Origin of the sequence: Enterobacter cloacae complex sp. S3 (genome assembly GCF_014930495.1) — a bacterium.
GTDB classification, from domain to species: domain Bacteria; phylum Pseudomonadota; class Gammaproteobacteria; order Enterobacterales; family Enterobacteriaceae; genus Enterobacter; species Enterobacter asburiae_B.
The window spans coordinates 118,910-174,499 of sequence record NZ_JADBRD010000007.1 but is presented as its reverse complement, the minus strand read 5'-3'; the positions used below and the strand labels follow the sequence as shown (position 1 = coordinate 174,499).

General features: G+C 58.0%; 56 protein-coding genes and 1 other RNA gene. 31 read left to right on the top strand and 26 right to left on the bottom strand.

The genetic code is table 11. The annotated features are described in order from the left end of the window. Position 1: 1 nt before the first annotated feature. A complete protein-coding gene (locus IM317_RS02920; RefSeq protein WP_033146704.1) occupies positions 2 to 688 on the top strand; it encodes a B3/4 domain-containing protein in 687 nt (228 codons plus the stop codon). A 12-nt stretch (positions 689 to 700) separates the two neighbouring features. Next, a complete protein-coding gene (locus IM317_RS02915; RefSeq protein WP_033146705.1) occupies positions 701 to 1,549 on the top strand; it encodes a dihydrodipicolinate synthase family protein in 849 nt (282 codons plus the stop codon). A 55-nt stretch (positions 1,550 to 1,604) separates the two neighbouring features. On the opposite strand, the gene lsrG is transcribed toward IM317_RS02915, so the two are convergent. The 6 genes from lsrG to lsrA are packed head-to-tail and all read right to left on the bottom strand — an operon-like array spanning position 1,605 to position 7,290. Beyond that, positions 1,605 to 1,898: a (4S)-4-hydroxy-5-phosphonooxypentane-2,3-dione isomerase gene (gene lsrG, locus IM317_RS02910; RefSeq protein WP_033146706.1), complete on the bottom strand. Its 294-nt coding sequence runs from the start codon at positions 1,896 to 1,898 to the stop codon at positions 1,605 to 1,607. Continuing rightward, positions 1,895 to 2,782: a 3-hydroxy-5-phosphonooxypentane-2,4-dione thiolase gene (lsrF, locus tag IM317_RS02905; protein WP_033146707.1), complete on the bottom strand. Its 888-nt coding sequence runs from the start codon at positions 2,780 to 2,782 to the stop codon at positions 1,895 to 1,897. The genes lsrG and lsrF overlap by 4 nt, the downstream gene beginning before the upstream one ends. A gap of 11 nt (positions 2,783 to 2,793) precedes the next feature. Next, on the bottom strand, positions 2,794 to 3,795 hold the full coding sequence (gene lsrB / locus IM317_RS02900; protein WP_033146708.1) for an autoinducer 2 ABC transporter substrate-binding protein LsrB: 1,002 nt from the start codon (positions 3,793 to 3,795) through the stop codon (positions 2,794 to 2,796). 1 nt (position 3,796) lies between these two features. After that, the gene (gene lsrD, locus IM317_RS02895; RefSeq protein WP_033146709.1) at positions 3,797 to 4,774 is read right to left on the bottom strand and encodes an autoinducer 2 ABC transporter permease LsrD; all 978 of its coding nucleotides are present in this window, start codon (positions 4,772 to 4,774) and stop codon (positions 3,797 to 3,799) included. Next, positions 4,775 to 5,806, bottom strand: coding sequence for an autoinducer 2 ABC transporter permease LsrC (lsrC, locus tag IM317_RS02890; protein WP_033146710.1), 1,032 nt, complete (start codon positions 5,804 to 5,806; stop codon positions 4,775 to 4,777). Then, positions 5,803 to 7,290, bottom strand: coding sequence for an autoinducer 2 ABC transporter ATP-binding protein LsrA (gene lsrA, locus IM317_RS02885; RefSeq protein ID WP_033146711.1), 1,488 nt, complete (start codon positions 7,288 to 7,290; stop codon positions 5,803 to 5,805). Before lsrA ends, lsrC begins: the two co-directional genes overlap by 4 nt. Before the next feature lie 215 nt (positions 7,291 to 7,505). On the opposite strand from lsrA, the gene lsrR reads away from it, so the two are divergent. From lsrR to IM317_RS02870, 3 genes are all read left to right on the top strand, one after another. Beyond that, positions 7,506 to 8,477 (top strand): transcriptional regulator LsrR, encoded by a 972-nt coding sequence (gene lsrR, locus IM317_RS02880; protein ID WP_033146712.1) that lies wholly within the window; start codon positions 7,506 to 7,508, stop codon positions 8,475 to 8,477. A 32-nt stretch (positions 8,478 to 8,509) separates the two neighbouring features. Further along, a complete protein-coding gene (lsrK, locus tag IM317_RS02875) occupies positions 8,510 to 10,108 on the top strand; it encodes an autoinducer-2 kinase (RefSeq protein WP_033146713.1) in 1,599 nt (532 codons plus the stop codon). A 207-nt stretch (positions 10,109 to 10,315) separates the two neighbouring features. After that, complete coding sequence (locus IM317_RS02870; protein WP_033146714.1) at positions 10,316 to 12,337, top strand: NADPH-dependent 2,4-dienoyl-CoA reductase; 2,022 nt, start codon at positions 10,316 to 10,318, stop codon at positions 12,335 to 12,337. Positions 12,338 to 12,457: 120 nt separating this feature from the next. Here the strand turns inward: IM317_RS02870 and rlmG are convergent, their stop codons facing one another. Beyond that, positions 12,458 to 13,594: a 23S rRNA (guanine(1835)-N(2))-methyltransferase RlmG gene (rlmG, locus tag IM317_RS02865; protein WP_010435862.1), complete on the bottom strand. Its 1,137-nt coding sequence runs from the start codon at positions 13,592 to 13,594 to the stop codon at positions 12,458 to 12,460. An 83-nt stretch (positions 13,595 to 13,677) separates the two neighbouring features. Between rlmG and IM317_RS02860 the strand changes: the two genes are divergently transcribed. The 4 genes from IM317_RS02860 (at position 13,678) to sstT (ending at position 17,930) form a co-directional block, all read left to right on the top strand. Further along, on the top strand, positions 13,678 to 14,181 hold the full coding sequence (locus tag IM317_RS02860) for a M48 family metallopeptidase (RefSeq protein WP_033146715.1): 504 nt from the start codon (positions 13,678 to 13,680) through the stop codon (positions 14,179 to 14,181). Positions 14,182 to 14,251: 70 nt separating this feature from the next. After that, on the top strand, positions 14,252 to 15,250 hold the full coding sequence (locus IM317_RS02855) for a Gfo/Idh/MocA family protein (protein WP_033146716.1): 999 nt from the start codon (positions 14,252 to 14,254) through the stop codon (positions 15,248 to 15,250). Between the two features lie 250 nt (positions 15,251 to 15,500). Beyond that, entirely contained in the window at positions 15,501 to 16,469 is a 969-nt protein-coding gene (locus tag IM317_RS02850; RefSeq protein ID WP_029739669.1) for a TerC family protein, read from the top strand. Between the two features lie 219 nt (positions 16,470 to 16,688). Then, on the top strand, positions 16,689 to 17,930 hold the full coding sequence (sstT, locus tag IM317_RS02845) for a serine/threonine transporter SstT (RefSeq protein ID WP_033146717.1): 1,242 nt from the start codon (positions 16,689 to 16,691) through the stop codon (positions 17,928 to 17,930). A gap of 92 nt (positions 17,931 to 18,022) precedes the next feature. Here sstT and IM317_RS02840 read toward each other — a convergent pair whose 3' ends face one another. Together IM317_RS02840 and uxaC are read right to left on the bottom strand one after the other, a co-directional pair. Beyond that, positions 18,023 to 19,510 carry a UxaA family hydrolase gene (locus tag IM317_RS02840; protein WP_033146718.1) on the bottom strand — a complete coding sequence of 496 codons (1,488 nt, stop codon included), beginning with the start codon at positions 19,508 to 19,510 and terminating at the stop codon, positions 18,023 to 18,025. Positions 19,511 to 19,527: 17 nt separating this feature from the next. Then, on the bottom strand, positions 19,528 to 20,940 hold the full coding sequence (gene uxaC / locus IM317_RS02835) for a glucuronate isomerase (protein ID WP_033146719.1): 1,413 nt from the start codon (positions 20,938 to 20,940) through the stop codon (positions 19,528 to 19,530). Positions 20,941 to 21,415: 475 nt separating this feature from the next. On the opposite strand from uxaC, the gene IM317_RS02830 reads away from it, so the two are divergent. The 11 genes from IM317_RS02830 (at position 21,416) to IM317_RS02780 (ending at position 28,716) form a co-directional block, all read left to right on the top strand. Then, positions 21,416 to 22,714 carry an MFS transporter gene (locus IM317_RS02830; protein WP_023333537.1) on the top strand — a complete coding sequence of 433 codons (1,299 nt, stop codon included), beginning with the start codon at positions 21,416 to 21,418 and terminating at the stop codon, positions 22,712 to 22,714. A 115-nt stretch (positions 22,715 to 22,829) separates the two neighbouring features. Continuing rightward, entirely contained in the window at positions 22,830 to 23,606 is a 777-nt protein-coding gene (gene exuR, locus IM317_RS02825; protein WP_033146720.1) for a transcriptional regulator ExuR, read from the top strand. 344 nt (positions 23,607 to 23,950) lie between these two features. After that, the gene (yqjA, locus tag IM317_RS02820; protein ID WP_024906405.1) at positions 23,951 to 24,613 is read left to right on the top strand and encodes a DedA family general envelope maintenance protein YqjA; all 663 of its coding nucleotides are present in this window, start codon (positions 23,951 to 23,953) and stop codon (positions 24,611 to 24,613) included. Positions 24,614 to 24,615: 2 nt separating this feature from the next. Then, positions 24,616 to 24,999 (top strand): EnvZ/OmpR regulon moderator MzrA, encoded by a 384-nt coding sequence (mzrA, locus tag IM317_RS02815; protein WP_033146721.1) that lies wholly within the window; start codon positions 24,616 to 24,618, stop codon positions 24,997 to 24,999. Positions 25,000 to 25,141: 142 nt separating this feature from the next. Beyond that, positions 25,142 to 25,510: a DUF1090 domain-containing protein gene (locus IM317_RS02810; RefSeq protein WP_033146722.1), complete on the top strand. Its 369-nt coding sequence runs from the start codon at positions 25,142 to 25,144 to the stop codon at positions 25,508 to 25,510. Between the two features lie 31 nt (positions 25,511 to 25,541). Continuing rightward, positions 25,542 to 25,847 (top strand): YqjD family protein, encoded by a 306-nt coding sequence (locus tag IM317_RS02805; RefSeq protein ID WP_008503141.1) that lies wholly within the window; start codon positions 25,542 to 25,544, stop codon positions 25,845 to 25,847. 1 nt (position 25,848) lies between these two features. Further along, the gene (locus tag IM317_RS02800) at positions 25,849 to 26,241 is read left to right on the top strand and encodes a phage holin family protein (RefSeq protein ID WP_023333540.1); all 393 of its coding nucleotides are present in this window, start codon (positions 25,849 to 25,851) and stop codon (positions 26,239 to 26,241) included. 2 nt (positions 26,242 to 26,243) lie between these two features. Further along, positions 26,244 to 26,540, top strand: coding sequence for a YqjK-like family protein (locus tag IM317_RS02795; RefSeq protein ID WP_033146723.1), 297 nt, complete (start codon positions 26,244 to 26,246; stop codon positions 26,538 to 26,540). Positions 26,541 to 26,793: 253 nt separating this feature from the next. Further along, positions 26,794 to 27,186 (top strand): DoxX family protein, encoded by a 393-nt coding sequence (locus IM317_RS02790; protein WP_023309292.1) that lies wholly within the window; start codon positions 26,794 to 26,796, stop codon positions 27,184 to 27,186. Positions 27,187 to 27,257: 71 nt separating this feature from the next. After that, positions 27,258 to 28,244, top strand: coding sequence for a glutathione S-transferase family protein (locus tag IM317_RS02785; protein ID WP_033146724.1), 987 nt, complete (start codon positions 27,258 to 27,260; stop codon positions 28,242 to 28,244). 106 nt (positions 28,245 to 28,350) lie between these two features. Then, positions 28,351 to 28,716 (top strand): DUF805 domain-containing protein, encoded by a 366-nt coding sequence (locus IM317_RS02780; RefSeq protein WP_029739660.1) that lies wholly within the window; start codon positions 28,351 to 28,353, stop codon positions 28,714 to 28,716. A gap of 46 nt (positions 28,717 to 28,762) precedes the next feature. Here IM317_RS02780 and IM317_RS02775 read toward each other — a convergent pair whose 3' ends face one another. Then, positions 28,763 to 29,665, bottom strand: coding sequence for a LysR family transcriptional regulator (locus IM317_RS02775; protein WP_029739659.1), 903 nt, complete (start codon positions 29,663 to 29,665; stop codon positions 28,763 to 28,765). 104 nt (positions 29,666 to 29,769) lie between these two features. Between IM317_RS02775 and IM317_RS02770 the strand changes: the two genes are divergently transcribed. Then, a complete protein-coding gene (locus IM317_RS02770; protein ID WP_033146726.1) occupies positions 29,770 to 30,471 on the top strand; it encodes a pirin family protein in 702 nt (233 codons plus the stop codon). A gap of 81 nt (positions 30,472 to 30,552) precedes the next feature. Here the strand turns inward: IM317_RS02770 and IM317_RS02765 are convergent, their stop codons facing one another. The 9 genes from IM317_RS02765 to garL all read right to left on the bottom strand — a co-directional run bounded on the left by IM317_RS02765 (position 30,553) and on the right by garL (position 40,810). Beyond that, entirely contained in the window at positions 30,553 to 30,963 is a 411-nt protein-coding gene (locus tag IM317_RS02765; protein ID WP_033146727.1) for a Spy/CpxP family protein refolding chaperone, read from the bottom strand. Between the two features lie 151 nt (positions 30,964 to 31,114). Then, positions 31,115 to 33,409 (bottom strand): formate C-acetyltransferase, encoded by a 2,295-nt coding sequence (gene pflB / locus IM317_RS02760; protein ID WP_033146728.1) that lies wholly within the window; start codon positions 33,407 to 33,409, stop codon positions 31,115 to 31,117. Positions 33,410 to 33,424: 15 nt separating this feature from the next. Next, entirely contained in the window at positions 33,425 to 34,633 is a 1,209-nt protein-coding gene (tdcD, locus tag IM317_RS02755) for a propionate kinase (protein WP_060568793.1), read from the bottom strand. A 30-nt stretch (positions 34,634 to 34,663) separates the two neighbouring features. Continuing rightward, entirely contained in the window at positions 34,664 to 35,995 is a 1,332-nt protein-coding gene (tdcC, locus tag IM317_RS02750; RefSeq protein ID WP_033146729.1) for a threonine/serine transporter TdcC, read from the bottom strand. 9 nt (positions 35,996 to 36,004) lie between these two features. Continuing rightward, positions 36,005 to 36,994 (bottom strand): bifunctional threonine ammonia-lyase/L-serine ammonia-lyase TdcB, encoded by a 990-nt coding sequence (tdcB, locus tag IM317_RS02745; protein ID WP_033147079.1) that lies wholly within the window; start codon positions 36,992 to 36,994, stop codon positions 36,005 to 36,007. Positions 36,995 to 37,094: 100 nt separating this feature from the next. Further along, entirely contained in the window at positions 37,095 to 38,015 is a 921-nt protein-coding gene (gene tdcA, locus IM317_RS02740) for a transcriptional regulator TdcA (RefSeq protein WP_008501504.1), read from the bottom strand. A gap of 676 nt (positions 38,016 to 38,691) precedes the next feature. Then, an RNA gene (gene rnpB / locus IM317_RS02735) (RNase P RNA component class A) lies at positions 38,692 to 39,068 on the bottom strand. Positions 39,069 to 39,127: 59 nt separating this feature from the next. Continuing rightward, positions 39,128 to 40,018 (bottom strand): 2-hydroxy-3-oxopropionate reductase, encoded by an 891-nt coding sequence (gene garR, locus IM317_RS02730; protein ID WP_033146730.1) that lies wholly within the window; start codon positions 40,016 to 40,018, stop codon positions 39,128 to 39,130. A 21-nt stretch (positions 40,019 to 40,039) separates the two neighbouring features. Continuing rightward, positions 40,040 to 40,810 (bottom strand): 2-dehydro-3-deoxyglucarate aldolase, encoded by a 771-nt coding sequence (gene garL, locus IM317_RS02725; RefSeq protein ID WP_033146731.1) that lies wholly within the window; start codon positions 40,808 to 40,810, stop codon positions 40,040 to 40,042. A gap of 374 nt (positions 40,811 to 41,184) precedes the next feature. Here garL and garD point away from each other — a divergent pair, with 374 nt between their 5' ends. After that, positions 41,185 to 42,756, top strand: coding sequence for a galactarate dehydratase (gene garD, locus IM317_RS02720; protein WP_033146732.1), 1,572 nt, complete (start codon positions 41,185 to 41,187; stop codon positions 42,754 to 42,756). A 153-nt stretch (positions 42,757 to 42,909) separates the two neighbouring features. Here the strand turns inward: garD and rsmI are convergent, their stop codons facing one another. Continuing rightward, on the bottom strand, positions 42,910 to 43,773 hold the full coding sequence (gene rsmI, locus IM317_RS02715) for a 16S rRNA (cytidine(1402)-2'-O)-methyltransferase (RefSeq protein WP_023309315.1): 864 nt from the start codon (positions 43,771 to 43,773) through the stop codon (positions 42,910 to 42,912). A gap of 62 nt (positions 43,774 to 43,835) precedes the next feature. Here rsmI and IM317_RS02710 point away from each other — a divergent pair, with 62 nt between their 5' ends. Genes IM317_RS02710 through dolP form a run of 4 tightly spaced genes read left to right on the top strand, consistent with a single transcriptional unit; the run spans position 43,836 to position 47,548 of the window. Beyond that, on the top strand, positions 43,836 to 45,998 hold the full coding sequence (locus IM317_RS02710; protein WP_033146734.1) for a penicillin-binding protein activator: 2,163 nt from the start codon (positions 43,836 to 43,838) through the stop codon (positions 45,996 to 45,998). Beyond that, entirely contained in the window at positions 45,956 to 46,351 is a 396-nt protein-coding gene (locus IM317_RS02705; protein ID WP_028014533.1) for a YraN family protein, read from the top strand. The genes IM317_RS02710 and IM317_RS02705 overlap by 43 nt, the downstream gene beginning before the upstream one ends. A 21-nt stretch (positions 46,352 to 46,372) precedes the next feature. Beyond that, entirely contained in the window at positions 46,373 to 46,963 is a 591-nt protein-coding gene (gene diaA, locus IM317_RS02700) for a DnaA initiator-associating protein DiaA (protein WP_003861754.1), read from the top strand. A gap of 9 nt (positions 46,964 to 46,972) precedes the next feature. Then, positions 46,973 to 47,548, top strand: a complete 576-nt coding sequence (gene dolP, locus IM317_RS02695) for a division/outer membrane stress-associated lipid-binding lipoprotein (RefSeq protein ID WP_029739641.1) — start codon at positions 46,973 to 46,975, stop codon at positions 47,546 to 47,548. A gap of 67 nt (positions 47,549 to 47,615) precedes the next feature. Here the strand turns inward: dolP and IM317_RS02690 are convergent, their stop codons facing one another. Further along, positions 47,616 to 48,653 (bottom strand): permease, encoded by a 1,038-nt coding sequence (locus tag IM317_RS02690; RefSeq protein WP_033146735.1) that lies wholly within the window; start codon positions 48,651 to 48,653, stop codon positions 47,616 to 47,618. Positions 48,654 to 48,693: 40 nt separating this feature from the next. Further along, positions 48,694 to 49,338, bottom strand: coding sequence for an NAD(P)H-binding protein (locus tag IM317_RS02685; protein WP_033146736.1), 645 nt, complete (start codon positions 49,336 to 49,338; stop codon positions 48,694 to 48,696). Positions 49,339 to 49,466: 128 nt separating this feature from the next. Here IM317_RS02685 and IM317_RS02680 point away from each other — a divergent pair, with 128 nt between their 5' ends. Then, positions 49,467 to 49,985, top strand: a complete 519-nt coding sequence (locus tag IM317_RS02680; RefSeq protein WP_023333577.1) for a type 1 glutamine amidotransferase domain-containing protein — start codon at positions 49,467 to 49,469, stop codon at positions 49,983 to 49,985. Here IM317_RS02680 and IM317_RS02675 read toward each other — a convergent pair. Then, positions 49,965 to 50,399 (bottom strand): YhbP family protein, encoded by a 435-nt coding sequence (locus tag IM317_RS02675; protein ID WP_033146737.1) that lies wholly within the window; start codon positions 50,397 to 50,399, stop codon positions 49,965 to 49,967. The two genes, IM317_RS02680 and IM317_RS02675, sit on opposite strands and share 21 nt — an antisense overlap. Before the next feature lie 14 nt (positions 50,400 to 50,413). Between IM317_RS02675 and IM317_RS02670 the strand changes: the two genes are divergently transcribed. Continuing rightward, the gene (locus tag IM317_RS02670) at positions 50,414 to 50,743 is read left to right on the top strand and encodes a GIY-YIG nuclease family protein (protein WP_023309323.1); all 330 of its coding nucleotides are present in this window, start codon (positions 50,414 to 50,416) and stop codon (positions 50,741 to 50,743) included. Here the strand turns inward: IM317_RS02670 and IM317_RS02665 are convergent. Continuing rightward, positions 50,730 to 51,233, bottom strand: coding sequence for a GNAT family N-acetyltransferase (locus tag IM317_RS02665; RefSeq protein ID WP_023309324.1), 504 nt, complete (start codon positions 51,231 to 51,233; stop codon positions 50,730 to 50,732). The genes IM317_RS02670 and IM317_RS02665 overlap by 14 nt on opposite strands. After that, positions 51,227 to 51,751 (bottom strand): SCP2 domain-containing protein, encoded by a 525-nt coding sequence (locus IM317_RS02660; RefSeq protein WP_029739636.1) that lies wholly within the window; start codon positions 51,749 to 51,751, stop codon positions 51,227 to 51,229. The genes IM317_RS02665 and IM317_RS02660 overlap by 7 nt, the downstream gene beginning before the upstream one ends. Positions 51,752 to 51,962: 211 nt before the next feature. On the opposite strand from IM317_RS02660, the gene IM317_RS02655 reads away from it, so the two are divergent. The 3 genes from IM317_RS02655 to IM317_RS02645 all read left to right on the top strand — a co-directional run bounded on the left by IM317_RS02655 (position 51,963) and on the right by IM317_RS02645 (position 54,930). Beyond that, entirely contained in the window at positions 51,963 to 52,958 is a 996-nt protein-coding gene (locus IM317_RS02655; RefSeq protein WP_023309326.1) for a peptidase U32 family protein, read from the top strand. 7 nt (positions 52,959 to 52,965) lie between these two features. Beyond that, complete coding sequence (locus IM317_RS02650; RefSeq protein ID WP_033146738.1) at positions 52,966 to 53,844, top strand: U32 family peptidase; 879 nt, start codon at positions 52,966 to 52,968, stop codon at positions 53,842 to 53,844. Between the two features lie 78 nt (positions 53,845 to 53,922). Then, on the top strand, positions 53,923 to 54,930 hold the full coding sequence (locus IM317_RS02645; RefSeq protein ID WP_033146739.1) for an LLM class flavin-dependent oxidoreductase: 1,008 nt from the start codon (positions 53,923 to 53,925) through the stop codon (positions 54,928 to 54,930). A 63-nt stretch (positions 54,931 to 54,993) separates the two neighbouring features. On the opposite strand, the gene IM317_RS23865 is transcribed toward IM317_RS02645, so the two are convergent. Next, positions 54,994 to 55,590 (bottom strand): aromatic amino acid transport family protein (locus tag IM317_RS23865; protein WP_305038644.1); only part of this gene is annotated, 597 nt, incomplete at its 5' end.

Below are 55,590 nucleotides of genomic sequence, written 5' to 3'. Positions count from 1 at the left end.
TATGTCTCTCGTTACGCCGTCAATAGATTCGCATCTTGCCGGGATTGCCCCGGGCTTTCGGGCGCTGAGCATTCTGGTTGAAGCTGCGCCGATAACCCACCCCGAGGTTGCGCCCGCCGCGTTGGCGCAGGCCTGCCAGCAGATGTTGAATGATGATGTGCCATGGGCTGATGCACACCTTTCAGACTGGGATGAGGTGTTTAAAGCCTTCGGCGCGAAACCGAAACGCACACCCTGCTCGGCATCTGCCCTGCGCAAGCGGGTACTGAAAGACGGTTCGCTGCCGTCGCTGGATCCGGTCGTAGATATCTATAACGCGGTGAGTATTCGCTATGCCATTCCGGTGGGCGGGGAAAATCTCGCGGCGTATTCGGGTGCGCCGCGTCTGACGCTGGCCGACGGCAGCGAGCCGTTTGATACCTTCAAAGAGGGACAACCAGTGATGGAACATCCGGAACCGGGCGAGGTTATCTGGCGCGACGATCTCGGCGTCACCTGCCGCCGCTGGAACTGGCGACAGGGGGTACGTACCCGTCTGGACAGGCAGGCACAATCCATGTGGTTTATTCTTGAAAGCCTGCCGTCGATGCCCCTTGCGGCACTGGAAGAGGCAGGAGAAGAACTGGTCAACAACCTGCAGCGGCTGATGCCGGGAGCCACGGCTCGGGTTCAGCTGCTGACGCTGTAGGAGGACAACACGATGTTTCACGGGTTAAGCGCGTTTCCGTTAACCCCCCTGAAAGAGGGGACGTTTGACGAGCACTCCTTCATCAATCTTCTGCGCCCCGTGGTCGACGCTGGTATGGATTCACTGGGCATTTTGGGCTCAACGGGAAGTTACGCCTATCTGACCGTTGAAGAGCGCGGTCGGATCGCACGCTGCGCGGTGGCGCATGCTGATGACATTCCGGTCATCGTCAGCATCGGCGCATTGCGGCTGGACGATATTCTGCGTCTAGCTGACGACGCGCAATCGGCAGGTGTCTCCGGCGTGCTGCTGGCACCCGTGTCGTACCAGCGATTAACGGAAGACGAAGTATTTAATCTGTATGAAACGGTGACCCGCCAGCTCTCAGTACCGCTGTGCATTTACGATAATCCCGCCACAACCGGTTTTTCGTTTAGCGATGAACTGTTATTTGCCGCCGCGGCCCTGCCGAATATAGGGTCCATTAAGCTTGGCCGCGTGCCGGAGGACCTGTTGCAGGTACGCGCTCGTCTTCCTGATACCGTCACGCTGGGCATCGCCGGTGACTGGCGAGCGGCCTCCGCCCTGCAGGCCGGGTTTGACGTCTGGTACTCGGTGGTCGGCGGGTTGTTTCCGCAAACAGCGCTGGCGATTGCCCGTTCGAAAGAGTCGGCACAATCCGAGCGGCTGGAGCCGCTTTGGGCGCTGTTCCGCCATTATGGTAGTTTGCGGGTGGTAGCGGCAGCGGCAGAAATGCTGGGGAAAGTGGAAACACCCGCGCTACCCTTCCCCCTTCAGGCTCTTCAGGGTGAGCCGCGCGAAGCGCTTGCTACGATACTTGCGGATCTGGCGCTGGCTTGAACAACGCCGGGTGGCGCTAGCGCTTACCCGGCCTACAAAACCTTTATAACGCCTGTTACTCCGGCAACAGCCCCACAAAACTGCGTTTCTTGCGCGGCTCCGACATCAGCTCTTCGAGCTTATCCACGCACGCCAGATAGTGCGGGGTTTGCTTGTGCGCCAGCACCGCCTCTTCGTCTTTATAGGCTTCGTAGATAAAGAACCGGGTCTTCACCCTCGGGTCCTGCAATACGTCAAAACGCAGGTTTCCCGACTCCTGGATTGCCCCCTCGTGGTTAGCGCGAAACACCTCCAGAAACTCGTCTACCCGCTCGGGCTTAATGTTGATCTCCACCAGCGTCACGTTCATTTTGCTTCTCCCTGTTTCTCATCCTGCCAGAACTGGAACGCATCGCGGGCGTTCCAGTTCTCGTGAACCACTTTTTTCACCGCCTTCAGCATGGCGAGCGGCGCGCTGGACTGGAAGATGTTGCGTCCCATATCCACGCCCGACGCCCCCTGATCGATAGCCCGCCAGCACATCTCCAGCGCCTCGTGCTCCGGCAGCTTTTTGCCCCCGGCGATAACGATCGGCACCGGACAGCTGGCGGTCACTTTTTCAAAGCCCTCGTCCACGTAGTAGGTTTTGACGAACTGCGCCCCCATTTCGGCCGCGATGCGGCTGGCGAGCGAGAAATAGCGCGCGTCGCGCGCCATCTCTTTACCGACGCCCGTCACCGCCAGCGTCGGCATACCGTAGCGCGCGCCCGCATCGACAAGCTTGATGATGTTGTTGATCGACTGATGCTCAAACTCGCTGCCGATATACACCTGCGCCGCCACCGCGCAGACGTTCAGGCGCAGCGCGTCCTCCATCGCCACCGCCACGCACTCGTTGGACAGTTCGCCCAGAATCGAGTTACCGCCGGAGGCGCGCAGCACCACCGGTTTGTTCGTCGCGGCTGGCACCTGGCTCCTGAGGATGCCGCGGGTGCACATCAGCACGTCGGTTTCGCCAAACAGCGGCGCTATAGAGAGATCGATACGCTCAAGGCCGGTGGTCGGCCCCTGAAAGTAGCCGTGGTCAAAGGCCAGCATCACCGTGCGGTTGCTCTGCGGGTTGAAGATGCGCGCAAGCCTGGACTGCATGCCCCAGTCCAGCGAGCCGCAGCCCTTCAGGGTGTACGGCACATTCTGCTGCGGCGTGCCGATGCCAAAATCCTTGCCGTCTTTGATGTCGTCTAAATCAGCCATTTGCTCCCCCGTCAGAAATCGTATTTGCTGATGTTCTCTTTGGTGAACACCACGCGCTCCGGCAGCAGCACGATGCCGTTGCCCTTCGCCTCATACTGGTAGCCCTGCACGCTGTTCGGCTCGACCTTCAGCGCGCCGATATTTTTTACGTCCACGCTGTCGCCGACGTTAAGATCGCCTTTTTTCAGCAGGCGATCGGCGACGTTGACCGCAATTTTGCCCTGTTGTACGACATCCCACAGGCCGAAGGCTTTCACCGTGCCGCGCTCAACGTACGGGCGCATCACGTTCGGCGTGCTGAAGCCGACAATCGCCACCCCTTCCCGCTTCAGGTTTTCCGCCGCCTGCGCCGCCGCTGGAAGCGCGTTGGCGTCCGGGGCGATAATCGCATCCAGATCCGGATACGCTTTTAAGATCCCTTCGGCGGTTTGCAGGGATTTGGTGGCGTCGTTATAGCCAAACTGGGTCGTCACGACCTGCCACTGGGGGTGATCTTTCTCGATTTTGGCCTTCGCCTCTTTCACCCACTGGTTCTGGTCGGTGACGGTCGGGCTTGAGTAGAAGAACGCCACTTTAGCGTTCGGTTTGGTGACCTGTTTGCCCGCCATCTCCACCAGCAGGCCGCCCAGCTGCTCCGGCGTCCCCTGGTTGATGTAGATGCTGCGGCACTCCGGTTTGGTGTCGGAATCCCAGGTCAGGACTTTGACGCCGCGCTGCATCGCGCGCTTGAGCGCCGGGCAGAGGCCGTCCGGCGACACGGCGGAGACGATAATGGCGTTATAGCCCTGGTTAACGAAGTTATTGATGAGCTGCACCTGCCCGGAGACGCTCGGCTCGGTTGGGCCGTCGTAGGTCACGTCCACGCCGAGATCTTTCCCCGCCTCTTTCGCGCCGTTGCCGCCGCTGGTGAAGAACCCCACGCCCACCAGCTTCGGGATAAAGGCGATGCGGTCCGCCGCCTGCGCCGAGGCGAAGCTGAGGGCCATTGCCAGGACTATCAGTTTTGTTTTCATCTTACGCTCCGGATAGTTTTCTAAAGAGAGAACGCACCCACTCGCGGTGCAGACTCAGCGAACGTCCCATCACCACCACAACCAGCAGCGCCCCTGACAGCGCGCTCGACACCTGGTTAGGGATGCCGACCATCTGAAAACCCTGCTGCAGATACCCCACCAGCAGCGCCGCCAGCGCCGTACCAACAACCGAACCTGACCCGCCGTAGATATTGGCCCCGCCGAGCACGGCGGCGGTGAGCGCGGGCATCAGCAAATCACGCCCCAGATCCGAACGCGCGGAGCCGAAATAGGAGACCATCACCAGCGCGGCAACCGCCGAGGCCACGCCCACCAGCCCGTACAGCGCGTAGGGCACGCCGTTCACCGACAGCGCCGCATAGCGCGCCGCGCGCGGATTTTGCCCGATCAAAAACAGATGGCGACCAAAGCGCCCTCGGTGGGTAATCAGCCAGAAGAAAAACGTAATCACCGCGAACAGCACCAGCGGGATCGGCAGGCCCAGCACCGTGAGGTTAGCGAACGCCGTGAAGCCGTCCGGGAAACCGCCAATGCCCTCGTAGCCCGTCGCGCCCGCCATGCCGGAGAGCAGCAGCGCGCCGCCGCCGTAGAGGTAAAGCGTGCCGAGGGTGATCACCAGCGGGCTGATGCCGGTGTAGTAAATAAGCGCGGCATTAAATAATCCGCACAGCAGGCCGAGCAGCAGCGTCAATGGAATAGCGACCGCCATCGGCCACCCCGCCTGCATCATCACGCCCAGCGCGATGGCGCACAGTCCAATGGTTGAGCCGAGGGAGATGTCGATCCCGCCGCTGATAATCACCAGCGTAAGCGGCAGCGCCACGATGCCGATGCAGATGAAGTCGCTGGTGCTGAACAGCAGCATGTTGACGTCGAGCATGCGCGGGTTGATGGCGCCAAAGAGCAGGATCTCCAGCACCAGTAAAATCAGCAGCGCGCTTTCCCAGTTAAGCCTCATTTACGCCACCTCTTTTTTGCGTTTGGGAAACGGGGTGACGTGCTTTCCCCCTTTGTTACCCGGCTGAAAACGACCGTACTTCAGCGCCCGCTGATGGCGCGCCAGCGCCTGGCGCAGGCGTCCGTCGAGCACCAAAACGCCCAGCAGCACCAGCCCGGCGATAAAGTCGTTCCACCACGCCGGGAACCTGAACAGCACCAGCACGGTATCGATTTGGGTCAGGAAGAAGGCCCCGAGCAGCGCGCCAATCAGCGTGCCCGTGCCGCCCAGCAGCGAAATACCGCCGAGCACGCAGGCGGCGATGGCCTTCATCTCCAGCCCGCTGCCGGTCTGGTTGGGCACAAAGCCAATCTGCGCGGCAAAGACGATCCCGGCGCAGGCCGCCAGCATGCCGTTGAGGGTAAAGGCGATCATGCGGGTGCGGTTCACCGCCACGCCCAGCTGGCGCGCGGCGGCGAGGTTATCCCCCACCGCGTAGAAATCACGCCCGAACGCGGTGCGCGACAGCGTCCACGCGCCCGTGACCGCGATAATCAACACCAGCATGCCGAGCGGCGAAATGCCGATGGCGGCAGGCTCAGAGAGGGATTTCAGCCCGGGCGGCAGCCCCTCAATCCACTTTCCGCCGGTCCAGAGCAGCATCGCGCCGCGGTACAGCCCCAGCGTGCCGAGGGTGGCGACAATCGCCGGGATGCGCAGCCCCACCACCAGAAACCCGTTGAACGCCCCGGCCAGCGCGCCAGTAGACAGGGCGAAGAGAATGGAAACGGGCAGGCTGTAGCCGCTGTTCAGCGCCACGCCGACGGCAATGGCGGACAGCCCGACGGTTGAGCCAACGGACACGTCGATATTGCGGGTCAGCATCACCAGCGCGGCACCGATGGCCAGCAGGATCAGGATCTGCGAGCTGGCGAAAATCATCCCCAGCGTCTGCAGGCTGAAGTAGGACGGATTCAGCGCCACCAGCACGGCGAATAGCGCCAGAATGGCGAGGAACGCGCTCAGCTCGCGGTTTTTCAGCAAGGTCTTCATGACTGCCCTCCGAATGCCAGCGCCATCATCCTGTCGAGGCTGACGGCGTGGCGCGGCAGCTCGCCGCTGAGCACGCCCTGATGCATCACCAGCACGCGGTCCGCAAGGCCCGGGAACTCGTCAAGATCGCTTGAGATCATCAGCACCGCCACGTTCTGCGCCGCCACGCTTTTTATCAGCTGGTAGATGTCGGCGCGCGCCGAGACGTCCACCCCGCGCGTCGGTTCATCGACGATCAGCAATAAGGGGTTGGCCTCCAGACAGCGCGCCAGCAGCACCTTCTGCTGGTTGCCGCCGGAGAGCGTGCGCACGGTTTGATCCGCATGGTTGAGCTTGATCCCCAGCGCCCGGTGATAGCGCTCCACCACCGCCGACTCCCGCTTGCGCTGCTGCCAAATCGACGGCTCGTTCAGCGCCACCGTGTTCCAGCGGATCGGCGCGTCGAGGAACAGGCCGGACACCTGCCTGTCTTCCGGCAGGTAGACCAGCCCTTTTTCCAGGCGTGAACTTACCGGCTCGGCGGTAATGTCCTGATTCTCCAGCCAGACGCGTCCGCCGCGTACCGGCCGCAGGCCGTAGAGCGTTTCCGCAAACTCGGTGCGCCCGGATCCCACCAGCCCGGCCAGGCCGACGATCTCGCCGGCGTAGATCTCAAGGCTGAGATCGATAAAGCCTTCCCCGGTGAGATCCTCCACCCGCAGCACCGGGAAATCCTGCGGCTGGGTGCGGCGGTTGCCCGGCAGCGCCAGCCACAGCTTTTGCGTATCGCTGAGGGATTTCTCCCGGCTTACCGGCGTCATGGCGGCGATCAGGGCGCTGTCGTCAAACTGCGCGGTTTCACCGCTCAGCACCACCGCGCCGTCGCGCATCACCGAGACGTGGCTTGCCAGCTGGCGAATCTCCGGCAGCTTGTGCGAGATAAAGACAATCCCGACGCCGAGCGCCTGCAGGGCGCGGATCTGGCGGAACAGCCGCTCGGTTTCGCCGGGCGTGAGGGAGGCCGTGGGTTCGTCGAGGATCAGGATCCTGGCGTTGCGCATCAGCCCGCGCAGGATCTCCACCATCTGCTGATCCGCCACTTCCAGGGTGCTGGCGGCGGCGTCGAGGTTAAGCTGGCACTGGAGCTGCTGGAGCTTCTCCGCCAGGCGCTTTTCCAGATCGCGTTCGCGCGGCAGGCGAAACAGGATGTTTTCCCGCACCGTCAGGTTGGGGAACAGCAGCGGCTCCTGCGGCACCAGATAAATGCCTAACCCGTGCGCCTGAGCGGGCGTGAGCCGCGCATATGACTGCCCCTCGACAGAAAGTTCACCGCCGTCCGGCGTTTCAACCCCGGCGATTATCTTCATCAGCGTCGATTTTCCCGCGCCGTTTCCGCCCATCAGTGCGTGCACCTGGCCCGCAATCAGCGTGAAATCAATGCCTTTTAAGACCGGCACGCCTGAGAACTGCTTGCTGATATTCTGCGCGTCGAGAAGTGGTGTCATCATCGCTCCGCTATTGAACAAATGATTTTTAGATTTAATAATGTTCAAAAGCGTAGACGGTGAACTATATTTACAACCGTGCAGGGATCACAGTTTTATCGATTGAGATACAGATAAACCAGAAACGATCTAAAAGATCCGTTTTGTCGCGTGGCTCACACTTTCCCTTCGCGTCATCACGAACATATGATCTAAATTTTTATAAGAGTTCAACTATGAGCGATAAACGCACTGCGGAAGAAGGACGGTTTGCCGGGCTGGCACTGGCGGAAGAGGAGCTGGTGGCGCGCGTGGCCTGGTGCTACTACCACGACGGATTAACCCAGAACGACATCGGCGAGCGGCTCGGGCTGCCGCGCCTGAAAATCTCCCGCCTGCTGGAAAAAGGCCGTCAGTCCGGGGTGATCCGCGTGCAGATCAACTCCCGCTACGAGGGCTGCCTGGCGCTGGAGACCGAGCTACAGCAGCGCTTTGGCCTGAAGCTGGTGCGCGTGATGCCCGCGTTAAATACGCCGCCGATGAACGTGCGGCTCGGCATTGGCGCGGCGCAGTCGCTGATGGGCATACTGGAGCCCGGCCAGCTATTAGCGGTGGGATTTGGTGAAACCACCATGAGCAGCCTGCAGCACCTGAGCGGCTTTATCAGCTCGCAGCAGATCCGCCTGGTGACGCTCTCCGGCGGCGTCGGGCCGTACATGACCGGTATTGGCCAGCTGGACGCGGCCTGCAGCGTCAGCATGATCCCCGCCCCGCTTCGCGTGTCATCCGCAGAGGTGGCCGGGATCTTAAAACGCGAGACCAGCGTGCGGGACGTGATCCTCGCCGCGACCGCCGCCGACGTGGCGGTGGTCGGCATTGGTTCAGTGAACCAGCGCCGTGACGCCACGATACTGCGATCCGGCTATATCAGCGAAGGTGAACAGCTGATGTACGCCCGCAAAGGGGCGATCGGCGACATTCTCGGTTATTTCCTCAATGCCGAAGGGGAATGCGTCGAGGAGCTGGAGATCCACAAAGAACTGCTGGGCGTCACGCTCGATGAACTGGCGCAGCTGCCCACCATCGTTGGCGTGGCCGGAGGGGAAGAGAAAGCCGATGCGATTTATGCCGCACTGAAGGGTCGCCGTATCAATGGCCTGGTGACGGAGGAGACGACAGCCCGCGCGGTGCTGGCTCTGGCCGACTAAGAGCCGCCCTGCGCTAACAACGAGGCAAGCTCATGAGTTACCTTTTAGCGTTAGATGCAGGGACAGGCAGCGTTCGCGCCGTGATTTTCGATTTACAGGGCAACCAGATTGCCGTCGGCCAGGCCGAGTGGAAGCACCTGAGCGTGGAGAACGTGCCGGGATCGATGGAGTTCGATCTGGAGACCAACTGGCAGCTGGCTTGCCGGTGCATTCATCAGGCGCTGGAACGTGCGCGCCTGAGCACGGCGGATATTCAGTCCGTCGCCTGCTGCTCGATGCGCGAAGGGATCGTGCTGTACGACCGCGACGGCGAGGCCATCTGGGCCTGCGCCAACGTCGACGCCCGCGCCAGCCGCGAGGTGGCCGAACTCAAAGAGATCCACGACGACCGTTTTGAATCCCAGGTGTATGAGGTTTCCGGCCAGACGCTGGCGCTGAGCGCCATGCCGCGCCTGCTGTGGCTGGCGCACCATCGTCCTGACATCTACCGTAAAGCCGCCACCATCACCATGATCAGCGACTGGCTGGCGGCGAAGCTCTCCGGCGAGCTGGCTGTTGACCCGTCTAACGCGGGCACCACCGGCATGCTGGATCTCTTCTCCCGCGACTGGCGTCCGGCGCTGCTCGACATGGCCGGGCTGCGCGCCGATATTCTCTCCCCGGTAAAAGAGACCGGCACCGTGCTGGGCGCGATTACCAAAGAGGCCGCCCAGCAGAGCGGCCTGCGCGAAGGCACGCCGGTGGTGATGGGCGGCGGCGACGTGCAGCTGGGCTGCCTGGGGCTGGGCGTGGTCCGCGCCGGACAAACGGCGGTGCTGGGCGGCACCTTCTGGCAGCAGGTGGTCAATCTGCCGCAGGTGCGCACCGACCCCGAGATGAACATCCGCGTGAACCCGCACGTTATCCCCGGCATGGCGCAGGCGGAGTCGATCAGCTTCTTTACCGGGCTGACCATGCGCTGGTTCCGCGACGCCTTCTGCGCCGAGGAAAAGCTGATTGCCGAGCGGATGGGGATGGACACCTATTCCCTGCTGGAAGAGATGGCGAGCCGCGTACCGGCGGGCTCCCACGGGGTGATGCCGATCTTCTCCGACGCGATGCATTTCAAGCAGTGGTACCACGCCGCGCCGTCGTTTATTAACCTCTCCATCGACCCGGAAAAGTGCAACAAAGCGACGCTGTTCCGCGCCCTGGAGGAGAACGCGGCGATTGTCTCGGCCTGCAACCTGGCACAGATTTCGCGCTTCTCCGGCGTGACGTTTGAAAGCCTGGTGTTTGCGGGCGGCGGGGCCAAAGGCGCCTTGTGGAGCCAGATTTTAAGCGACGTCACCGGGCTGCCGGTGCGCGTGCCGGAAGTGAAAGAGGCGACGGCGCTCGGCTGTGCGATTGCCGCGGGCGCGGGCGCGGGGCTGTTTGCGGATATGGCCTCGACGGGCGAGCGGCTGGTGAAGTGGAGCCGCGAGTTCACGCCGAACCCGCAGCACCGCGAGCTGTACGACGGCATGATGCAGAAATGGCAGGCAGTGTACGCGGACCAGCTCGGGCTGGTGGACAGCGGGCTGACGACGTCGATGTGGCAGGCCCCGGGGTTAGTAAAAACCCACACCCCTCACCCTGCCCCTCTCCCCTGAGGGGAGAGGGAAAAAATCAGAGCGAGCCAATTCTTTGAGACCGCACCAGCCAGTCCCCTCTCCCCTTTGGGGAGAGGGTTAGGGTGAGGGGCGAAGTTCTTTGAGATCTATCACAATCATTCGATCCCGCTTTTACCTTTCCGCTCCCGCTGGCTAAATTAGTAACTCATCCGACCACATAACAATAATTTTACACTGGAAGAGACTATGAGCCGCTACCCGTCGTTATTCGCCCCTCTCGATCTGGGGTTCACCACACTCAAAAACCGCGTGTTGATGGGCTCGATGCACACCGGGCTGGAGGAGCATCCGGACGGGGCCGAGCGTCTGGCAGCCTTCTATGCCGAGCGCGCCCGCCACGGGGTGGCGCTGATTGTCACCGGCGGCGTGGCCCCTGCTCTTTCCGGCGTGGGCATGGAGGGCGGCGCGGTTCTGAACGATGCGTCACAGCTGCCGCACCACCGCATTGTGACCGACGCGGTACACCGCGAGGGCGGTAAAATCGCCCTGCAAATCCTGCACACCGGACGCTACAGCTATCAGCCGAACCTGGTCGCGCCGTCGGCCATTCAGGCGCCAATCAACCGCTTTAAACCTCATGCCCTCAGCCACGATGAGATCCTGGCGCTGATCGACGACTTTGCCCGCTGTGCGGCGCTGGCGCGCGAGGCGGGCTACGACGGCGTGGAGGTGATGGGCTCTGAAGGCTATCTGATTAACGAGTTCCTCGCGGCCCGCACCAACCAGCGCGACGACGAATGGGGCGGCGACTATGCCCGCCGGATGCGCTTTGCCGTGGAGGTGGTGCGCGCGGTGCGCGAACGTGCGGGCGCAGACTTTATTATCGTCTTCCGCCTGTCGATGCTCGACCTGGTGGAAGGCGGCGGCACGTTCGACGAAACCGTGCAGCTGGCGCAGGCGATTGAAGCCGCAGGCGCTACCATTATCAACACCGGGATTGGCTGGCACGAGGCGCGCATCCCGACCATCGCCACGCCAGTGCCGCGCGCGGCGTTCAGCTGGGTAACACGGAAGCTGAAAGGCAAAGTCTCTGTTCCACTGGTCACCACCAACCGCATTAACGATCCGCAGGTAGCGGACGATGTGATTTCACGCGGCGACGCCGACATGGTGTCGATGGCGCGCCCGTTCCTGGCCGATGCCGAACTGCTCTCCAAAGCGCAAAGCGGCCGTGCGGACGAGATCAACACCTGCATCGGCTGTAACCAGGCCTGTCTGGATCAGATCTTCGTCGGCAAGGTCACCTCTTGCCTGGTTAACCCGCGCGCCTGTCATGAAACCAAAATGCCGGTCGTTCCGGCGGTCAGTAAAAAGCGCCTGGCCGTGGTGGGCGCTGGCCCCGCGGGCCTGGCGTTTGCGGTGAATGCCGCCTCGCGCGGGCACAGCGTGACGCTGTTTGATGCGCTGGCGGAGATTGGCGGGCAGTTTAATATCGCCAAACAGATCCCCGGCAAGGAGGAGTTCTATGAAACCCTGCGCTACTACCGCCGGATGATCGACCTGACGGGCGTCGAGCTGCGGCTTAATCAGTTTGTCAGCGCGGCGGATCTGATCGGTTTCGACGAGGTGATCCTGGCGAGCGGGATCGTGCCGCGCACGCCTGCGATCGAGGGTATCGATCATCCTAAAGTGTTGAGCTATCTGGATGTATTGCGTGACAAAACGCCGGTCGGTGAGAAGGTGGCGATTATCGGCTGCGGCGGGATCGGCTTTGATACCGCCATGTACTTAAGCCAGCCGGGCGAGGCCACCAGCCAGAACATCGCCGAGTTTTGTGTGGAATGGGGTATCGACACCAGCCTGAACCAGTCCGGCGGGCTACGCCCGGAAGGGCCGCAGCTGCCGAAAAGCCCGCGGCAGATCGTGATGCTGCAGCGCAAGGCCAGCAAGCCGGGCGAAGGGCTGGGCAAAACCACGGGCTGGATCCACCGCGCCACTCTGCTCTCGCGCGGGGTGAAGATGATCCCGGCGGTGAGCTACCAGAAGATCGACGACGAGGGTCTGCACGTCACGATCGGCGGCGAGCCGCAGCTGTTACGTGTGGATCATGTGATTTTATGCGCCGGGCAGGAGCCGAAGCGCGATCTGGCCGATCCGCTGCGCGAAGCCGGTAAAACGGTGCATTTGATTGGCGGATGCGACGTGGCGATGGAGCTGGATGCGCGGCGGGCAATTGCGCAGGGGACGAAGTTGGCTCTGGCGATCTAGGACATTGCCGGGCGGCCAGGGTAAAAGCAAAACGGCAACCCAGTTGCCGTTTTTAGCGTTTGCTCCCTCTCCCTGTGGGAGAGGGCCGGGGTGAGGGCATCAGGCCGCACATCCCTAATCTTACCGACGACGTCCCAGCTTCACCGCCTTCAGCACCACGAACTTATTGTTCGTCGCAACGGTGACGCAGTTGCCGAAAATCTTCTTCAGCTTGTGGAAGTAATCCAGGTGGCGGTTCGCCACGATGTACAGCTCGCCGTTGATTTTCAGGCAGCGGCGCGCGTGGTGGAACATCTCCCACGCGACGTTATCCGTCAGGGCGTGCTTCTGGTGGAACGGCGGGTTGCAGAACACGGCGTTGAAGCGGAACGGCTCTACGCCGGACAGCGCGTTGTTGATCATAAACTCGCAGCGGTCCAGCGCTTCCGGCATGTTGGTTTCCACGTTCAGACGGCTGGAGGCCACCGCCATCGGCGACTCGTCGCTGAACACCACGCTGGCGTCCGGGTTCTTCGCCAGCAGCGTCAGGCCAATCACGCCGTTACCACAGCCCAGATCGACAATCTCACCTTCCAGATTTTCCGGCAGATGTTCCATAAAGAAACGCGCCCCGATATCCAGCCCGGTGCGGGAGAAGACGTTCGCATGGTTGTGGATGGTCCAGTCGGTGCCTTCCAGCTTCCAGCTCAGCGTCTCCGGCGCGTCGGCCAGCTCCGGCGCGCTGAAGGTGCAGTTGATCAGGCGCGCTTTTTTCCAGGCCAGCGTCGTGGTGGTCGGGCCGAGGACTTTCTCGAACAGCTCGAGCGTCGAGGTGTGAATATCGCGCGCTTTAGCGCCCGCGATAATGCGCGTTTCCGGCGTCACGACCTTACGCAGCGCGCGCAGCTGTTGCTCCAGCAGCGCCATGGTTTTTGGCACTTTGATCAGCACCACGCCCGGCGCCTGCGGGTAGTCCGCGGTGCTGTCAAGGAACTTCACGCTGGACTCTTCGATGTCGTTATGGCGCAGGTTTTCACGCGTCGCCAGCTCGCTCAGGTAGGAATCGCCGATGCTGTATGGCGTGTGCTCCGCCAGGGCGCAGCCCAGCGCGCCAAAGGCGTCATTCAGGATCAAAACCGGGCCGCGGATTTCAGTCTCATCCAACTGCTGCAGCAGATATTCATCTGCCGCTTCCCACGCCATGAGCGGGTTAACGTCGTCCGTTTCCGGGAAACGTTTAAGGTTGAGTGAACGGAAACCGTTGTCTAAGTGGCTCATCGGCCCTCCTGAATGGTAAAATTTGGCGTATCCCTGAAAAGGGTGCGTGAGTATACCCGTTTTCGCATTAATTTGGGCTTTTGATGAACCAACTTACTTATCTCCAGGGCTATCCGGAGCATTTACTGACTCAGGTTCGCAGCCTGATTGCCGAGCAGAAGCTCGGCGCGGTGCTGGAAAAACGCTATCCCGGCACGCACGATTTCGCGACCGATAAGGCCCTCTGGCAGTATACGCAGGATCTGAAAAGCCGGTATCTGAAGAGCGCGCCGCCGATCAACAAGGTGATGTACGACAACAAGATCCACGTGCTGAAAAACGCGCTTGGCCTGCACACCGCCATTTCCCGCGTACAGGGCGGCAAGCTGAAAGCGAAGGCCGAAATCCGCGTCGCGACGGTTTTCCGTCACGCGCCGGAGGCGTTTCTGCGGATGATCGTCGTCCACGAGCTGGCGCACCTGAAGGAGAAAGAGCACGACAAAGCGTTCTACTCCCTGTGCTGCCACATGGAGCCGCAGTACCACCAGCTGGAGTTTGATACCCGCCTGTGGCTTACGCATTTATCGTTAAATGGTAATGCGGAATAGCGCACGCGAATTGTCATGATGACGTGCTACAGTGGCTAAAGGTTCCCCGCTACGGAGTACGTAAACGTTTATGATACGTTTCGCAGTCATTGGTACGAACTGGATCACGCGCCAGTTCGTCGACGCCGCCCACGAAACCGGCAAACTTAAGCTTACCGCAGTCTATTCCCGCAGCCTTGAGCAGGCGCAGAGTTTTGCCAACGATTACCTCGTTGAGCATCTCTTCACTTCGCTTGATGACATGGCGCAAAGCGACGCTATTGACGCGGTGTATATCGCCAGCCCGAACTCCCTGCACTTCCCGCAAACGAAGCTGTTCCTCAGCCATAAAAAGCATGTGATTTGCGAGAAGCCGCTGGCGTCAAATATTGAGGAAGTGGAAGCGGCCATTGCGCTTGCCCGCGAAAACCAGGTGGTGCTGTTCGAAGCGTTCAAAACCGCCAGCCTGCCGAATTTCCTGCTGCTGCAGCAGTCCCTGCCGAAAATTGGCAAAGTGCGTAAAGCCTTTATCAACTACTGCCAGTACTCGTCGCGCTACCAGCGCTACCTGGACGGCGAGAACCCCAACACCTTTAACCCGGCGTTCTCGAACGGCTCGATTATGGATATCGGTTTCTATTGCCTGGCCTCTGCCGTGGCCCTGTGGGGCGAACCGCACGGCGTCAGCGCCACCGCCAGCCTGCTGGAGAGCGGCGTGGATGCGCACGGTGTTGCGGTGCTGGATTACGGTGATTTCAGCGTCACGCTACAGCACTCCAAAGTCAGCGATTCCGTGCTGCCGAGCGAAATTCAGGGCGAAGCGGGCTCGCTGGTTATCGAGAAGATCTCCGAGTGCCAGAAAGTGAGCTTTGTGCCGCGCGGCGGCAAAGCGCAGGAGCTGACGCAGCCTCAGCATATTAACACTATGCTCTATGAGGCAGAGGTCTTCGCCCGTCTGGTGGAAGACAACGAAGTGAATCACCCCGGCCTCGCGGTGAGCCGCACCACGGCGAAGCTGCAAACGGAGATCCGTCGCCAGACCGGCGTGGTATTCCCGGCAGACGGCGTGAGCGCGGAAGCGATCGCGTAAAGCTGTGTAATGAAACGGCGCAGACCATTGACGAAACCAATGGTCTGACATATTTTGTTACCTGCAAAGGGGAGTAACTTCTTCGCCGGTGGATCGTCATTACGATGCGTTAAACACGCATCCGGTCGCCGGGCAACCTTCGTGGTTGTAAGTGAGACCTTGCCGGAAGGCGAGGTCTATGCATAAAAAGCTAACGGCTATCGTCTTCTGACCATGGCCGTTTTTGTTTTTTATGTGTAAGGAAAATAGTATGCATTCTGTCGGCACTCCAATGTTGTGGGGCGGATTCGCGGTTGTCGTGCTCATCATGCTGGCGATCGACCTCTTTTTGCAGGGGCGTCGCGGCGCACACGGCATGAGCATCAAACAGGCTGCGGCCTGGTCTCTGGTGTGGGTCACCCTCTCCCTGCTGTTCTGTGCCGCCTTCTGGTGGTACCTGGCCTCGACCGAAGGCCGCGCGGTGGCCGACCCTCAGGCGCTCGCCTTCCTCACCGGTTATCTGATTGAAAAAGCCCTGGCGGTTGATAACGTCTTCGTCTGGCTGATGCTGTTCAGCTACTTTGCCGTGCCTGCTGCCCTGCAGCGACGCGTGCTGGTGTACGGCGTGCTGGGCGCGATTATCCTGCGTACCATCATGATCTTCGCCGGCAGCTGGCTGATTACCCAGTTCGAATGGCTGCTGTACGTCTTCGGCGCGTTCCTGCTGTTCACCGGGGTCAAAATGGCGCTGGCGAAAGAAGACGGCTCCGCGATTGGCGATCGCCCGCTGGTGAAGTGGATCCGTGGGCATCTGCGCATGACCGACAAGATCGAGAGCGAGCACTTCTTCGTGCGCAAGAACGGCCTGCTGTTCGCCACTCCGCTGCTGCTGGTACTGATTCTGGTTGAGCTGAGCGACGTGATTTTCGCGGTGGACAGCATTCCGGCGATCTTCGCGGTGACCACCGACCCGTTCATCGTCCTGACGTCTAACCTGTTCGCCATTCTCGGCCTGCGTGCGATGTACTTCCTGCTGGCGGGCGCGGCGGAGCGATTCTCGATGCTGAAGTACGGTCTGTCGGTGATCCTGGTGTTTATCGGCATCAAGATGCTGATCGTCGATTTCTACCATATCCCGATCGCCATTTCGCTCGGCGTGGTGTTTGGCATTCTGATCGTGACGCTGATTATCAATACCTGGGTTAACCGCCAGCACGATAAGAAGCAGCAGGTGGAGTAATCCCCCTCACCCCAGCCCTCTCCCGCAGGGAGAGGGTGAACACACTTTTGTAACGCAGCAGTTAAAAAATATGATGCAACACGTAAAATCCAGCATTTTACGCTTTCTTCCTTTCGCGCATTCCCTATACTCGACCAGGCAAACATTTACTTACATCCGGACATAAATGTGACTAAGAGCACATCCGGGATGGAACGCAATTTCACTCAGGAAATACGTATGAGCACACAATCAAGCGGACTGTTCGCGCGCCTGGCGCAGGGCAGCCTCGTTAAACAAATTCTGGTCGGGCTGGTGCTGGGTATTCTGCTGGCGATGGTGTCAAAACCTGCTGCGGAGGCTACGGGGCTGCTCGGGACCCTTTTCGTTGGCGCACTGAAGGCCGTCGCACCGGTACTGGTTCTGATGCTGGTCATGGCGTCGATTGCCAACCACCAGCACGGACAAAAAACCAACATTCGCCCCATTCTGTTCCTGTATCTGCTGGGAACCTTCTCGGCTGCCTTAACGGCCGTGGTGTTTAGCTTCCTGTTCCCGTCCACGCTGCACCTGACCAGCGCGGCCGGTGACATCACGCCGCCATCCGGCATTGTCGAAGTGCTTCGCGGACTGCTGATGAGCATGGTTTCTAACCCCATCACCGCGCTGATGAGCGGAAACTACATTGGCATCCTGGTCTGGGCGATTGGTCTGGGCTTCGCGCTGCGTCACGGTAACGACACCACGAAAAACCTGGTCAACGATCTGTCCAACGCCGTGACCTTTATGGTGAAGCTGGTGATTCGCTTTGCGCCAATCGGTATTTTCGGGCTGGTCTCCTCTACGCTTGCAACCACCGGTTTCGACGCGCTGTGGGGCTACGCGCAGCTGCTGGTTGTGCTGGTCGGCTGTATGCTGCTGGTGGCGCTGGTGATCAACCCGCTGCTGGTGTTCTGGCAGATCCGCCGCAACCCGTATCCGCTGGTGCTGACCTGCCTGCGCGAAAGCGGCGTGTATGCCTTCTTCACCCGCAGCTCTGCGGCGAACATTCCGGTTAACATGGCGCTGGCGGAGAAGCTGAACCTGGACCGCGATACCTACTCCGTGTCGATCCCACTGGGCGCAACCGTAAACATGGCGGGCGCGGCAATCACCATTACCGTGCTGACCCTGGCGGCGGTGCATACGCTGGGCATTCCGGTGGATCTGCCAACCGCATTGCTGCTGAGCGTGGTGGCGTCACTGTGTGCCTGTGGCGCATCCGGCGTAGCGGGCGGTTCGCTGCTGCTGATCCCCCTGGCGTGTAATATGTTCGGCATCCCGAACGAGATTGCGATGCAGGTTGTGGCCGTCGGCTTTATCATCGGCGTGCTGCAGGACTCCTGCGAAACAGCGCTGAACTCCTCTACCGACGTGCTGTTTACCGCAGCGGCCTGTCAGGCGGAAGACGCGCGTTTAGCGAAGAACCCCCTGCGAGGCTAACAGCAAAACGGCAACCCTGAGGTTGCCGTTTTTAGTGTTTGTCCCCTCTCCCCGTGGGAGAGGGTCAGGGTGAGGGCATCAGGCCGCACCGATTAAAGCGTCACACCACTCTTAAAGATCGCCAGCTCGCGGAAGTCGTTCTTCTCGTTACAGGTCTGCCTGCCGTTAGCAAATTCCACGATAGTATCCACGAACTCCGTCAGCAGCTGCGGCATCGCTTTGCCGTGAATCAGCTGGCCCGCATCAAAGTCGATCCAGTGCTTTTTCTTTGCCGCCAGCTCGCTGTTGGTAGCGATTTTCACCGTCGGCACAAAACCACCGTACGGCGTACCGCGACCGGTACTGAACAGCACCATATGGCAGCCGGCACCCGCCAGCGCGCTGGTGGCGACCGCATCGTTGCCCGGTGCGCTCAGCAGGTTCAGACCGTGAGTTTTCAGGCGCTCGCCGTAGCGCAGAACGTCGGCCACCTGGCTCGCGCCCGCTTTCTGAGTGCAGCCGAGGGATTTCTCTTCCAGCGTGGTGATCCCGCCCGCTTTGTTGCCCGGCGACGGGTTCTCGTAAATCGGCTGATTGTGGGCGATGAAGTACTGTTTGAAGTCGTTCACCATGGTGACGGTCTTCTCAAAGGTTTCTTCGTCGCGGCAGTGGCTCATCAGAATACGCTCCGCGCCGAACATTTCCGGCACTTCGGTCAACACCGTCGTGCCGCCGTTGGCAATCACGTAATCCGAGAAGCGGCCCAGCATCGGGTTAGCGGTAATGCCGGAAAGGCCATCTGACCCGCCGCACTCCAGCCCAAACTTCAGCTCGCTCAGCTTGCCCGGCTCGCGCCTGTCATGGCGCATCACCTCATAAAGCTGGTGAAGCTGCTCAACGCCCGCTTCCACTTCATCGTCCTGATGCTGGCACACCATAAAATGCACGCGCTCGGGATCGAACTCGCCCAGCGTGTCGCGGAAGGCGTCCACCTGATTGTTCTCGCATCCCAGGCCGATCACCAGCACCGCGCCCGCGTTCGGGTGACGCACCATGTTTTGCAGCATGGTGCGGGTGTTAATGTGGTCGTCACCGAGCTGGGAACAGCCGTAGGTGTGGCTGAACAGATGCACGCCGTCAGTCCCTTCGGCGTTGTTGGTCTCTTTCAGGAAGCGCGTCTGGATCTGGCGCGCAATTCCGTTGACGCAGCCGACGGTCGGGAGGATCCACAGCTCGTTGCGGATCCCCACGTCGCCGTTGGCGCGACGGTAGATCTGCACCTCACGATCGGCCGCCTGACGCTCTTCCGCAGGTAAATCAGGTTGATAGCTGTACTCGTCCAGATCGCTCAGATTGGTGCGGGTATTGTGTGAGTGAATGTATTCACCCGGCGCAATATCCGCCAGCGCATGGCCGATGGGCAAACCGTACTTCACCACGTTCTCCCCTTTCGCAATGGGGATCAGGGCAAACTTGTGTCCACGGACGATCGCCTGACGCAGGGTGACGCTCTGGTTATCAACGGTCACCACGTCGCCTTCAGCGAGATCCGTCAGCGCGACGGCCACGTTATCCAGCGAATGGATTTTGATGTATTGCATATCAACCTCAAACGGCCTTAGTTCAGTTCAATGGCGAAGTAGTCACGCGCATTGTTAAAGCAGATGTTTCTCACCATTTCGCCCAGCAGCTGGATATCCGCTGGCGCTTCGCCCGCGTGTACCCAGCGACCAATCATCTGGCACAGAATGCGTCGGAAATATTCATGACGGGTATAGGACAGGAAGCTGCGGCTGTCGGTCAGCATGCCGACAAAGCGGCTCAGCAGGCCCAGCTGCGCGAGCTGCGTCATCTGACGCTCCATGCCATCTTTCTGATCGTTAAACCACCAGCCGGAACCGAACTGCATCTTGCCCGGCATCCCTTCGCCCTGGAAGTTGCCGACCATGGTACCCAGCACTTCGTTATCGCGCGGGTTCAGGCAGTACAGGATGGTTTTAGGCAGCAGGTTTTGTTCGTTCTGTTTGCTCAGCAGTTTTGACAGCTCTTCCGCCAGCGGTCGGTCGTTGATGGAGTCGAAGCCCACGTCAGCGCCGATCAGTTTGAACTGGCGCAGGTTGTTATTGCGCAGCGCGCCGATATGGTACTGCTGTACCCAGCCGCGACGCGCGTATTCCGCACCGAGGAATACCAGCACCGCCGTTTTGAACTGCGCCACTTCGTGCTCGCTTAAGCCTTCGCCAGAGAGACGACGCGCCAGAATGCTGTCCAGCTCGGCTTCGTTTGATTCCGCAAACAGCACTACGTCCAGCGCGTGGTCAGACACTTTACAGCCGTGCGCCGCGAAGTGATCCAGACGTTTGGTCAGCGCGGTTTGCAGGTCAGCGAAACGACGGATATCGGTATCCGACACTTCCGCCAGCTTCGCCATGTAGTCGGTGAAGGTGGCCTGCTCAATGTTGAAGGCTTTGTCCGGGCGCCAGCTTGGCAGCACTTTGATATCAAAAGAGGTGTCTTTCGCGACAACGGCATGATGCTCCAGGGAGTCGATCGGATCGTCGGTGGTGCCCACCATCTTCACGTTCATCTGCTTCATGATGCCGCGCGCGGAGAAGTTATCCTGCGCCAGCAGCGCGTTGCAGCGATCCCAGATTTCATCCGCGGTCGTTGGGGAAAGCAACTTACCGGTGATGCCAAACGGACGGCGGAGCTCAAGATGGGTCCAGTGGTAAAGCGGGTTGCCGATGGTGTGCGGAACGGTTGCCGCCCAGGCGTCAAACTTCTCGCGGTCGGTCGCATCGCCGGTACACAGGCGCTCAGCCACGCCGTTGGTGCGCATGGCACGCCATTTATAGTGGTCACCCTTCAGCCAGATGTCATACAGGTTTTTGAAGCGATAATTTTCGGCAACCTGCTGCGGCGGTAAATGGCAGTGGTAGTCGAAAATCGGCTGGTCTTTTGCGTAGTCGTGGTACAGGCGGCGAGCAAATTCGGTATCTAACAGAAAATCTTCGGTCATAAACGGCGTCATTATCGTCTTCCTCATTACGGGAGCGCAGAAAGCGTATGTTCATATGCTGCAAAGTTATCACACCAATTTCCACCAATCGAAGCTTTTTTCGTGAGTGAGATCAATAAACGCCAACAAATAAATTACCCTCAATGAAGCAAACCCTTCTGCAGGCCGCGCCAATACTGGCTTTGCGGGCGACGATTAATGTCCCCACAAAGAATCATACATTTGTGATGTCACTCACCTTTTAAAGTTGTATGACAAGTTATCTTTTCGCCGTCGCAAACACTCAGCCGACGGAATGCATTACCGGTGTGAGAGACATCGGGTTTAACGGTACGGATACCGACTTATGCACGCTTACTTATGGCAAGGTTCGGGCCGTTCCGGGACATGCTCCTGGTTACGCCCCTCCCGTTACACAACTGCTCCCGGAAACGGTTGAGAGGTTGCCGTGCTCTGGCGCGGAAATAACATAACGATGAGGTTTTAGATGCGTAAAATTAAAGGGTTACGTTGGTATATGATCGCACTGGTGACGTTAGGCACCGTGCTGGGCTACCTGACGCGTAACACCGTGGCAGCAGCAGCGCCAACGTTGATGGAAGAGCTGCATATCTCCACGCAGCAATACTCCTACATCATTGCCGCCTATTCCGCGGCGTATACCATCATGCAGCCTGTTGCGGGCTATGTGCTGGACATTCTCGGTACCAAAATCGGTTATGCCTTCTTCGCCATCGCCTGGGCGGTGTTCTGCGGTGCAACCGCGCTGGCAGGCAGCTGGGGTGGACTGGCGCTGGCGCGCGGTGCGGTCGGTGCGGCTGAAGCCGCGATGATCCCGGCGGGCCTGAAGGCCAGCTCCGAGTGGTTCCCGGCGAAAGAGCGTTCCATTGCGGTCGGCTACTTCAACGTGGGCTCGTCCATTGGGGCGATGATAGCGCCGCCGCTGGTGGTGTGGGCCATCGTGATGCACAGCTGGCAGATGGCGTTCATCATCTCAGGCGTGCTGAGCTTCGCCTGGGCGATGGCGTGGCTGATTTTCTACAAACACCCGCGCGATCAGAAAAAACTCTCCGAAGAAGAACGTGAATACATCATTGGCGGTCAGGAAGCGCAGCATCAGACCAACAACGGCAAAAAAATGACCGTCTGGCAGATCCTGGGCACCCGTCAGTTCTGGGGTATCGCCCTGCCGCGTTTCCTGGCTGAACCGGCCTGGGGTACCTTTAACGCGTGGATCCCCCTGTTCATGTTTAAAGTTTACGGCTTTAACCTGAAAGAGATCGCGATGTTCGCCTGGATGCCCATGCTGTTCGCTGACCTGGGCTGTATCGTGGGCGGCTACCTGCCACCGCTGTTCCAGCGCTGGTTTGGCGTGAACCTGATCGTTTCCCGTAAGATGGTGGTGACCATGGGCGCACTGCTGATGATAGGCCCAGGCATGATCGGCCTGTTCACCAGCCCGTACGTCGCCATTGCCCTGCTGTGCATCGGTGGCTTTGCGCACCAGTCCCTGTCCGGCGCGCTGATTACGCTCTCGTCTGACGTCTTTGGTCGTAACGAAGTGGCAACCGCCAACGGTCTGACCGGCATGGCCGCCTGGACCGCGAGCACCATGTTTGCACTGGTGGTCGGCGCGCTGGCGGATACCATCGGCTTCAGCCCGCTGTTCGCGGTGCTGGCGATCTTCGACCTGATGGGTGCGGTGGTTATCTGGACGGTGCTGAAAAGCAAATCGGCAGAGGAGCTGGCGAAAGAGTCACTCGGGAAACCGGCGACGCAGAGTTAGCGAAAATGCGTTTCGCCGAAGCCGCCTCCGGGCGGCTTTTTTAATGGCAAAATCTGGAGAGTGGCACGCAAAAGTGGTATAACAAATCATCTGCCGTACCCTGCCTGGAGCGCATATGGAAATCACCGAACCACGTCGTTTATATCAACAACTTGCTGCGGAGCTGAAAGATCGCATCGAGCAAGGCGTCTATCTTGTCGGTGATAAACTTCCCGCCGAGCGCTTTATCGCGGATGAAAAAAGCGTCAGCCGCACCGTGGTGCGTGAAGCAATTATCATGCTGGAAGTGGAAGGCTACGTTGAGGTACGCAAAGGCTCCGGCATTCACGTGATTTCTAATCTGCCGAAACACTCTCCCGTCGCGGACGAAAGTCTGGAATTCGCCAGCTATGGCCCGTTTGAGCTGCTCCAGGCTCGCCAGCTGATCGAAAGCAATACTGCTGAGTTTGCGGCGACGCAGGTGACCAAGCAGGACATCATGAAGCTGATGGAGATCCAGGAAAATGCCCGTAAGGAGAAATGTTTCCGCGATTCAGAGTGGGATCTGCAGTTCCACGTTCAGGTCGCCCTGGCAACCCAAAATACGGCCCTGGCGGCAATCGTTGAAAAAATGTGGACTCAGCGCGTTCACAACCCGTACTGGAAAAAACTGCACGACCATATCGATTCCCGTACCGTCGACAACTGGTGCGACGATCACGACCAAATCCTTAAGGCGCTGATTCGTAAAGATCCGCATGCCGCTAAGCTGGCGATGTGGCAGCACCTGGAAAACACCAAGCAGATGCTGTTCAACGAAACCAGCGATGACTTCGAATTTAACGCTGACCGCTATCTTTTTGCCGATAATCCGGTTGTTCATCTCGATACGGCCCCCAGTGCCGCAAAATAGATGACCTTTCTGCTGGCAGGCGCTACGTCGCGCCTTCCGGCTTACAGGAGTAAGCAAAACATATATAGTGTCAGCCTTTGTAAATCCCCTCGCTCACTTCCTGGGCTTACGCCAAAATCAACTCACCCCTGCAAATTCTGTGACGCAGAACGTTGGGCTTTGTTACAATTGGATTCAATTCCTTATTTTGTAAGTTAGTGCTTGCTAACCAGCCAATTAACAGGGAACAGTGTTGGCCACACCGCAATGTGTCCGCGAGCGACCATAATGAAATCACAACAATGTCGCCGTGCTGTTTGTCCCGGATAACAGGCGTGACGTTAACCGATTTCCAGGAACACTGAATGGAACTTTTGACCCAACTACTGCATGCCCTCTGGGCGCAGGATTTTGAAACGCTGGCCAACCCTTCCATGATTGGCATGCTCTATTTCGTCTTGTTTATGATCCTGTTCCTTGAGAACGGTTTGCTGCCTGCTGCTTTCCTGCCCGGTGACAGTTTGCTGGTGCTTGTCGGCGTGCTGTGTGCCAAAGGGGCGATGGCGTTTCCACACACCATTTTATTACTGACCGTTGCGGCAAGCCTCGGCTGCTGGGTGAGCTATATCCAGGGACGATGGCTGGGCAATACCCGGATCGTCCAGAACTGGCTTTCTCATCTTCCTGCGCATTATCACCAGCGGGCGCACCACCTTTTCCACAAGCACGGGCTTTCCGCGCTGTTGATTGGCCGCTTTATCGCCTTTGTTCGCACCCTGCTGCCGACCATTGCCGGTCTGTCGGGGTTGAGCAGCACGCGCTTCCAGTTCTTTAACTGGATGAGCGGCCTGCTATGGGTGCTAATTCTGACGACGCTCGGCTATGCGCTGGGTAAAACGCCGGTCTTTATGAAATATGAAGACCAGCTGATGTCCTGCCTGATGCTGCTGCCTGTGGTTCTGCTGGTCTTCGGCCTGATTGGCTCACTGGTTGTCCTGTGGAAGAAGAAATACGGAGCCAGAGGCTAACGATGGCTATCTCACCGCTCGCCCTGCGCCGTTTTGCCGTTGCCGTGATTACGCTGATCGTCCTCAGCGCCATGCTGCTGGCATGGAGCGCGCTTTCGCATCAGGAATCGACGCTGGCTATTCGCCCGGTAAACCAGGGCGCCAGCGTGCCTGACGGTTTTTCTGTCTGGCATCATCTGGATGCGAACGGGATCCGCTTTAAGAGCATTACCCCGCAGGACGATGTTTTACTGATCAAGTTTGATTCCCGTGCGCAAAGTGCCGCCGCGAAAGTGGTTCTCGACCGTACCCTGCCGCACGGGTATATCATTGCCCAGCAGGAAGATGACAACCAGCCTGCAGCCTGGCTGTCATTGATTCGCGATACGTCGCATCGGTTTGGATAACTTCCAGGATTCCGAATCTTTTCACTCACTTTGGTGAATCCCCCGTTTACTTACTATGCTTAAGTACGCGGAGCACCCCTCGATGTACTCCGCATAACTTTGGATAGCGGCTAACGCCGCAACACAATGGAAGGTTTCGATAATGAAATTCCGCATGACTCTGGCTCTGGCCCTTTTTTCTTTAAGCACAGCATCCTTCGCAAACTCTCTCTGTCAGGAGAAAGAACAGGATATTCAGCGTGAGATCGGTTATGCCGAAAAGCATAACAATCAGCACCGTGTTGATGGTCTTAAAAAAGCGCTGAGCGAAGTGAAAGCGAACTGTTCAGACAGCAAGCTTCGTGCCGATCACAAGAAGAAAATCGCTGAACAGAAGGACGAGATAGCCGAGCGCCGTCGCGACCTGCAGGAAGCGAAAGAGAAAGGAGATGCGGAAAAAATTGCTAAGCGCGAGAAGAAGTTGAAAGAAGCGCAGGATGACCTGAAAGCGCTGGAAGCTCGCGTTTATTGAGTTAACGGAAATCTCAACAGGAGAGAGAATCATGTCAAAAGATACGACGTCTGAACATCTGCGAGCTGAACTGAAATCCCTGGCCGATACCCTTGAAGAGGTGCTGAACTCCTCTGCTGACAAGTCAAAAGAAGAGGTCAGCAAGCTGCGCAGCAAGGCGGAGCAGGCGCTGAAAGAGAGCCGCTATCGCCTGGGTGAAACCGGTGATGCGCTGGCGAAACAGACCCGCGAAGCGGCTGCCCGCGCGGACGAATATGTGCGTGATAATCCATGGACGGGTGTAGGGATTGGTGCCGCAGTGGGTGTGGTACTGGGTGTCCTTCTGACGCGTCGTTGATATGGAAGATCCTCGTCACGCACAAGGGCCTGCTAACAACGTCCTCGGCATCGGCCAGCGTATTTTAACGACGCTGGTCGGGATTGCCGAAACGCGCGTCCGGCTGGCAGTGGTGGAGCTGGAAGAGGAGAAAGCGAACCTCTTCCAGATGCTGCTAATGCTCGGGCTGACCATGCTCTTTGCCGCGTTTGGTCTGATGAGCCTGATGGTGTTAATCATCTGGGCCATCGATCCGCAGTATCGTCTTAACGCGATGATTGCCACCACCGTCGTTCTGCTGGTCGCCGCGTTGATAGGCGGTATCTGGACGCTGCGTAAAGCGCGCAAGTCCACTTTCCTGCGCCATACGCGTCAGGAGCTGGCGAACGATCGCGCTCTGCTGGAGGATGACTAGCCGTGAGCGATAAAGCCGAACGTCAAAAGCGAAAAGCGTACCTGTTAAGCCAGATCCAGCAGCAACGGCTGGATCTGTCGGCCAGTCGTCGCGACTGGATTGACGCGACGCGACGGTTTGACCGGGGCTGGAATACCGTTCTGAGCCTGCGTTCGTGGGCGCTGGTCGGCAGCAGCGTAATGGCGATCTGGACGGTTCGTCATCCGAACATGCTGATCCGCTGGGCTCGTCGTGGATTCGGCGCCTGGAGCGCCTGGCGTCTGGTGAAAGCAACGTTACGGCAGCAGCAGCTGCGGTGATAAAAGCAAAACGGTAACCCTGGTTACCGTTTTTTGTTTTTGCGGCCTCTCTCAGCGGGAGAGGGTTGGGATCAGGGCACCAGCGCGCACGCACCCTTACTCAATATCTTTGAAGAAGATTGACAGTTTTCCTTGCTAACAATTACCACCCGCCCCGTTTATTATCCTCTCCATCGACAGCAACGCCGCGGTATCTACCCGGAATTGCAGACAAATAATGTTCAGCCGCTCATGTGGTTTCCTGGAGAGTAAAATGAAAAAATTAGAAGATGTTGGTGTACTGGTCGCGCGTATTCTGATGCCAATTCTGTTCATCGTGGCAGGTTGGGGAAAAATCACCGGTTATGCGGGTACCCAGCAGTATATGGAAGCCATGGGCGTTCCGGGGTTCCTGCTGCCGCTGACCATTCTTCTTGAGTTCGGCGGCGGCCTGGCGGTACTGTTCGGCTTCCTGACCCGTACTACCGCGCTGTTTACCGCAGGCTTCACCGTGCTGACGGCGTTCATCTTCCACAGCAACTTTGCGGAAGGCGTGAACTCTCTGATGTTCATGAAAAACCTGACCATCGCGGGTGGCTTCCTGCTGCTGGCCGTCACTGGTCCGGGCGCATACAGCATCGACCGCGTTCTGAATAAGAAGTGGTAAGCACGCTATACTGAATGAACACAAAGCGAGGAGACATCTCCTCGCTTTTGCTATCTGACGGAGGAGAAAAAATGGGACAACTCGTAGACGGCGTATGGCAGGATGTCTGGTATGACACCAAATCCACCGGAGGTCGCTTCAAGCGCTCAGTTTCGGCCTTCCGTAACTGGCTGACCGCCGACGGCGCACCAGGCCCGAGCGGCGAAGGCGGCTTCGCGGCTGAGAAAGACCGTTATCATCTTTATGTTTCGCTTGCCTGCCCGTGGGCACACCGCACGCTGATTGTGCGCAAGCTTAAAGGTCTCGAATCCTTAATTCCGGTTTCGGTCGTGAACCCGCTGATGCTGGAAAACGGCTGGACGTTTGACAGTGATTTCCCCGCGGCGACCGGCGACGATCTCTACCACCACGATTTCCTTTACCAGCTCTATCTGCGCGCCGATCCGCACTACACCGGGCGCGTTACCGTGCCGGTGCTGTGGGACAAGAAAAACCAGACGATTGTCAGCAATGAGTCTGCGGAAATCATCCGCATGTTCAATACCGCCTTTGACGCGCACGGCGCCCGTGCCGGAGATTATTATCCGGCTGAGCTGCGAGAGAAAATTGACGAGCTGAACAGCTGGATTTACGACAACGTCAACAACGGTGTCTACAAGGCAGGTTTCGCCACCAGCCAGGAAGCGTATGACGAAGCGGTTGGAAAGGTGTTTGAATCGCTGGAGCGTCTGGAGCAGATCCTGGGCCAGCATCGCTACCTGACGGGCGATCGCCTGACGGAAGCGGACATCCGCCTGTGGACCACGCTGGTTCGCTTCGATCCGGTCTATGTCACCCACTTTAAGTGCGACAAACACCGCATCAGCGATTACCTGAACCTGCATGGTTTCCTGCGTGACATCTACCAGATGCCGGGTATTGCCGACACGGTCGATTTCGACCATATCCGCACCCACTATTTCCGCAGCCACAAAACCATCAACCCGACGGGCATTATCTCCATTGGGCCGTGGCAGGATCTGGATGAACCTCACGGGCGCGACGTCCGATTTGGATAAATACGAAGGGCATCACCAGATGCCCTTTTTTAATTCACAATCTCCATCTATCCTTACCTCGATCGCTTAGAAAACAAGTGATTGACTGACTAATGAGGCAAGGAAAATGGACTGGTATTTAAAAGTACTGCGTAACTACATTGGATTTGGTGGCCGTGCCCGCCGCAAAGAGTACTGGATGTTCGTTCTGGTGAACTTCATTCTCATTATGGTGCTGGGTATTGTGGATAAAATTCTTGGCTGGGAGCGGGCTGGCGGTGAAGGCGTGCTGACCACCATTTATGGCCTGTTAGTCCTGCTGCCATCGTGGGCGGTGCTGTTCCGTCGACTACACGACACCGATCGTTCAGCGTGGTGGTTATTGCTGCTGCTGATCCCGATTATTGGCTGGATCGTGATTTTGATCTTCAACTGCCAGAGCGGGACGCCGGGCGAAAACCGCTTTGGTCCGGATCCTAAGATCGGCGCATAAAAAAAGCCCGGTGGCGCTTCGCTTACCGGGCCTACCAATTAAGATTTTATTTATTGTATTGCGTGAAAAGCTTCGGAATTTCGCGTAAACACCATGATTTGGCTTCGCCCATGCTGTCACGGCGCCACGCCATAATGATATCCACCTCGTGGCTATATTCAGGGCTGACAACGCGCAGCCGCCCTTCTGCAATGTCTTTTTCGACAAACGGGTACGGCATGGTCGCCACGCCCAGACCGGCCAATAGCGCCTGCCGTTTGTCTTCCAGTGACGTGACCGTCAGACGAGGCTGTTTATCCAGCAGCTGCACCGTCAGCACCGGACGCTCGCGCGCGGTATCCGCTACCGCCACGCCGCGATACTTCACGCGCGTCACTTCAGAGAGCGGCTCCGGCTCCTGGTGAATCGGGTGATTAGGTGCGGCAACATAGACGTTCATCACGCTGTAGAGCTTGCGCGAGTTGATTTCCGATGAGGAACGGAAGTGCATGTCCGGCGCAATCACAATATCCGCCCTGCCCGTTTCCAGACGTTCCCACGCGCCTGCCAGCACCTCGGTGATGATTGACAGCTGCGTATTGGCCTTCGCCGCCAGGCGGTCCACCAGCGGGAACAGCGCTTCTGTCGGCACCAGCGCTTCGGTAACTAACGTCAGATGGGTTTCCCAGCCGCGCGCCAGCGCTTCGGCGTCCGTCGTGAGCTTGTCCGCCGCTTCCAGCAGCACGCGGCCGCGCTCCAGCAGCATTCGCCCCACGTTGGTGAATTTTGTTCGATGACCGGAGCGGTCAAACAGCACCACGTCCAGCTCTTCCTCCAGCTTCTGCATGGTGTAGCTTAGCGCAGACGGAACGCGCCCCAGCTCATCTGCCGCCGCCGCAAAACTGCCGCGCCGGTCAATCGCGTCCATGACGCGAAGCGCCTCAAGCGTCAATGCTCTCTCTTTAGCCATCTCGTTCTCATTCAGGAAATTTGAACATACCGGGCAGAATATCTGGCTAACAATGCAGCGTCCATACCTTTACCATTGTTTTAGTGTAAAGAGAGGTCAAGTTTATGATTACGACAAGAACAGCTAAACAGTGCGGACAAGCCGATTTCGGTTGGCTGCAGGCCCGCTACACCTTTTCCTTTGGACACTACTTTGACCCTAAACTCCTCGGTTACGCTTCACTGCGCGTGTTAAACCAGGAAGTGCTCGCCCCGGGCGCCTCCTTCCAGCCGCGTACGTACCCGAAAGTCGATATCCTGAACCTGATCCTGGAAGGCGAGGCAGAATACCGCGATAGCGAGGGCAATCATGTCCAGGCAAAGGCTGGCGAAGCGTTGTTAATTTCCACGCAGCCGGGCATCAGCTACAGCGAGCATAACCTCAGCAAAGACAAAACGCTGACCCGTATGCAGCTGTGGCTGGACGCCTGCCCCGAGCGGGAAAATCCGCTGGTACAGAAGTTAGATTTAACGGGCGATAAGCAGCAGCTGATTGCATCGCCGGACGGCAGTAAAGGTAGTCTGCAGCTGCGCCAGCAGGTCTGGCTGCACCATATCGAACTGAAGAAAGGTGATCAGGCGAGCTTCCAGCTTCATGGTCCGCGCGCCTATTTGCAGTCTATTCACGGTACGGTACATGCGGTGACGCACACGGAAGAGAAAGAAGCGCTCACCTGCGGCGACGGGGCGTTTATTCGTGATGAAGCGAATATCACCCTGGTGGCGGATACGCCGCTGCGCGCGCTGCTGATTGATTTGCCGGTTTAGAGAATGCTCTCACCCTAACCCTCTCCCAATGGGAGAGGGAACCGATCGAGCCACGGCAGAATCATCCGGAGCCGTAAGAAATCACTCTGCCAGCGCGTTAGCCATATCGGTTCTAATCTGCTTACGCTGTTCCGGCGTCAACACCTGGCTGACGTCGAAGTAATATTTCACGCGGTAATAGCGGGTCTGCTCTTCAATTTTGCTAAAGGCAGCAAGCTGGCTTTTCACCGTGCTTTCGTCCCATTTACCCGCCTGGAACATGTCGATCAGCGCGCCGTCCTTCACCCCCGTCATCGGGATCTTGCTGACATTTTGTTCCAGCTGCTTATGCAGATCTTCAATCTTTTTAACCTGCTCATTGCTGAGCTTCAGGTGCTGTACCAGCGGATCCTGCGAGGGAGACGGGGCAGCCTCAACGTTCGCGGCCTGTGCCGTAAAACTGCACGCTGCCAGCGAGGCGGCGACCAGCGCAATACGGGTCATTTTCATCATCTTACTGTCCTTACATGCTGTGATAGGGAAAAGCAGGCGTATTGTTTTTCAAGAGCGGATGAATATGTGTGAGTAATTATATAAACAATTTTGTATGTTTAGCGGGCAAAAAAATGCCCCCAGGGTGAGGGGGCATGAGACCTGAATGTCGTCAGATAGATTGCGTAAACGTCCTCGAAATCACATCCTGCTGCTGCTCGCGCGTCAGGGCGTTAAAACGCACCGCATAGCCTGAAACGCGGATCGTCAGGTTCGGGTAATTCTCGGGATGCGCGATGGCATCGAGGAGCATTTCCCGGTTCATGACGTTGACGTTCAGATGCTGCCCGCCCTCAATGGACGCTTCGTGATGGAAGTACCCGTCCAGCAGCCCCACCAGGTTGGTTTTGCGCACCAGCTCGTCCTTGCCCAGCGCCTGCGGCACGATGGAGAAGGTGTAGGAGATCCCGTCTTTCGCGTAGGTGAACGGCAGCTTGGCCACCGACGTTAGCGAGGCCACGGCCCCTTTTCTGTCGCGGCCGTGCATCGGGTTCGCGCCAGGCGCAAACGGCGTGCCGCCGCGGCGTCCGTCCGGCGTGTTCCCGGTCTTCTGGCCGTAAACCACGTTGGAGGTGATAGTCAGGATCGACTGGGTTGGCACCGCGTTGCGGTAGGTTGGCAGCGCCTGAATTTTCTTCATAAAGCGCTCCACCAGGTCGCAGGCGATGCTGTCCACGCGGTCGTCGTTGTTGCCGTACTGCGGATAGTCCCCTTCAATCACGAAATCGACCGCCAGACCGGTGTGGTCGCGCACCGGCTTCACCGTGGCGTATTTAATGGCCGACAGGGAATCCGCCGCCACCGACAGCCCGGCAATGCCGCAGGCCATGGTGCGATAGACGTCGCGGTCGTGCAGCGCCATCAGCGAGGCTTCGTAGCTGTACTTATCATGCATGTAGTGAATGAGGTTCAGGGCGCTGATGTACTGCACCGCCAGCCAGTCCATAAAGTGGTCGAGGCTCGCCATCACGGTATCGTAATTCAGCACGTCGTCCAGCAGCGGCTCGGTTTTCGGGCCGACCTGGATCTTCAGCTTCTCGTCCACCCCGCCGTTGATCGCGTACAGCAGCGTTTTGGCGAGGTTGGCGCGCGCGCCAAAGAACTGCATCTGCTTGCCGATCACCATCGGGCTGACGCAGCAGGCAATGGCGTAGTCGTCGCTGTTGAAGTCCGCACGCATTAGATCGTCGTTTTCATACTGCAGCGAAGAGGTGACGATCGACACCTGAGCGGCGTATTTCTTGAACGCGATCGGCAGTTGTTCAGACCAGAGGATCGTCAGGTTCGGCTCTGGCGCAGGCCCCATGGTGTGCAGGGTATGCAGATAGCGGAAGCTGTTTTTGGTCACCAGCGTGCGCCCGTCCAGCCCCATGCCGCCGATCACTTCCGTCGCCCAGATCGGATCGCCGGAGAAGAGCGTGTCGAACTCCGGCGTGCGCAGGAAGCGCACCATGCGGATCTTCATGATGAAGTGGTCGATCAGTTCCTGCGCCTGGACTTCATTCAGCCTTCCTGCCTGCATGTCGCGTTCAATGTAGATATCGAGGAACGAGGCCGTGCGCCCCAGCGACATCGCCCCGCCGTTCTGGGATTTCACCGCTGCAAGATAGGCAAAATAGACCCACTGCACCGCTTCCTGGGCGTTCATCGCCGGACGTGAAATATCAAAGCCATAGTTCGCCGCCATCTGCTGGATCTGCAGCAGCGCGCGCCTGTGCTCCGCCAGCTCTTCACGCAGGCGGATCGTCGCCTCCAGATCTTCACCGCGTTCCAGCCTGCCCTGCAGATCGGCAAACTGCAGTTCGCGCTCGCGCACCAGATAAGCGATCCCGTATAGCGCCACGCGGCGATAGTCACCGATGATGCGTCCGCGCCCGTAGCCGTCCGGCAAGCCGGTCAGCACGCCGGATTTACGGCAGCGCATCATCTCCGGCGAATAGACGTCAAACACGCCCTGGTTGTGGGTTTTGCGCAGGTCGGTAAACAGGTATTCGAACTGCGGATCCATCTCCCGGCCATAGGCTTCGAACGAGCTGCGGATCATGTTGATCCCGCCATACGGGTGCAGCGCGCGCTTGAGCGGCATATCGGTTTGCAGGCCGACGATCGTCTCCAGATCCTGGTCGATATAGCCCGGCCCGTGGGCCGTAATGGTGGTGGCGATGTTGGTATCAAAATCCACCGGGGCGTGGGTGGCGTTCTCCTGGCGAATGCCGACCATTACCTTCTGCCACAGCGCCGTCGTTGCTGGCGTCGCCTGCGCGAGGAAAGCTTCATCGCCTTCATAAGGGGTGTAGTTATGCTGAATAAAATCGCGGACGTTGACGGCGTTTTTCCATTCTTCACCGCGAAACCCGGCCCATGCGTCGCTGTAGGGCGCGACGCCCGTATCGATTGTTACTTTCATGTGATTCTCGCTTTATCAGGCGTAAGCCGCGGCCGGGGTAACCTTTCCAAGACGGAGGGCGTCCAGCGCGATCATTTTTTCTTCGTTGGTAGGGATAACCGCGCAGGCCACGCGGGACGATTCGGTGGAGATCACGCGCTCTCCCGCGCTCCCCGGCAGGGCATTTTTGGCGTCGTCGAGGATGATGCCGAAGACTTTCAGATGTTCCGCCACCAGCGCGCGGACAAGCTTCGAGTTTTCGCCAATGCCACCGGTAAAGATCACCCCATCCAGGCGGTGCAGCGACGCCGCGTGGCCGGCAATATGTCGCGCAATGCGGTGCACGAAGGTATGGATAGCCAGCTGCGCCCGCTCGTTGCCTTCGTGCCAGGCTTTCTCCAGCGCACGTAAATCGGAGGAGATGCCGGAGATCCCCAGCAGCCCGGACTCTTTATTAACCACGCGCTCCAGATCCTCAAACGACTGGCCGGTCTGCTGGGCAATCCACGCCATCGCGCCGAAGTCCACATCGCCGCAGCGCGTCCCCATCACCAGCCCTTCCAGCGGCGTCATCCCCATCGAGGTGTCGACGCTTTCGCCGTTGCGCACCGCGCAGATGGACGCCCCGTTGCCGAGATGGGCAATCACCAGGCCGCTGTCGTCGCGGGACAGCCCGAGAAGCGTATGCGCCTGCGCGGCCACGTAGCGGTGAGAGGTGCCGTGGAAGCCGTAGCGGCGCACGCCCAGCTCTTCAAAATAGCGGTACGGCAATCCGTACAGATACGCCTGCGGCGGCAGCGTCTGGTGGAAGCTGGTATCAAATACCGCGACCTGCTGCACGCCCGGGAACAGGCGCTCTGCCGCTTCCACGCCGCTCAGGTTGGCGTAGTTATGCAGCGGTGCCAGCGGGGAGACCTGGCGGATCTGCGCGATCGCCTCTTCCGTGATCAGGGTCGACTCGCTGAAGAGGTTTCCCCCGTGCGCAATGCGGTGGCCAATTAAGGCCACGCTGCTCATCAGGTTACGCTTCTCCAGCTCCAGGGCGATGGCAGCCAGCGCCCCTTCGTAGTCCTGGTGAGCCAGTCTGGCCGGCTCACCCCCGTTCACGGAAATAAAGGCCTTCTCGGTGTTGATACCGTCTGCAATGCCCGTCATCAGGGCATCGCAGCTGCTGGCGTCGAGCACCGAAAACTTAACAGAGGACGATCCGCAGTTAATAACCAGTACAACCGGAAACTCAATCATCATGTGACTCCGCTCTTCCTGAGCAATGGGTTAGAACAGTTTGTAAACGATATTCAGAATGGTCAGCAGGCCGACCGCGGTAACGAAGATGTTCTCGGTACGCCCTTTGTATTTCGCCAGCGCCGGTGCTTTGCGGATGGCATACATCGGCAGCAGGCACAGCAGAGAGGCGATGATTGGTGCGCCCATGGCTTCAATAAGGTCCAGAATGTTCGGGTTGGCGTAGGCCACAACCCAGGTGGAGCCCATGATGAACACCATGCTGATGGTGTTCAGCTTGCCAACGGAGACTTTCTTCTTATCGCCCTTGTAGCCGAACTTGAGGATCAGGCCGTTCAGCCCTTCCAGCGTGCCCAGGTAGTGACCGAAGAAGGATTTGAAGATAGCCACCAGCGCGATGATGGAGGCACCGTATTCCAGTACCGTTGCGAACGTCGATTTGGTTCCTGACATTGACGCAAAGTGGTTCGCCAGGTAGGAGAGCACCGGAATGTTCTGCGCCTTGGCGTCCGCCATGTTCTGCGGAGAGAGCGTAAACAGGCAGCTAAAGGCGAAGAACATCACCACGGCCACCATCAGCATGCTGGCGCGACCGATGATTTTGGAACATTTCTGCTCGGTGAACGCTTTCCCGAACTCCGGCTCGTACTCTTCGCGCTTGGAGACCACAAACGAGGAGACGATAGGCGAGAAGTTGAAGGAGAAGACCATGATGGAGATACCCAGCCACACCGTGACCAGAATGCCGTCATGACCGGTAAAGGCGATATCGCTCAGGTTGACCTGGTCGATCACCGCCGAGTTCCAGTAAGGGATCAGCGACAGGGAAATCAGCACCAGGCTGGCGATAAACGGGAACACCAGGAAGCTCATGACCTTCACCATCAGGTCTTTACCAAACCAGATAACAAAGGCCATCAGCAGCAGCAGGAACAGCGCCACCACGCCGCGGTTCAGCGCAGGCAGCTGGAGCTGGTTTTCCCAGAAGGTCATAAAGGTGTTGGTAATGGTGACGCCGTAAATCCAAAGCAGCGGGCAAATGGCGAAGAAGTAGAGGAAGGTGATCACCACCCCACCGGTTTTGCCAAAGTGCTCTTCCACCGTTTCGGTGATGTTGCCGGAGACGTTGCTGCCGGAGAGGCACAAACGCGCCAGCGCGCGGTGGCAGTAAAACGCAATCGGGAACGCAAGAACCAGCATCAGCAGGATAGGGATCAATCCACCAAAGCCTGCGCGAATGGGGAAGAACAGCACGCCTGCGCCAATGGCGGTACCAAACAGGCCGAGCGTCCATGTGGTATCAGACTTACGCCAGGAGGACGTTTTTGTCTGGCCAACGATAATGCTTTCAGTGTTGCTCATAGGTCACCTTTATGCGTCAACGAAGCCGGTAATTTGGGAAACACGGGAGAGATCGATATTGCCGCCGGAAATAATGCAGACGGTTTTACGACCCTGAATATAGTGGTCAAGCTTGCCGCTTAATAACGCGGCGCAGGCCAGCGCGCCGGCACCTTCCGTCACCACTTTATTTCGCTGAATAAGCGCGATCATGCTGTCACGAATGTTGTCTTCGCTGACCAGCACAATGTCATCAACCAGCTCGCGAACAATTTCGAACGGTAAATTACCGGGGCGAGAAACGTCACAGCCGTCGGCCAGCGTGCCACTAACGCGATGGCTGATTATTTCCCCGGCCTGATACGATGCCGCCATGCCGTGAACATTTTCTGACTGCACGCCGATGATATTAATGGTGGGGTTAATGGATTTAATTGCCGTCGCAATCCCGGCAATTAAACCGCCGCCGCCGATAGGCACAATAACGTTATCCACATCGTATAAATCTTCGAGAATTTCCAGACCGATGGTGCCCTGCCCGGCAATCACTTTGGCGTCATCGTACGGCGGAATAAAAATACGCCCTTCCATCTCGACGATTTCGCTGACTTTAGCGATGGTGTCGTTGAAGTTCTCGCCGTGCAGCACAACTTCCGCCGAGTAGTCCCGCGTCGCGGCCACTTTAGACTTCGGCGCGCCCATAGGCATCACCACTTTGCCGTCGATGCCAAGCATCGCGCAGGAGAGGGACACACCCTGCGCGTGGTTTCCCGCGGAGCAGGCGACAACGCCTTTGCGTTTTTCAGCGTCGGTCAGCGAGCTTAATTTGTTAAACGCGCCGCGGATCTTAAACGAGCCGGTACGCTGCATGTTCTCAAACTTCAGGAATATTTCGCCCTTGCAGCGTTCGCTAAGATAATTCGAGCGCGGCATACCTGTTTTATATATTTTTCCTGCCAGTCGTTTTCTGGCGTCCTGAATATCTTCAATCGTTACCGGGAGATCGTAGGTAATATGCATAATATCCTCGTTATAATAATTCATTCTTTTCGGGCAAAGTCAGGGTATCAGAGCGTTACAGAGATAAGCTCTGGGTGTTTTTAAATTGATTACTCATTATTCATCGTCGTCTTTCGATATTCATCGACGAATACTGTTTTGCCAGCTCAACTAATACTGACGCCGATTTTTTAATCCTGTAATTTTTTGACCACACGGCGGCATAACGCGCCACGGGTAATTCATCTTCTACGGGCAACACAATAAACTGATCAGAACCGAACGGTGCAATCATGTCGCGGGGAATCACCGTCAGATAATCGGCATTCAGGACAAGGTTATAAATGGTGACGACGGAATCGGTCTGGACGATGTTTTCGATGCTGATGTGGTTGTCTTGCAGGGTGGTCAGAAGTTCTTTGTAGTAGCCCATATCGGTTTGCGGCATCACCCACTGCTCGTGCGTGAGCGATGCCAGTGTCGTCGGGCCGGTGCACGTTCGCGTTTTGCTGGCGACCAGCACAAACTCGGACTCAAACAGCGGTTCGACGTGCAGATCCTGCAGCAGCATTTCATCACTCAGCGTGCCGATAGCGAAATCCAGACGACCGTCGCGAATAGCCGGAAGGAAAGAGGAGAGCTGGGCTTCATACATCGAGACGCGTGCTTTCGGGAACACTTCCTTGAATTTTTTGATCATCTCGGACAGGAAGGTAAAGCCGATCAGCGACGGGTAGCCAAAGGAGACGTCCATGACGGTACTGAAGCTCAGGCTGTTAATCTCACTCACCATGTTTTTCATTTCGCGGGTGATCGACTCAGAGTACGAGAGCAGAACCTGACCCGCGGCGGTGAGTTTTACGCCGGTGTTTTTACGCACCATCACTTCCACGCCGAAGTAGGACTCAATATCGCTGATGATTTTGCTGACGGCGGGTTGCGTCAGGCCAAGCTGTCTTGCTGCAGAACCTATGGAGCCACTTTTAATGACTTCCTGAAATACCACGAGGTGCTGTGTTTTCGGTAGAATAATAGTGTTCATAATATTCTGCGCTTATTTCCCTATGACGGAGCGAATTCTACCTAATAGTGTTTAAGGGGGTATGTGCTGTCACTCACAATTTGCTTTTCCGCACGTTTTACAGGAACAATGACAACCAAAAAACATATTTATTATCAATAAGATGAATAAGTAAGGCCACACCATTACGCTGATATCGATCAATAAAATCAGTAGTAATAAATTTATTTTATGGCGATAACCTTGATAAATTTTCCTGCGTTAAAAAAATCAATAAAGACGATCTTTCAGGCAATTAAAGACCAATAAATAACCGCTATTTGTTTGAAACATTCTTTCAGTTTATTAAATTTTTCCGATGCGAATTTTCAGGTTTGCGGAAAAGAGTGGAATGCGTCACATATTCACGGGAGAAATGTATTTGATTTCAATATATGCATATCAAACGAGAAAAGATTCTCGATCATATAGGTAACAAACATAACAAATTATCAATACTAAAAATCGTGTGTTTTTTAGCGCGAAATTTTGTGATGGCGATCGTCTACAGGTACAGGAACGATACGAAAGGTATAAAAGCAGTGAAATGTGCTTAATGTCGCAAATATGAGAATTGATGTCGTTTGTTCGGCGCTGCGCTTACCCGTCCAGCAGCACCCGGAAAGCAAAAACCCCGCCGAAGCGGGGTTTTTTAAGAAGTTGAAGCTGACCGATAAGCCGGGTTCTGTCGTGGACAGTCATTCATCTAGGCCAGCAATCGCTCACTGGCTCAAGCAGCCTACCCGGGTTCAGTACGGGCCGTACCATGTGAACCCCTATTTGGCCTTGCTCCGGGTGGAGTTTACCGTGCCACGGACTGTTACCAGCCGCGCGGTGCGCTCTTACCGCACCCTTTCACCCTTACCTGATCCCGCTTGCGCGGGCCATCGGCGGTTTGCTCTCTGTTGCACTGGTCGTGGGTTTCCCCCCCAGGCGTTACCTGGCACCCTGCCCTATGGAGCCCGGACTTTCCTCCCCTCCGCCCGTCTCCCCCGAAAGGGACGACGACGAAGCGGCGACTGTCTGGTCAGCTTCGGCGCGCAGTATAGAGGGTTTGCGCGCCGCTGTCACCCTCAGGTGTGGGCAAGGCGTGATTAACGCGCCACTTCCACCTTCGCCAGTTTTTCGTAGTAGCACGCAATCGCGCTGTGATCGGCCGTGCCCAGGCCATCCGCACGCAGCGCCTGCATCATCTCCATGACCGCCGCGGTCAGCGGCAGCTGCGCGCCTACGCCGTGTGACGTATCCAGCGCGTTCGCCAGATCTTTAATGTGCAGGTCGATGCGGAAACCGGGTTTGAAATTACGATCCATCACCATCGGCGCTTTGGCATCCAGTACGGTACTGCCCGCCAGACCGCCGCGAATGGCCTGATAGACCAGGTCCGGATTAACGCCCGCTTTGGTTGCCAGCGTCAGCGCTTCGGACATGGCGGCAATGTTCAGCGCCACAATCACCTGGTTTGCCAGCTTGGTCACGTTACCCGCCCCGATGTCCCCGGTATGCACCACCGAGCCCGCCATGGCTTTCATCAGGTCGTAGTATCTATCGAAAACGGCTTTATCTCCGCCGACCATCACCGACAGCGTGCCGTCGATCGCTTTCGGCTCACCGCCGCTGACCGGCGCATCCAGCATATCGACGCTCTTCGCTTTTAACGCCTCGCTGATTTCACGGCTTGCGAGCGGTGCAATAGAGCTCATATCAATCAACACCAGGCCCGGCTTCGCACCGTCGATAATGCCGTTCTCACCCAGCGCAACCTCTTTAACATGCGGGGAGTTGGGCAGCATGGTGATGATGACATCGCACTGCTCGGCAATGGCCTTCGCGGTGGTGGCCGTTTCAGCGCCCGCCGCTATCACCTCTGCCACGGCCTGCGGATTGTGATCGGATACCACCAGTGAGTAACCCGCTTTGATGAGGTTCTTACTCATTGGTTTACCCATGATCCCCAGGCCAATAAAACCCACTTTCAGCGTCATAATCTGTTTCCTCAATGATGGTTATTTTTTAAAAGCGTCGGCTAATTTCTGCGTGGCCGAGCGGAAGACCCCGAGGTCGCTGCCGACGGCAACAAACGTGGCTCCCCACTCCAGATAGCGACGGGCATCAGCCTCAACCGGCGCCAGAATGCCGCACGGTTTGCCGTGAGCTTTAGCGCGGGCAAAGATGTGCTGGATCGCGCGCTGCACGTCAGGGTGGCTGGCATTACCCAGATGGCCAAAGGCGGCCGCCAGATCGCTCGGGCCGACGAAGATACCGTCCACGCCGTTTGTGGCTGCAATCGCGTCAACGTTATCAACGCCCTGCTGGCTCTCGATCTGAACCAGAATAGTGATGTTGTTATTGGACTGCGCGAAGTAGTCCGGCACGGTGCCAAACATATTGGCGCGATGCGAAACGGAAACGCCGCGGATCCCTTCTGGCGGATAGCGCGTTGAGGCTACGGCCAGGGCCGCTTGTTCTTCCGTCTCCACAAACGGGATCAGGAAGTTGTAGAAACCGATATCCAGCAGGCGCTTGATAATTACCGGCTCGTTAGTTGGCACGCGCACTATCGGGGCGCTGGGGCTGCCTTTCAGCGCCATCAGCTGCGGAATAAAGGTGCTGATATCGTTCGGCGCATGTTCGCCGTCCAGCACCAGCCAGTCAAAACCGGCCAGGCCCAGCACTTCGGTGCTGATAGGGTTTGCCAGCGCGGACCAGCAGCCAATCTGAATCTGGTGTGCCGCGAGGGCCGCTTTAAATTTATTCGGGAAGATGTCGTTACTCATCGTATTTACCTTTTTTATTCCGCAGCCTTTTTCAGTATCATTTTATTTATTCAGACACCGCACCAGCATTATATTTATTATTCTGACGTATTTTGGCGTTATAAAATCGTCATTCAGTATAAAACGCAACCCACGACCGCACATTGTTTTAATGCTCAAGCATTGCATAACATTTCAAAGAATTTTTTTGCATATGCACAAGGCGCTGGGCGCTAATGCACAGAATCAGGCATTACCGGTTCTGGAGCGATCGCGATCACATTTTCATATCCCCTATGCTGACATGCTTTAATTCTGAAAGCCGCGTATTTATTTCTACCATTAGAAAATTGGCTGAATTTATTATCAGACACTTTGCTGGAGAATACTGAACAATGGCCGACATTGAAATTCGACAGGCATCGCCGACGGCGTTTTATATAAAAGTCCACGACACCGATAATGTGGCGATAATTGTCAACGACAATGGCTTAAAAGCGGGCACCCGCTTTCCGGACGGGCTGGAACTGATTGAGCATATTCCACAGGGACATAAAGTCGCCCTGGTGGATATCCCTGCTAACAGCGAAATCGTACGTTACGGTGAAGTCATCGGCTATGCCGTTCGCTCTATACCGCAGGGCAGCTGGGTTGAGGAGTCGCTGGTGGCGCTGCCGGAAGCGCCGCCGCTGAACACGCTTCCGCTGGCGACCCGCGTGCCGGAACCGCTTCCTCCGCTGGAGGGCTATACCTTCGAAGGCTACCGCAACGCGGACGGCAGCGTCGGCACCAAGAATCTGCTCGGCATTACCACCAGCGTGCACTGCGTGGCGGGCGTAGTGGATTACGTGGTGAAAATCATCGAACGCGATCTGCTGCCGAAATACCCGAACGTCGACGGCGTGGTGGGCCTGAACCACCTCTACGGCTGCGGCGTGGCGATTAACGCACCCGCTGCGGTAGTGCCGATCCGCACCATTCACAATATTGCCCTCAACCCGAACTTTGGCGGCGAGGTGATGGTAATTGGTCTGGGGTGTGAAAAATTGCAGCCAGAGCGCCTGCTGCAGGGCACCGAAGATGTGAAAGCCATTCCGGCAGACGAGGCCAGCATCGTGCGCCTGCAGGACGAACGCCACGTGGGTTTCCGCTCAATGGTCGACGATATCCTGCAGGTGGCTGAACGCCATCTGGACAAGCTCAACAAGCGCCAGCGCGAAACCTGCCCGGCGTCTGATTTGGTAGTGGGAACACAGTGCGGCGGCAGCGATGCCTTCTCCGGCGTGACGGCCAACCCGGCGGTGGGCTATGCGTCCGATCTGCTTGTTCGCTGCGGCGCCACGGTGATGTTCTCCGAGGTGACCGAAGTGCGTGACGCCATCCATCTGCTCACGCCACGCACCGTTAATGAAGAGGTCGGCAAGCGCCTGCTTGAGGAAATGGCCTGGTACGATAGCTATCTCGATATGGGCAAAACCGACCGCAGCGCCAACCCGTCTCCGGGGAACAAAAAAGGCGGCCTCGCGAACGTGGTGGAAAAAGCCCTTGGTTCGATTGCCAAATCCGGCCAGAGCGCGATTGTGGAAGTGCTCTCTCCGGGCCAGCGCCCGACCAAACGCGGCCTGATCTACGCGGCAACGCCGGCCAGCGATTTCGTCTGCGGCACGCAGCAGGTGGCGTCCGGCATTACGGTACAGGTCTTTACCACCGGGCGCGGCACGCCGTACGGCCTGATGGCGGTGCCGGTGATCAAGATGGCGACCCGTACCGAGCTGGCAAACCGCTGGTATGACTTAATGGACATCAACGCGGGCACCATCGCCACCGGAGAAGAGAGCATTGAGGACGTGGGCTGGAAACTGTTCCACTTCATTCTGGATGTCGCAAGCGGGCGGAAGAAAACCTTCTCCGACCAGTGGGGGCTGCATAATCAGCTGGCGGTGTTTAACCCGGCACCGGTGACGTGATTTTTCGCACCACATCTATCCCGCATTTAGGTAACCCGCCGGACACGCCGCAAACCTTCCAGGTTGAGGCGATACCTGTTGGCTAAATGACGCATAACGATCTGCAGGCCGGGTTAGGCTCAGCCGCCACCCGGCAAAACAGGCGGCAGGGGCTTACTCCCCCTGCTGCTCCAGCGCATGCTTGTACAGCGCATTTTTCTTCACGCCGTGAATCTCCGCCGCCAGCGCAGCGGCCTTCTTCAGCGGTAGTTCCGCCTGCAGCAGCGCCAGCGTGCGCAGCGCATCGGCAGGGAGCGCGTCTTCCTGCGCCTTATGCCCTTCGACAATCAGCACCATTTCACCCTTGCGGCGGTTTTCGTCTTCCTTCACCCACGCCAGCAGTTCACCCACCGGCGCGCCGTGGATCGTTTCCCAGGTTTTGGTCAGCTCGCGCGCCAGCACCACGTAGCGGGCTTCTCCCCAGACGGTCACCATATCTTCCAGGCTCTCCAGCAGGCGGTGCGTGGATTCGTAGAAAATCAGGGTGCGCGGTTCCGCTTCCAGATCTTTTAAAACGTCGCGACGGCCTTTGGATTTGGCAGGCAGGAAGCCTTCATAGCAGAAACGGTCAGACGGCAGACCCGCGGCACTCAGCGCAGCAATGGCGGCACACGGCCCCGGCAGCGGCACAACGCGAATACCGGCTTCACGACAGGTACGCACCAGGTGATAGCCGGGATCGTTGATCAGCGGCGTACCGGCGTCGGAGACCAGGGCAATGTTCTGCCCCTCTTTCAGCTTCGCCACCAGCGTTTCGGCTTTTTGTTGCTCATTGTGATCGTGCAGAGCAAACAGACGGGCGTTAATCGCGAAATGTTGCAGCAGCAGGCCGGTGTGGCGGGTATCTTCAGCAGCAATTAAATCAACAGCTTGCAGTACGGTGAGCGCACGTTGGGTAATATCAGACAAATTCCCGATAGGAGTAGGTACAATATAAAGCTGGCCTTGAGAATTATCTGCCGTTTCGTGTTGTTTCATTGTTTCGTCCGTATTGCCGATTTAATATTGAGCATTGCGTAAAAAAAATCACTGGATACAGTATGGTACCGTTAACGTTTCTTCGAAAAAAAGCCACGCGCAGCGTGCCGCTTCTGCTGGCAGCCCTGATCTTTGCAGGCTGTGGCACCCAGGCACCTGACCAGAGCACCGCCCATCTTCAGGGATCTGCTCAGGCTGATTCTGGCTTTTATCTGCAACAAATGTCGCAGAGTTCAAATGATACCAAGACCAACTGGCAATTACTCGCCATTCGTGCACTGCTGAAAGAGGGTAAAACCCAGCAGGCAGCCGAACTGTTTAACCAGTTGCCAAAAGATCTTAACGACGCCCAGCGTCGTGAGCAGAGCCTGCTCTCTGCCGAGCAGAAGGTCGCGCTGAAAGATTACGCCGCCGCGAAGAAGACCCTCGGTGACATTGACGTGAGCGCGCTGGATAAAAATCAGCAGGCTCGCTTCTGGCAGGCGGGCATTACCGCTGAGCAGGGACGTCCTTCTCTCACGCTGCTCCGCGCCCTCGTCGCGCAAGAGCCGCTGCTCGGCGGTGCCGATAAGCAAAAAAATATTGATGCCACCTGGCAAGCGCTTGCCTCGATGACCCAGGAACAGGCGCAGGCGCTGGTCATCAACGCCGATGAAAACGTCCTTCAGGGCTGGTTGGATCTGCAGCAGATGTGGTTTAACAACCGCAGCGATCCAAAGATGCTGAAAGCCGGTATTACGGACTGGCAGACGCGCTACCCGCAAAACCCGGGGGCGAAAATGCTGCCAACCCAGCTGGTAAACGTGCAGAACTTTAAGCCAGCGTCCACCAGCAAAATCGCCCTGCTTCTGCCGCTCAACGGCCAGGCGGCGGTGTTTGGCCGTACCATTCAGCAGGGCTTTGAAGCCGCGAAAAACGGTACCACTTCGGTAACCGGCAGCGCGGTTCCCGCGCAGGCGGCCCAGGCGGCTAACGTGAATGATGTGGTCAGCCCTTCCGCAGCGGAGACCAGCGATCTGACCACGGCGCAAGCGCCGGCGCAGGGTACGATGCAAAACCCGGTGACGGCCCCGACGACGCCTCCGGCTACAGCAGCACCTGCTGCGGCAGCCCCAGCTACTCAGGCTCCGGCCGAGACGCAAGTGGCACCAGCACCTGAAGCGACAGCAGAACAGCCTCAACAGCAGCCTGCACAACCCGCGGCCCAGCCTGCTGCGCAGCCGCAGACCGTGGCAACCACCAGCGCCAACCCGGGCGCTGAGGTGAAAATTTACGACACCAGCTCGCAGCCGCTTGACCAGGTTCTGGCGCAGGTTCAGCAGGACGGGGCCAGCATCGTTGTCGGTCCGCTGCTGAAAAACAACGTGGAAGAGCTGATGAAGAGCAATACCACGCTGAACGTGCTGGCGCTCAACCAGCCTGAGCAGGTTCAGAACCGGGCCAATATTTGCTACTTTGCGCTTTCCCCTGAAGATGAAGCCCGCGATGCGGCGCGCCATATTCACGAGCAGGGTAAGCAGGCTCCGCTGCTGCTCATCCCACGCAGCGCGCTGGGCGATCGCGTGGCCAATGCTTTTGCCGATGAGTGGCAGAAGCTCGGCGGCGGCGTGGTGTTGCAGCAGAAATTTGGTTCCGTCTCTGAACTGCGCGCGGGCGTAAACGGTGGAGCGGGTATCGCGCTCAACGGCAGCCCTGTCACCGCGAGCCTGCCGCAGCAGCAGGGCGTGACGATTGGCGGCCTGACGATCCCTGCCCCGCCTACCGACGCGCAGATTAGCGGTGGCGGTAAAGTGGATGCGGCCTATATCGTTGCCACGCCGCAGGAGATCGCCTTTATCAAACCGATGATCGCGATGCGTAACGGCAGCCAGAGCGGCGCAACGCTTTACGCCAGCTCACGTAGCGCGCAGGGCACCGCAGGCCCGGATTTCCGTCTGGAAATGGACGGTCTGCAGTACAGCGAAATCCCGATGCTGGCAGGCAGCAACCCGGCACTGATGCAGCAGGCGCTGAGTACCGTACGTAACGATTATTCGCTGGCGCGTCTGTATGCGATGGGTGTCGATGCATGGGCGCTGGCGAACCACTTTACCCAAATGCGTCAGGTGCCGGGCTTTGAGCTTAACGGCAACACCGGCGATCTGACCGCGACTCAGGACTGCGTGATCAACAGGAAGTTATCATGGCTCAAATACCAGCAGGGGCAAATCGTCCCGGCCAGTTAAGCCGTAAAGAGACCGGCGATGCGTGGGAGTTAAAGGCGCGTCGCTGGCTTGAAGGCAAAGGACTGCGCTTTATCGCCGCTAACGTCCGCGGGCGCGGCGGCGAAATCGACCTGATCATGAAAGACGGTCAGGTTATCGTGTTTGTAGAAGTCCGCTTTCGACAGTCCTCCCGTTTTGGCGGTGCTGCCGCCAGCGTGACGCTCGCCAAACAACATAAATTATTACAGACTGCCCACTTGTGGCTTGCCCGCCATAATGGGAGCTTTGATACTGTGGATTGCCGGTTCGATGTGATAGCCTTCACCGGAAATGAGATCGAATGGCTTAAAAACGCTTTTGGCGAAGACGCATAATTAAGATTTAAAAGGGATAACGTGCTCGAAAGAATTAAAGTGTGCTTCACAGAAAGCATCCAGACTCAGATTGCCGCGGCGGAAGCCCTTCCGGATGCTATCTCGCGTGCCGCAATGACGCTGGTGCAATCCCTGCTTAATGGCAACAAAATCCTCTGTTGTGGCAACGGCACGTCAGCCGCCAACGCACAGCATTTTGCTGCCAGCATGATCAATCGCTTTGAAACAGAACGCCCGAGTTTACCCGCCATTGCACTTAATACCGATAATGTGGTCTTAACGGCGATTGCTAACGATCGTCTGCATGACGAAATTTACGCAAAGCAGGTGCGAGCCCTGGGTCATGCGGGAGATGTGCTGCTGGCCATCTCCACGCGCGGCAATAGCCGGGACATTGTCAAAGCCGTTGAAGCCGCCGTCACCCGCGACATGACCATCGTGGCCCTTACCGGCTATGACGGGGGTGAGCTGGCGGGTCTGCTTGGGCCGCAGGATGTGGAAATCCGCATTCCTTCTCACCGAAGCGCGCGTATTCAGGAGATGCATATGCTCACGGTGAACTGCTTATGTGATTTGATCGATAACACGCTTTTCCCTCACCAGGATGATTAAGGAGTTCTTATGAAGGCTTTATCGACCCTCGCAGTCCTTATGTCTGCATTACTGCTTCAGGGATGTATCGCTGCGGCCGTTGTGGGTACCGCCGCGGTAGGCACCAAAGCGGCAACCGATCCACGCACCGTGGGGACACAGGTGGATGACGGTACGCTGGAGCTGCGCGTCAACAGTGCGCTGTCGAAAGACGAACAAATCAAGAAAGAAGCGCGTATCAACGTGACGGCTTATCAGGGCAAAGTGCTGCTGGCAGGCCAGGCGCCGAATCTGGAGCTCGCCTCTCGCGCGAAACAGATTGCGATGGGCGTCGAAGGGACCACAGAGGTGTTTAACGAAGTGCGCCAGGGCAAGCCAATTGGCCTGGGTGACGCCTCTTCCGATACCTGGATCACCACCAAAGTGCGTTCCCAGCTGCTGGGCTCGGACCAGGTGAAATCCTCCAACGTGAAAGTGACGACTGAAAACGGCGAAGTGTTCCTGCTGGGTCTGGTGACCGACCGTGAAGGGAAAGCGGCGGCGGATATCGCCAGCCGTGTGAGCGGCGTGAAGCACGTCACCACCGCGTTTACTTACATCAAATAAAAAAAATCCCCTCGCTTGAGGGGATTTTTTTGTAGGCCCGGTAAGCGCCAGCACCACCGGGCTTTTTTTACATCAACGCAATACTGCCCACAATCACCCCGCTCAACGCCACCAGTCCTGCGGTCAGCCACAGCGCTTTCGCCGGGAACGACTTACGCAGCATGATAAGCGACGGCAGGCTTATCGCCGGCAGCGTAATCAGCAGCGCCAGCGCCGGCGCGGTGCCCATACCGGCCAGCATCATGGTCTGAACAATCGGGATTTCCGCCGCCGTTGGGATCACAAACAGGCAGCCCGCAACGGCCATCGCAATGACCCACATCAGCGTGTTGTCGATAGCGCCATCCGCATGCGGGAAGAGCCAGACGCGCGCCGCCCCCAGAACCAGTACCGCCAGGATATAGACCGGGATGGTGCTCCAGAAAAGCTGCCAGAGCGCCCTGCCCCAGCGCGCAAAGAAGCCACCCTGCGGCTCGCTGACGTCCAGTTCGACGGCTGAAGGTTCTGCGGCAGTATCCTTCACCAGTTTTTGCACCAGCGTCGCCACCACCAGCACGGTCAGCAGCCCGGCGACCAGGCGGATGAACGCGAAATGCCAGCCCAGCACAAAGCCCATAAACACCAGCGTCGCCGGGTTGAGCAGCGGGTTCCCCATCCAGAACGCCAGCGCGCCGCCCATCGACACGCGCTGACGGCGCATCCCTGCGGCCACGGGCGCGGCGCAGCAGGAACACATCATGCCCGGCAGGGAGAAAATCGTCCCCAGCAGCGTGCCCTGAAAGCGCGGCTGCCCAAGGGTTTTCACCAGCCAGTTACGGGGGATAAGCACCTGAATCAGCGAGCCCAGAATGACGCCTAAAACGGCGGCCTTCCAGACGGCAAGGAAGTAGACCATGGCGTAGTCCCACGCCGCCTGAAGCGGGCTGGAATCAGCCTGAGCGAGAATAGATTTACCGATGCTGTGCGTTTCGGCGGCGGTGAAGGCTTTGCCGTAGTACGGCTGCCATTTCACGTACCAGAGGCCAACAATGACCACGAGAAAGAAGAGTGCGGGCTTCCACCATTGGACAGGTGTTGCCGCCTGAGATGAAGACTGACCAGTCATAGCATTCCCTGGAGAGTATTAGATTATTAGCCGGGGGAGTTTACGCCTCGCCCTGCGCGATTTCACGCAGTTTTGCCGAAGGGATAATGTTTACGCCCGCTTTCGACGGGGCCAGCCCCTCTTTTAGCATCGCGCGCGCGACGTCCCGCGCCTCGATGGATTTCCAGTTGCCGGGAAGAATGCGAAACAGCGGGGCAAATATCGACTCGTTAAACCGGCGTTCATCCCGGTGGCCGATCAGCATCGAAGGGCGCACTATCGTCAGCTGTTCCCATTTCTGCGCAATCAGCGCATCCTCCATCTTGCCCTTTACCTTGTTGTAGAAGAAAGGCGACCCGGCACTGGCGCCCAGCGCGCTGACCACCAGAAAATGTTTGGCGCCCAGCTTTTTCGCCGTGAGTGCGGTATCCACCACCAGCGTATAGTCGGCGTGGATAAAGGCCTCTTTGCTGCCCGCCTCCCGCCGCGTGGTGCCCAGACAGCAAAAGGCGATATCAATGGGATCCTGCACCTGCGCCAGCGCGTCGGTCAGCTGAGGATCGTGCGGATTAAAGACGCCGGATAAGTCCGCCAGCGGTCGACGCGTCGGGGCGGCGATATAGTTCACGCGGCGATCCTGAATCAGCAGCCGCAGCAGATGATCGCCCACTAACCCGGTAGCACCCGTAATCAATACCTGACTCATCTTTTCCCCTTTACAGAATTGTCCGTTTGCGAACTCAGCGTCGTCGACCACACTTAGAAGTCTGTTACAGGTAAGTATTTACCACAAGCGGAGAAAAATCAGTCTGAAGCCAAAACAACGGAGGAAGCATGGGCAAGAAAATCGCAGTCTTGATTACCGACGAGTTTGAAGATTCAGAATTCACCTCTCCAGCAGAGGCGTTCCGCAAGGCGGGACATGAGGTCATCACCATTGAGAAAGAGGCAGGCAAAACGGTGACAGGCCATAAGGGCGAAGCGACCGTGACCATCGATGAAACCATCGATAACGTTAGCCCCTCAGATTTCGACGCTCTGCTGTTACCCGGCGGCCATTCCCCGGATTCCCTGCGCGGGGACGAGCGCTTCGTGACCTTCACCCGAGACTTTGTCTCGACCGGCAAACCGGTCTTTGCCATCTGTCACGGCCCGCAGCTGCTCATCAGCGCAGAAGTGGTCCGCGGGCGAAAGCTTACCGCCGTGAAACCGATCGTTATCGATCTGAAAAACGCGGGGGCCGAGTTTTACGATCAGGAGGTGGTCAACGACAAAGACCAGCTGATCACCAGCCGAACCCCGGACGATCTCCCGGCGTTTAACCGCGAAGCGCTACGCCTGCTCGGCGCGTAACCAGTGCAGCTTCTTGCCAAAGCCCAAGGTGTTGTCGGTAAATTTCAGCTCATCGAGGCGGATTTCCCACACCGGGGCTTTTAGCGCAGCGGCAACGGGAAAGCGGCGCGTGTAGAGCTTACGGCGCGCGTCGCTCTCTTCACCATCCAGACGACGGATCTCCCCTTTAAACTGCACGCCGCGGATCAGCGCGACCGTTTTCGGCTGGCCGTTTACCGTGCCTGCCACCTTTGCCTGCTGGCCGGTCATCTGCGCATGACGCGTTTTGTCTTCACTCATGACATAAAAAGCCACGCGCGCAGGGTCATAGTAGTAAAACGCATTTGCGCACCACATTTCACCCTCGTCACAGACGCACCAGGTGACAACATGCTGCTTCGCCAGCCAGCGGTTAATGGCGGCCAGTGTTTCCATTTTCGTTCTCTCTCATGCTATGGTGCGTTCACCTTAACATACTGAATCCGTTTACCGTGTGCTGGTTTCTCTATCTTGTCCGAACCGCTGATAACGCCCTCTACACCGGGATCACCACCGATGTGGCGCGGCGTTTTTTACAACATCAAACGGGGAAAGGGGCAAAAGCGCTGCGGGGGAAAGGGGAATTACAGCTCGCCTTCTCAGCGGCCGTCGGCGACCGATCGCTGGCGCTCAGGCTGGAATACCGCATCAAGCAGCTGACGAAGCGCCAGAAAGAGCGCCTCGTGACCGGAGACGGCTCCTTTGAGGCGCTGCGCGAGAGCCTGATTAAAAGCGATTGAAATGGTCGTGATACTCGACCAGGCCATTGACGCCGTTGAGCGCGTCGTCCGCCAGTCGATGGACCTGGAAAGCAGATTCCGTACCCGGCCAGCGACAGCGCAGATCGTAATGCGCGGCCTGCTCAAAGCCTAAACGGCCATAGAACGCCGGATCGCCCAGCGTGACCACGGCGGCATAGCCAAACTCGTTGAGCGAGTCCAGCCCTTCATAGACCAGCTGGCGCGCCAGACCTTGCCCGCGATAGCTTTCATCTACCGCCAGCGGCGCCATGCCTACCCACTGCAGCTCTTCGCCCTGGACGATGACCGGACTGAAGGCAACATAGCCCACCACCTGACCTTCGTCATCGGTGGCAACCAGCCCCAGCGTAATCAGGCCGTCTTCGCGGAGGTCGTGGACCAGTTGGGCTTCGGCATCGCTCGCAAAGGCGCGGCGTAACAACGCATCGATCCCCGGCGCATCAATCCCAATTTCGACTCGAATCAGCATGGCTCACCTACTGAAGTGTGTTTACCGTCCGGCGGGGTTTTCAGCCCGGCCTCAACGAAATCTGCCATTTGCATTAACATCACGCGCAGCGCTTTCGGCATCTGCTCCAGCTCAATGGCATCCATTAAATTCTTCACGTACAGGCCCAGCTCCGTGTCGCCTTCAATTACCAGACGGCGCTGGAAGAAGAGCGTATCCGGATCCTGCTTGCGCGCGGCGATCATCAGCAGATCGCTGGCGTTGGCGCTAAAGCTCACATCCGCGTCGGCGGATTCGCGTACGATCAGCTGGTCATTCTCAACGGAGGTAAACCAGCGCAGCCCGATGTCACGCACCTCAATGCTTAACCAGCGACCTTCAAGGAATTCCAGCTCGCCGTCCTGCAGCGCCTGGCGGAACTGCCAACTCAGGACCTGCTCCAGCACCTGGCGTTTTAGCGCGAACGGCGCCAGCTTGACCGGCACGCTCAGCATTGATGGTCCAAATTGTACGAGACGTGAACGCAGTTTATCCAGCACGAGCTTTACTCCCTGATATCTATAGTCCTGCTATTTTGCCATATCCGAAGCGCAACATAGCGGCGTAAATCAACAAACCGTCGTCAGCCGTACCTCATTATTGGTGTCATCAATACGCCATTAGCTGCCTTAAATCAAAAATTGTCGCGTATGGGTTAATTAAAATCCCAGCTCGTTAACAATTTTGCGATCGACTACATCAGGATAAATTATGGAGCTGCTCTGCCCTGCCGGAAATCTTCCGGCGCTTAAGGCGGCCATCGAAAATGGGGCCGATGCGGTCTATATCGGGCTGAAAGATGACACCAACGCCCGCCATTTTGCTGGCCTCAACTTTACGGAGAAAAAGCTTCAGGAAGCCGTTAACTTCGTTCACCAGCACCGCCGCAAGCTGCATATCGCCATCAATACCTTTGCTCATCCTGACGGCTACGCCCGCTGGCAGCGCGCGGTGGATATGGCGGCACAGCTGGGTGCCGATGCGCTGATCCTGGCCGACCTCGCCATGCTTGAGTATGCGGCAGAACGCTATCCCCATATTGAGCGCCACGTCTCTGTTCAGGCATCTGCCACCAACGAAGAGGCGGTGCGTTTTTACCATCAACACTTTGACGTGGCCCGCGTGGTGCTGCCGCGCGTGCTCTCTATTCATCAGGTTAAGCAACTCGCGCGCGTCACGCCAGTGCCGCTGGAAGTTTTTGCCTTTGGCAGCCTGTGCATCATGGCCGAAGGCCGCTGCTATCTTTCCTCTTATTTAACCGGAGAATCGCCGAATACCGTCGGGGCCTGTTCCCCTGCCCGCTTTGTTCGCTGGCAGCAGACCCCGCAGGGGCTGGAGTCTCGCCTGAATGAGGTGCTGATTGACCGCTACCAGGACGGGGAAAACGCCGGTTATCCCACCCTGTGTAAAGGCCGCTATCTGGTCGACGGCGAGCGCTATCACGCGCTGGAGGAGCCGACCAGCCTTAACACGCTGGAGCTGCTGCCGGAACTGCTGGCGGCCAATATTGCCTCGGTGAAAATCGAAGGTCGTCAGCGCAGTCCGGCCTACGTGAGCCAGGTAGCGAAAGTGTGGCGTCAGGCCATCGACCGCTGCATGGCGGACCCGCAGAACTACGCTCCACAGCAGGCCTGGATGGAAACGCTTGGTTCGATGTCCGAAGGCACGCAAACCACTCTGGGCGCGTATCACCGTAAATGGCAGTGAGAAAATCATGAAATATTCATTAGGACCGGTGCTCTACTACTGGCCAAAAGAGACGCTGGAAGATTTTTACCAACAGGCCGCGACCAGCAGCGCCGACGTGATTTACCTCGGCGAAGCGGTGTGCAGCAAGCGCCGCGCCACAAAAGTGGGCGACTGGCTGGATATGGCGAAAGGACTTGCCGGCAGCGGCAAGCAGGTGGTGCTCTCCACGCTCGCGCTGGTGCAGGCGTCGTCCGAACTGGGCGAGCTGAAGCGCTACGTTGAAAACGGCGAGTTCCTGCTGGAAGCGAGCGATCTAGGCGTGGTGAACATGTGCGCTGAACGCAGGCTGCCGTTCGTCGCGGGTCATGCCCTGAACTGCTACAACGCCGTCACCCTGCGCCTGTTGCTCAAACAGGGAATGACGCGCTGGTGCATGCCGGTGGAACTCTCGCGCGACTGGCTGGCAAACCTGCTTAACCAGTGCGACGAGCTGGGCATTCGCAATCAGTTTGAAGTGGAAGTGCTGAGCTACGGCCATCTGCCGCTGGCCTACTCCGCCCGCTGCTTCACCGCGCGCTCGGAAGACCGCCCGAAAGACGAATGCGAAACCTGCTGCATCAAGTACCCGAACGGACGCAGCATGCTGTCGCAGGAGAATCAGCAGGTGTTTGTCCTCAACGGTATTCAGACCATGAGCGGCTATGTCTATAACCTCGGCAACGAGCTGGCGTCGATGGACGGGCTGGTGGATATGGTTCGTCTGTCGCCGCTGGATACCGGCGTGTTCGCGATGCTGGACGCCTTCCGCGCCAATGAAGACGGCGCCGCGCCGCTGCCGCTGACGGCAAACAGCGACTGCAACGGCTACTGGAGACGGCTCGCCGGGCTGGAGCTGCAGGCGTAAAAAAGGCTCACTTTGTTAACAACGGTTATCATTATTTAATGCAGTATTAAAGATTGACCGTCGACAAAGTGAGCTGTTATGACTGACAAAACCATTCCGTTTTCGGTGCTGGATCTAGCGCCGATCCCACAAGGCTCCTCGGCAAGAGAAGCCTTTTCGCACTCTCTCGATCTCGCTCAGCTGGCCGAAAAGCGTGGCTATCACCGCTACTGGCTGGCCGAACACCACAACATGGTGGGCATCGCCAGCGCCGCGACCTCGGTACTGATTGGCTATCTGGCAGCAAATACCACCACCCTGCACCTGGGCTCCGGTGGCGTAATGCTGCCAAACCACGCCCCGCTGGTGATTGCCGAGCAGTTTGGCACCCTGAATACCCTCTATCCTGGGCGTATTGATTTGGGTCTTGGTCGTGCACCCGGCAGCGACCAGCCAACGATGCGCGCCCTGCGCCGCCATATGAGCGGCGATATCGACAACTTCCCGCGCGACGTGGCCGAGCTGGTGGACTGGTTCGACGCGCGCGATCCGAACCCGCACGTGCGCCCGGTGCCGGGCTACGGTGAGAAGATCCCGGTGTGGCTTTTGGGATCAAGCCTCTACAGCGCACAGCTCGCCGCGCAGCTTGGGCTGCCGTTTGCGTTTGCCTCGCACTTCGCGCCGGATATGCTGCATCAGGCGCTGCATCTTTACCGCAAGAACTTCAAACCGTCCGAGCGTCTTGAGAAGCCGTACGCGATGGTGTGCATTAACATCATTGCCGCCGACAGCAATCGCGACGCGGAATTCCTGTTTACCTCAATGCAGCAGGCGTTTGTAAAGCTGCGTCGCGGTGAGACGGGCCAGCTTCCGCCGCCGGTGGAGAATATGCATCAACTGTGGTCCGCCTCCGAGCAGTATGGCGTACAGCAGGCGCTGAGCATGTCGCTGGTAGGCGATAAATCGAAAGTGCGCCACGGGCTGGACGCGGTGCTGCGCGAAACGCAGGCGGATGAGATTATGGTTAACGGCCAGATTTTCGATCACCAGGCGCGTTTGCATTCGTTTGAACTGGCGATGCAGGTGAAAGAGGAACTGGTGGGGTAGTTTTTTGCTTTTCTCCCTCTCCCTATGGGAGAGGGCCGGCGTGAGGGGTTCAAACCGCACGTTTTACTGGTAAACGGGCAACAGATTAAAACTCGACAGCACGTGTACCAGAGCGTTACCAACGCCGAATACCAGAATCAGCGCAATCATCGGCTTGCCGCCCCAGACGCGGAATTTCGGGCTACCGAAGCGTTTACGTGATTTGCGCGCCAGCAGCGCCGGCACAATTGCCGCCCAGATAGTTGCCGCCAGCCCTGCATAGCCGATGGCGTACAGGAAGCCGTTCGGCCACAGCAGACCGCCCACAATCGGCGGCAGGAAGGTCAGCAGCGCGGTTTTTAAACGCCCCATCGCAGAATCATCAAAGCCGAACAGATCTGCCAGATAGTCAAACAGGCCCAGCGTCACGCCCAGGAAAGAGCTCGCCACCGCAAAGTTAGAGAAGATAACCAGCAGTAGATCCAGGCTGCGGCTGTTCAGCACGCCGCTCAGCGCCTGCACCAGCACGTCGATGTTACCGCCCTTCTGGGCAATGCCGATAAATTCCGGACGCGGGATGTTGCCCATCGTCCCCAGCAGCCAAATCACATACAGACCCAGCGCCAGCAGCGTGCCGTAGACCAGACACTTCACAATGGTGCGGGGATCTTTGCCGTAGTA

What these genes read in the sequence shown, in the direction of transcription:
- uxaC (WP_033146719.1), bottom strand. Translation starts at nt 20,940, where the DNA reads ATGACGCCGTTTATGACCGAAGATTTTCTGTTAGATACCGAATTTGCT.
- IM317_RS02705 (WP_028014533.1), top strand. Translation starts at nt 45,956, where the DNA reads ATGGCTCAAATACCAGCAGGGGCAAATCGTCCCGGCCAGTTAAGCCGT.
- tdcC (WP_033146729.1), bottom strand. Translation starts at nt 35,995, where the DNA reads ATGAGCAACACTGAAAGCATTATCGTTGGCCAGACAAAAACGTCCTCC.
- IM317_RS02710 (WP_033146734.1), top strand. Translation starts at nt 43,836, where the DNA reads ATGGTACCGTTAACGTTTCTTCGAAAAAAAGCCACGCGCAGCGTGCCG.
- IM317_RS02915 (WP_033146705.1), top strand. Translation starts at nt 701, where the DNA reads ATGTTTCACGGGTTAAGCGCGTTTCCGTTAACCCCCCTGAAAGAGGGG.
- yqjA (WP_024906405.1), top strand. Translation starts at nt 23,951, where the DNA reads ATGGAACTTTTGACCCAACTACTGCATGCCCTCTGGGCGCAGGATTTT.
- lsrB (WP_033146708.1), bottom strand. Translation starts at nt 3,795, where the DNA reads ATGAAAACAAAACTGATAGTCCTGGCAATGGCCCTCAGCTTCGCCTCG.
- IM317_RS02690 (WP_033146735.1), bottom strand. Translation starts at nt 48,653, where the DNA reads ATGACTGGTCAGTCTTCATCTCAGGCGGCAACACCTGTCCAATGGTGG.
- garL (WP_033146731.1), bottom strand. Translation starts at nt 40,810, where the DNA reads ATGAGTAACGACATCTTCCCGAATAAATTTAAAGCGGCCCTCGCGGCA.
- lsrC (WP_033146710.1), bottom strand. Translation starts at nt 5,806, where the DNA reads ATGAAGACCTTGCTGAAAAACCGCGAGCTGAGCGCGTTCCTCGCCATT.
- IM317_RS02655 (WP_023309326.1), top strand. Translation starts at nt 51,963, where the DNA reads ATGGAGCTGCTCTGCCCTGCCGGAAATCTTCCGGCGCTTAAGGCGGCC.
- IM317_RS02645 (WP_033146739.1), top strand. Translation starts at nt 53,923, where the DNA reads ATGACTGACAAAACCATTCCGTTTTCGGTGCTGGATCTAGCGCCGATC.
- IM317_RS02765 (WP_033146727.1), bottom strand. Translation starts at nt 30,963, where the DNA reads ATGATGAAAATGACCCGTATTGCGCTGGTCGCCGCCTCGCTGGCAGCG.
- lsrG (WP_033146706.1), bottom strand. Translation starts at nt 1,898, where the DNA reads ATGAACGTGACGCTGGTGGAGATCAACATTAAGCCCGAGCGGGTAGAC.
- lsrD (WP_033146709.1), bottom strand. Translation starts at nt 4,774, where the DNA reads ATGAGGCTTAACTGGGAAAGCGCGCTGCTGATTTTACTGGTGCTGGAG.
- IM317_RS02860 (WP_033146715.1), top strand. Translation starts at nt 13,678, where the DNA reads ATGAACCAACTTACTTATCTCCAGGGCTATCCGGAGCATTTACTGACT.
- IM317_RS02850 (WP_029739669.1), top strand. Translation starts at nt 15,501, where the DNA reads ATGCATTCTGTCGGCACTCCAATGTTGTGGGGCGGATTCGCGGTTGTC.
- IM317_RS02785 (WP_033146724.1), top strand. Translation starts at nt 27,258, where the DNA reads ATGGGACAACTCGTAGACGGCGTATGGCAGGATGTCTGGTATGACACC.
- IM317_RS02665 (WP_023309324.1), bottom strand. Translation starts at nt 51,233, where the DNA reads ATGCTGATTCGAGTCGAAATTGGGATTGATGCGCCGGGGATCGATGCG.
- IM317_RS02830 (WP_023333537.1), top strand. Translation starts at nt 21,416, where the DNA reads ATGCGTAAAATTAAAGGGTTACGTTGGTATATGATCGCACTGGTGACG.
- IM317_RS02870 (WP_033146714.1), top strand. Translation starts at nt 10,316, where the DNA reads ATGAGCCGCTACCCGTCGTTATTCGCCCCTCTCGATCTGGGGTTCACC.
- rsmI (WP_023309315.1), bottom strand. Translation starts at nt 43,773, where the DNA reads ATGAAACAACACGAAACGGCAGATAATTCTCAAGGCCAGCTTTATATT.
- rlmG (WP_010435862.1), bottom strand. Translation starts at nt 13,594, where the DNA reads ATGAGCCACTTAGACAACGGTTTCCGTTCACTCAACCTTAAACGTTTC.
- IM317_RS02650 (WP_033146738.1), top strand. Translation starts at nt 52,966, where the DNA reads ATGAAATATTCATTAGGACCGGTGCTCTACTACTGGCCAAAAGAGACG.
- IM317_RS02775 (WP_029739659.1), bottom strand. Translation starts at nt 29,665, where the DNA reads ATGGCTAAAGAGAGAGCATTGACGCTTGAGGCGCTTCGCGTCATGGAC.
- lsrF (WP_033146707.1), bottom strand. Translation starts at nt 2,782, where the DNA reads ATGGCTGATTTAGACGACATCAAAGACGGCAAGGATTTTGGCATCGGC.
- garR (WP_033146730.1), bottom strand. Translation starts at nt 40,018, where the DNA reads ATGACGCTGAAAGTGGGTTTTATTGGCCTGGGGATCATGGGTAAACCA.
- IM317_RS02840 (WP_033146718.1), bottom strand. Translation starts at nt 19,510, where the DNA reads ATGCAATACATCAAAATCCATTCGCTGGATAACGTGGCCGTCGCGCTG.
- IM317_RS02780 (WP_029739660.1), top strand. Translation starts at nt 28,351, where the DNA reads ATGGACTGGTATTTAAAAGTACTGCGTAACTACATTGGATTTGGTGGC.
- lsrK (WP_033146713.1), top strand. Translation starts at nt 8,510, where the DNA reads ATGAGTTACCTTTTAGCGTTAGATGCAGGGACAGGCAGCGTTCGCGCC.
- IM317_RS02790 (WP_023309292.1), top strand. Translation starts at nt 26,794, where the DNA reads ATGAAAAAATTAGAAGATGTTGGTGTACTGGTCGCGCGTATTCTGATG.
- IM317_RS02855 (WP_033146716.1), top strand. Translation starts at nt 14,252, where the DNA reads ATGATACGTTTCGCAGTCATTGGTACGAACTGGATCACGCGCCAGTTC.
- mzrA (WP_033146721.1), top strand. Translation starts at nt 24,616, where the DNA reads ATGGCTATCTCACCGCTCGCCCTGCGCCGTTTTGCCGTTGCCGTGATT.
- tdcB (WP_033147079.1), bottom strand. Translation starts at nt 36,994, where the DNA reads ATGCATATTACCTACGATCTCCCGGTAACGATTGAAGATATTCAGGAC.
- tdcA (WP_008501504.1), bottom strand. Translation starts at nt 38,015, where the DNA reads ATGAACACTATTATTCTACCGAAAACACAGCACCTCGTGGTATTTCAG.
- IM317_RS02675 (WP_033146737.1), bottom strand. Translation starts at nt 50,399, where the DNA reads ATGGAAACACTGGCCGCCATTAACCGCTGGCTGGCGAAGCAGCATGTT.
- IM317_RS02805 (WP_008503141.1), top strand. Translation starts at nt 25,542, where the DNA reads ATGTCAAAAGATACGACGTCTGAACATCTGCGAGCTGAACTGAAATCC.
- garD (WP_033146732.1), top strand. Translation starts at nt 41,185, where the DNA reads ATGGCCGACATTGAAATTCGACAGGCATCGCCGACGGCGTTTTATATA.
- IM317_RS02810 (WP_033146722.1), top strand. Translation starts at nt 25,142, where the DNA reads ATGAAATTCCGCATGACTCTGGCTCTGGCCCTTTTTTCTTTAAGCACA.
- tdcD (WP_060568793.1), bottom strand. Translation starts at nt 34,633, where the DNA reads ATGATTGAGTTTCCGGTTGTACTGGTTATTAACTGCGGATCGTCCTCT.
- IM317_RS02680 (WP_023333577.1), top strand. Translation starts at nt 49,467, where the DNA reads ATGGGCAAGAAAATCGCAGTCTTGATTACCGACGAGTTTGAAGATTCA.
- pflB (WP_033146728.1), bottom strand. Translation starts at nt 33,409, where the DNA reads ATGAAAGTAACAATCGATACGGGCGTCGCGCCCTACAGCGACGCATGG.
- lsrR (WP_033146712.1), top strand. Translation starts at nt 7,506, where the DNA reads ATGAGCGATAAACGCACTGCGGAAGAAGGACGGTTTGCCGGGCTGGCA.
- IM317_RS02670 (WP_023309323.1), top strand. Translation starts at nt 50,414, where the DNA reads ATGCTATGGTGCGTTCACCTTAACATACTGAATCCGTTTACCGTGTGC.
- dolP (WP_029739641.1), top strand. Translation starts at nt 46,973, where the DNA reads ATGAAGGCTTTATCGACCCTCGCAGTCCTTATGTCTGCATTACTGCTT.
- sstT (WP_033146717.1), top strand. Translation starts at nt 16,689, where the DNA reads ATGAGCACACAATCAAGCGGACTGTTCGCGCGCCTGGCGCAGGGCAGC.
- IM317_RS02920 (WP_033146704.1), top strand. Translation starts at nt 2, where the DNA reads ATGTCTCTCGTTACGCCGTCAATAGATTCGCATCTTGCCGGGATTGCC.
- IM317_RS02770 (WP_033146726.1), top strand. Translation starts at nt 29,770, where the DNA reads ATGATTACGACAAGAACAGCTAAACAGTGCGGACAAGCCGATTTCGGT.
- exuR (WP_033146720.1), top strand. Translation starts at nt 22,830, where the DNA reads ATGGAAATCACCGAACCACGTCGTTTATATCAACAACTTGCTGCGGAG.
- IM317_RS02685 (WP_033146736.1), bottom strand. Translation starts at nt 49,338, where the DNA reads ATGAGTCAGGTATTGATTACGGGTGCTACCGGGTTAGTGGGCGATCAT.
- IM317_RS02800 (WP_023333540.1), top strand. Translation starts at nt 25,849, where the DNA reads ATGGAAGATCCTCGTCACGCACAAGGGCCTGCTAACAACGTCCTCGGC.
- lsrA (WP_033146711.1), bottom strand. Translation starts at nt 7,290, where the DNA reads ATGACACCACTTCTCGACGCGCAGAATATCAGCAAGCAGTTCTCAGGC.